The following is a 53,839-nucleotide window of genomic DNA, read 5'->3' as shown; positions in this document are numbered from 1 at the left end:
CAGCTGGGCGACGGGCGCACCACCGACAGCGCGGTCCCGGTCCGCGCCGGGCACAGCCGGCGGACCATCGGGATCGACGGCGGGGTCAACCACAGCGTCGCGCTGCGCTCCGACGGCACCGTGTGGACCTGGGGTCTGAACAGCGACGGCCAGCTCGGCGACGGCACCAACACCGAGAGCACCCGCCCCGTCCAGGTCTGCGCACCCGGCCGGACCGCCCCCTGCACCGCCTTCCTCACCGATGTCGTCGCGGTCGCCGCCGGCGCGTTCCACAACCTGGCGCTGCGCTCCGACGGCAGCGTCGTCGCCTGGGGCGACAACGAGTACGGCCAGCTCGGCGACGCCACGACCACCAGCCGCAACACGCCCGTCCAGGTGTGCGCGCGGTCCGCGACCGCGCCCTGCGCCGCCTTCCTCACCGGCGTCACCCGTCTCGACGCGGGCTCCTGGCACAGCCTGGCCGTGCACGCCGACGGGACGGTCAGCAGCTGGGGCCTGAACTCCTCCGGGCAGCTCGGCGACGGCAGCGACGCCTTCCAGAAGTCGGTTCCCGTCCAGGTCGCCCTCACCGGCCCGGCGGCCGGCAGCGTGGCCGGCGGCGGCAGCCACAGCCTCGCGCTGCTCACCGACGGAACGGTCCGCGGCTGGGGCCACAACTTCTTCGGCCAACTGGGCGACGGCACGGCGACCGGCACCAACACGCCCGTCCAGGTCTGCGCACCCGGCCAGACCGCCCCCTGCGCCGCCTTCCTCACCGGCGTGAACCAGATCTCCGCCGGCGGCGACCACAGCGTCGCGCTCCTGAACCTCCAGAACCAGCAGTCGGTCGTCGGCTGGGGCGACAACCGCGCCGGCCAGCTCGGCGACGGCACCTTCAACCACCAGCAGAACCCGATCCCGGTACGGGCCTGTGCCACCGGCCAGACCGCGCCCTGCGCCGCCTTCCTCACCGGCGTGAACGAGGTCGCCGCCGGCAGCGAGCACACCCTCGCCGTGGCATCGGACTTCACGGCCCTCGGCTGGGGCTCCAACGCCAACGGCCAGGTCGGCGACGGCACGACGACCGACCGGCACGTCCCGGTCCAGGTCTGCTCGGGCCGCCGGCCCGACCCCTGCACGGAGCCGCTGACCGACGTGATCACGGTCGCGGCGGGCATCGCGCACAGCCTGGCCACCCACCACTAGCACGCGACAGACGGAGACGGCCGGACACCACGAGGGCGGTGTCCGGCCGTCCGGCTGTCCGGGCGTTCCGCTGTACGGCTACGAGGCGGCCGGCCCGGAGCCCATCAGCGCCTGGATCGCGTCCACCGCGCTGCCGTCGTGGTCGCTGCCCGCCGTCCCGCCGCTGCCGGCCTGTACGTTCCCCGCCCGGTCGATCTCCACGATCGAGTCGGCCTGCCGGTTGTCGATCACGGTGACGAGGCTCTCGCCCGCGACGGACGGCCCGGCCCCGACGGCGAGCAGCACGGCCGCGAGCCCCAGCGCCCGCAGGGCCGCCGTCACACGCTCACCTGCTCCCGCTGCTCCTGCTGCTCCTGCTGCTCGTGACGCCGGGCGATGTTCCGCTCAAGCAGCCGGGTGGAGGCGGCGACGCCGATCCCGCTCGCCGGGTCGAAGGCGGGCAACCGCCCGTCCTGGGCCTTCAGTTCGGCCAGCGCCGAGTCCATCGCCGCATGCGCCGCGAACAGACACGGCGTGCTGTAGATGGCCACGTCCACGCCCAGCTCCGACAGCTCGCCGAGCGACAGACGCGGCGACTTGCCGCCCGCGATCTGGTTGAAGAGCAGCGGCTTGCCGTCCACGACCTCCCGGATGCGGCGGATCCACTCCACGCTCCGCACGCCGTCCACGAGCACCACGTCCGCGTCCGTCGCCGCCAGGCACTTCGCCCGCCGCAGGATGTCGTCCTCGTCCGTCGCGTCCGTCCGCGCCACGACCACCAGGTCCCGCCGCGTCTGCAGCACCATCTCCAGCTTGGCCAGGTACTCCTCCAGCGGCAGCACCTGCTTCCCGTCCGCGTGCCCGCACCGCCGCGGCCGCTTCTGGTCCTCCAGGATCACCCCGGAGGCCCCGATCCGCTCCAGACCCTCGACGACGTGACAGGCCACCTCCGGGTCCACGTAACCGTCGTCGATGTCCACGAGCAGGTGGTGCCGCGGGAACGCCCCGCGCAGCCGCTGCACGAAGGCCACCATGTCCGGCCAGGCGATGAACCCGATGTCCGGCAGCCCGTAGTACGAGGCGGCGAAGCCGAACCCGGACACGAACATCCCGTCGTAGTGCTCGGCGGCGACGGACGCCGAGTACATGTCGTACACGCCGATCAGTGGCGTGGTCCCGGGCGCGGCGATCTGCCGCCGCAGGTCGTTCCCGTAACTCGTTCCCATCACATGACTCCTCGTCGACACGCTGGCGCTTTGCCAAAACAAGATGTTTTCGGGAGACAAGCGGGAAAGTCCCGTGACGAGCGCTTTACTCACTCTCCAGGTGGACCGGATTCACCCCAGAAACGTCACCGCAGGGACGTCACCGCAGTCGTCACCGGAGGAACGTCTGCACGGTGGGCGCGAGCAGCGGCGAGAACATCAGGTCGTAGTGCGTCGCGCCCGGGATCACGCTCAGCCGGGACGCCGTACGGTCCTTGCCCTCCCAGCCCGGGTCCTTCCGCCCGCCGCCGAGGAGCCCGAAGAACTCCACCATGTGGGCCGGCCGGATGCCGTCCGCGTCCGCGAAGACGAGGAGTACGGGCACGGTGAGCGCGGCGAGCTCCTCGCTCCAGTCGTACGGCCGCTGGTTCAGCGCCGCCACCTTGCCGACGAGCACCGGCCAGTCCTCGACGCGGGGCGCGATCCGCGCGTACAGCTCGTACATCGGCGACTGCTTCAGGAACTCCGCCGCCGCCTCGCTCATCTGGTCCATCTGCGCCGTGACCTCGGGGAACCAGCCGTCGCGCCGTGCCGGAACCGAGATCAGGACCAGCCGCCGGACCAGTTCCTCGTACTGGATCGCGACCCGCGCGGCCGTCGCGGCGCCGAGGGAGTAGCCGAGCAGGTCGACCTGCTCCAGGCCGAGGTGCTTGACCAGCGCGGCGACGTCGTCCCCCATCGCCTCCGCCGTCATCTCCCGCTCGGCGGCGACCGGCGTCCGCCCGTGCCCCTGCAGATCGACGGTGATCACCCGCCGCCCCTCGCCCAGCCCGGCGGCGAGCAGCGGCTGGAACATCTCACCGGCACCGAAGCCGCCGTGGAGGAGGACGAGCGGCGGCTCGGAGCTCTCCGGCCCGTGCTCCTCGAAGTACAGGGACACTCCGTTGACGTCTGCGTACGGCATCTCTTACTTCCTCTCGGGTGGTGACGAGAGGTAGACGGCGGCGGACGCGAAAACTCATCGCTCAGGCGAGCTCGGTGGTGTCGAGTTCCAGCGCGAACGGCTCGGGCAGCCGGACAGAGGTCCCGAAGGGGTGGGGCCCGTCGACGCGCGTGTAGCCGAGCCGTCCAGGCTCCGCGTACAGCGTGACGCTCTTCTCCTGACGGTCGACGACGAGGTAGAGCGGGACCCGTACTCGGCGTACCGCTTCCGCTTGACGACGCGGTCGGTGTCGCGGTGGGACTCCGACGTGACCTCGACGACGAGGAGGGTGTCCTCGGGCAGCAGTGCGGTGGCGCCCTTCGCCTGCGTCCGGGCGTGCGCTCCCGGCAGATCGGCGCCCGGCACGGCTATGTCTCCTCCGGGACCCGTCGCGTCAGGACGGCGGCCTTGGCGGCCGCGGTCCCGGGATCGGCAGGGCCGTGGACCTCCTCGAACGCGGCGATCAACCCGTCCGGACCGGACCGCGAACCGGATCGATCCGAGCCCACCGTCGCCCAGACCGTCTTGCCGACCGACCGCGCCTTCACGCCCCAGGCCGTCGACAGCGCCGCGACGAGCGGCAGGCCGTAGCCGTGCTCGGCGAGGTAGGCGGGGTACGGGGCGGGCTCGGGTTCGCGTTCGGCGCGGGCGTCCGAGACCTCGATACGGAGGTGGTCGGCGGCCAGCGCCAGGCACAGCTCGAAGTCGCGGCCGGGCACGCGGCCGTGCGTGACGGCGTTGTTCGCGAGCTCGGCGACGACGAGTTCGGCGGCGTCGGTGTCCGTCAGGCCCCAGTCGCGCATCTGCTGGACAGCAAGGAGACGAGCGAGGCGGGCGCCACGGCGGGTAGCAGACAAGCGTTGCACGAACTCGCCGATTTGGGTGGTGGTTTCCGAAGGCATGATGCCGAGCCTGGAGCCTCGGCCGTACGCTGACCAGCGGCGACACCACGACGCTGAGTCACTGTACGACCACGCCAAAAGGGCGGTACGGATGTCGGGGAATCCTGAGGAGCGGCCGGAAGCGCCCTCCGAAGTCGACGGTACGGCGCACCTGTTCAGGGCGCTGGGAAAAATCATCAAGGTGCTGCGCACGAACGCGAAGATGAGCCAGGCGCAGCTGGCGGAAGCGACGCACTGTAGTGAGGACCTGGTCTCGTCCATGGAGCGCGGGGTGCGGACACCGCAGCCGGAGTTCCTGACGCGGGCGGATCCACTGCTGGGGGCGGACGGTGTACTGCTCGCGGCCGTCGACGACGTGCGGGAGGCCTTGGCGCGGGCGAGGGTGAGGCACCCGGACTGGTTCCAGGATTTCGCGGACGAGGAGAAGAAGGCGCTGGCGTTGCACTATTACGAGGTGCAGGCCGTACCGGGCTTGTTGCAGACGCAGGCGTACGCGCGTGCCGTCTACAGCCATCGCCGCCCCGTGTGGGACGAGGAGACGATCGAGAAGCGCGTGGCCAACCGCCTCGCGCGTCAGGCGATCCTCGACAAGTGGCCAGCCCCCACGATCAGCTTCGTCATGGAGGAGGCGATTCTGCAGCGTCCCACCGGGGGCATCGAAGTCCACCGCGAGCAGCTGCGGCGCCTTATCGAGGTCGGCAGCAGGCGCACCATTCACCTCCAGGTCATGCCGTTCGACCGAACGGAGCACCCCTCCCTCGACGGGTCCTTCACACTCCTCACCCCCAAGGGGCGGCGCGAGGTCGCGTACACCGAGATCTACGGGCATTCCCGCCTGATCACCGACCCGGAACTCGTACGCCAGTACGCCGAGCGCTATGGGATCATCCGGGCGCAGGCACTCACGCCCCGCGAGTCCCTCGAGTTGATCGAAAAGAAGCTGGGAGAGCTATGAGCACCACAGAACTGGCCTGGTTCAAGAGCAGCTACAGCAGCGGCGAGGGCGGCAACTGCATCGAAGTCGCCTACGACTGGCGCAAGTCCAGCTACAGCAGCGGCGAGGGCGGCGAGTGCGTCGAGGTCGCCCTCCACCCCACCACCATCCACGTCCGCGACTCCAAGAACCCCTCCGGGCCCCAGCTCGCCGTCACCCCCGCCGCCTGGGCCGCCTTCGTGGGCGTAGCCTCGGCCGCGTGACCAGCGAAAACAACAGCAACAACGACGACAACGGCAGGCACTTCGTCCTCTTCGACGTCGACGGCACCCTCATGGACGCCGTCGCCAACCAGCGCCGCGTCTGGCATTCCTGGGCCGCGCGCCACGGGCTCGACGGGGACGAGGTGTACGCCGTCGCGCTGCGGACGCGGCCGGTCGAGACGTTCGCGGCCGTCGCGCCGGGGCGCGACCCGGAGGAGTGCCTCGCGCTCCTCCACGCCCTTGAGGACGAGGACGTACGGACGGGCACGTACGCGGCCTTCGCCGGCGCCGCCGACCTCCTGAACGCGCTGCCCACTGGCCGTTGGGCGCTCGTCACGTCGAACTACGAGCACCGCGTGCGCGGGCGCTTCGAGCGGACCGGGCTGCCGATGCCGGAGGTCGTCGTGGACGCGGCCTCCGTCGACGAGGGCAAGCCGTCGCCGGTGCCGTACCTGCGGGCGGCGGAACTGCTCGGCGCGGACCCCGCCGACTGCCTGGTGATCGAGGACGCGCCGTCCGGGGTCGCGTCGGGACGGGCGGCCGGGATGACGGTCTGGACCGTCAACACCCCTGCCCCTGCGGAGGGTTCGCAGCGTCACTTCGGCACGCTGGCCGAGGCGGCCCGCGAGATCCTGGCCCGGGCCGGGGTCTCCTCCTAGTCGGCGGCGCTCTCCAGGACGTCGTCGATGAGGCCGTACTCCTTGGCCTCCTCCGGCGTCAGCCAGCGGTCGTCGGCGAAGTCGGCGACGATCTCGGCGACTGCTCGGTGGGTGTGGCGGGCGAGGAGTTCCGTGATGCGCTGCCGGGTGTGCCGCAGCTCGTCGATCGACGTGCCCTCGCCGTCGGCCGCCGCCGCGTCGGCGAAGGACGGCAGGTGCAGCATCAGGCGCGTGTTGGGCAGCGCGTGGCGGCGGCCCGGGGTGCCGGCGGTGACGAGGAACTGGGCCATGGAGGCGCAGTAGCCGAGGGCGATGGTGGTGACGTCGTTGCCGATGTGCTGCATGGCGTCGTAGATCGCCATGCCGGCGGGGACGGATCCGCCCGTCGAGTTGATGTAGACGGTGATGGGGCGGTCGTGGCTCTCGGCGGCCAGGAGGAACAGCTGGGCGGTGACACGGTCGGCGGTCTCGGCGGTGATCGGCTCGGCGATGTGGATGACGCGGTGCTGGAGGAGCCGGTCGAGGACGAGGCCGGGGTCGGGGTCGGGGGCCATGTGTTCCTCCCTGCGTGCCTGCGACGGGCTCGGCATGCGCTGCCGCCTGCCCCCCGCCGGACGGGACGGGCGGCGGCAGCGCGCGAACGGCTAGTTCTGGGCGTCGTGGGAGGGGTCGTAGCCGCTGTCGTACTGGCCGACCTTCTTGGCCGGGGGCGTGGCCGTGCTGGCGACCGACGTCACGACGCTCTTGACTCCGTCGTAAACGGCCTTGGCGGCTCTGTTCAGGAGGTTGCCGAGGCCGCTCATGACGATCTCCGGCGACTCCGCCTCCCACACGCCGAGCGGCTTCGTCGCGCCGCGCAGCGCGTCCGCGGCTCCGCCGGCCACCTTCTTGCCGCCGTCGACCAGGCCGGCCAATCCGTTCGGCGCCGCAGCGACGATGAGCCGCTCGACCTCGACGGCCTGCCCGCCGGGGTCGGGGTTGGTCGCCGCCCTCGTCAGCGCTTCCCTGACCTTGCTCTCCGAGCCTTCCCTGAGCGCTTTGACGAGTTCTTCCAGCTGCTCCAGCGCGCCTGTCGTGATCTCGGCCATGCTCTGCCCTTTCGTGGGACGGGTGGGGACATGCCGACAGGGCGTCGGGGCGTGGGTTCCCCGGGCTCCTCTCGGCATATGCATGCGTTCCACCGGGCGCACGGCGCGTCACCGGGTCGCACCCCGATGGACTAGAGGAGGCAGACCTCCGCCCTTCAACACGCCCCTCCACACCGCTTGTTAGCCATGTGGACAACAGGATATTGTCCATCCTGCTAATAGGAGAGAGCTGCGAGGGCACGACCCACCATGACTGCTGCTGAACGACGACGGCGCCGCACTCCGGAGCAGGCCCGCGCCGAGATCCTCGACGCCGCCACCGATCTCATCGCCCGGTACGGGCCCGACGGCGTCGGGCTGCGACGGGTCGCGGAGGCGGTCGGGGTGACGCACGGGCTGGTGACGCACTACTTCGGGACGTACCGCGCGCTGGTACGGGCCGTCCTGGAGCGGGAGAACGAGCGGAAGCGGGAGCTCGTACGGGAGCGGATGCGGGCCGACGGGGAGGTGCCGTACGCGAGCGGGATGACCGACGTGCTCTTCGAGATCCTCGGGGACGAGCGGTACGTCCGGCTGTGGGCGTGGTCCAACCTGCACGACTGGGACGTCGAGAAGGCCCCCGACTCCCCCACCAACCTGTCCCGGCTCGTCGACGCGATCGAGGACGGCATCCGTACCGTGCTCCCCGCGCCCGAGGGACCGGACCGGGCGCGGATCGAGATGGTCGTGCTGCTCGCCATGTCCGGTGCGTACGGGTACGCGATGGGCCGGCGCTACTGGCTCACCGACCTCGGTCACGACCCCGACGAGCCCGGGCGCGACGAGGCGTACCGCGCCGCCCTCTCCTCCGTACTCGCCGCCCATCTCGGAGGGTTGACGTAATGCCGGAGAAGCACCCCAGCCCCAGCCACAGCCAGATCCACGGCTACGGCCACGGCCACGACCTCGACCGCAACCACGACCTCCACATCCTCGCCTCGGACTCCGAGCGCCACGCCGCCGAGGAGCGACTGCGTTCCGCCGTCGAGAACGGGCGGCTGCCGTTCGACCAGTTCGACAGCCGGCTGGACGAGGTGCACGCGGCCCGCACCCGGGGCGATCTGGAGGCCGCCTGCCGGGGCCTGCCGGTGCCCGGCCCGCGGGACGCGCTCGTGGTGGACCGTCCGCCGACCTCGGGATCGTTCCTGGCGGGGATCTTCGGCGGCTTCGTGCGCAAGGGGCAGTGGGTCGTGCCGTCCCGGATGACCACCTGGTCGATGTGGGGCGGCGGTCAACTGGACCTGACCGAGGCGCGGTTCAGCAGCCAGGACACCGTCATCCGGGCTGTCGCGCTGTGGGGCGGCACCAAGATCTTGGTGCCGGAGGACATCGAGGTGGAGGTGAAGGGCTTCGGCCTCTTCGGCGCCTTCGACAAGCGCGCGGCCAAGCGGATCGGCAGGCCGGGCACCCCGCGCGTGACCGTCAAGGGCATCGCGCTCTTCGGCGCCGTGGTGACCCGGACCAAGCACCGCTGATGCACCACTGATCCGCCCCCGCTCGCTCATCGGCTCGGCGTCACTCGTCCGGGCCGCTCCAGTCGAACGGGTAGTGCTTGCTCGACCGCCCCGCGTGGTCCCACTGGAACCCGAACGCGTCCGCGCGGTCGGCCGTCGACCGGCCCCAGGTCGCGATCTGGCCGGGGCCGACCTCGGCGCCGGGGGGATTGTGGAGCTGGACGCGGGCGCCCTTCGGGGTGGTGGGGCCGGACAGGGCCTCGGCGCTCGCGCGCACCTTGCCGGGGATCTCGACGCTCCAGCTCGCGAGGTCGTCGGCAAGGGAGAACTCGATGGGCACGAAGTCCATGCCCCGCATCTCGGCACCGAGCATCTCCCCGAGCTGCGCGGGCCAGCCGCCCGCCTGTCCGCCGAAGATCGCACCGAGCGCGGCCCGCTGCGACTCGTCGGCGCGCTCGTCGAGGAAGACGGCGGCGAAGGGGTCGGTGTGCTCACCGGTCCAGATATTGCCGGTGAAGCTGCCGAGCAGGACCACGTTGAGGCCGTCGAGGCGGACGTCTCCGTAGTTGCCCTCGCGGATGTGCCAGGCCAGGATGCCGTCGCAGTCGCCGTACGTCGGGGGCTGGGCGAAGGCGCAGGGACAGGGGATGTTGCACTTGCAGGTGTCGAACCAGTCGCCGGCGAGGTGCCAGCGTGTGTCGGTTCGCGTACTCGCCGTGGTGTCCGTGGTGCCAGGGGCGTCGGTGGGGGTCATCCCGCTCGCCTCCCACCTTCCAGCATGACGCCGTCGACGGTCTGCAGCCCGTCGACAACGCACCTGCGGTGACAGCCGCGGCGACCAGCGGCGATCCGCGGCCACCAGCGGCGCTCCGCCGTGATCAGCGGCGCTCCGCCGTGATCAGAGACGACCCGCGGTGATCCGCGGTGATCAGCTCAGCCGGGCGTCCGCGTAGACAACCATCGCAGCGCGCTGATACTCGGCCAGGCCCTCGGCGATCTTGTCGAAGTTCCCGCGAAACCGCGGGTCCTCGACGTAGGTCGCGGCGAGGCCCCGGTACGCCTCGGCGTTCGGGGTCCAGAAGCGGCAGACGCCCCGGTAGTGGACGTCGACCTCGGCCTGGACCGCCGGGTCGTCGGCCGGCGTGCCGGCGGCCATGAACTCGGCGAAGCGGATCATCTGGGCGGTGACCTCGCGCTGCCACTGCTCGCCGGCCTCGGGGGTCAGCGCCTCGACGGCCTGCCGGGACTGCTCGTACGCCTGCGGATAGCGCTCGCGCGTCTCCGCCTCCAGTTCGGGGTCGGGCTGGAAGCCCTCGAAGAGGTTCTCGGGCCGGTTGATCTTCACGTCGGGCATGGGTGTGTCCTCGCTCTCGAGTGCGGCGATGGTGCGGGCGACCGTACGGGCCAGGGTGCCGAGCCGGTCCTGTTCCGTGAGCAGCCGGGCGTGGTGCTCGCGCAGGACGGCCACCCGGTCGGCCTGGCTGTCCAGGACGGCCTGGATCTCGCGCAGGCCCACGCCCAGCTCCCGCATCAGCAGGATCTGCTGGAGCCGGAGCAGCTGGGACTCCTCGTAGTAGCGGTGTCCGTTGCTCGCGGTCCACGCGGGCGGCAGCAGTCCGATCTCGTCGTAGTGCCGCAGGGTCCGGGAGGTCACCCCGGACATCCGGGCCACGTCCGCGATCGACCAGGCCGACGACGCCATGACGGTGTCCTTCCATCGCCGGGGCCGGTCCTTCCGGCCCCACACGAAGACCGTAGGAGTTGCCGCAGCGTCAACCGCAAGTCGGGTGATTCACCGCTTGGAGGGGACCCGTCGAAGGGCGGGGCGTTTTACTACACGCCTTGCTACTCTCGGCCTCATGGAGTCTCACCAGGAGTACGGCCCCGACGAGGGCCCGGCTCAGAAGGTCAGCGTTTCCATGCCCGCCGGGCGTATCGCGGCAGTGAAGGCGAGAGTCGGCGCGCGCGGGTTCTCGGCGTATGTGAGCGCGGCGGTGGAGCGGCAGATACAGCGCGATCTGCTGGAAGAGTCGCTCCGCGCGAAGGAGGCCGAGATCGGCCCGCCCGCGCAGGAGATCCAGGACTGGGCAGCGGCGATCTTCCACGAGGCGGAGGCCCGCTGGGCCACGGAGCAGGCCGCCGAGCGAGAGGCCGAGGAGGCGGAGAAGTGGCGCGAACGCGAAGCCAGCTAGCGCACGGCATCCTCGTCCTCGACTCCCAGGGGCTGAGCAAATACATCGAGAACGACCCCAAGGTGGTCGGACTCGTCCGGACCGCGCAGTCCAAGGACAGCCTCGTCGCGGTCAGCAACCTGACACTGCTCGAAGCCTGGAACCCCCGGGGGCGCATGGACCGCTTCCGCTGGGAGATCTCACGCCTCGAAGTCGTTCCCGTCACCGACGAGATCGCCTGGCGCGCCCTCGACCTCTTGCGCAACGCCAATCTGCACGGGCACAAATACGCGATCGACTCCGTCGTCGCCGCCACCGCCCTCGGCCACAGCGGCCCCCGGGTCGTCGTCACCTCCGACGTCGACGACATGATCAAGCTCTGCGGCGAGCGCGTCACGACCGTCGCGGTCTGAACACCGGGACCCGGAAGTCGCCTTCCTCCCTGAAGGTGACCTCCAGGTCCATGCCGATCCGCAGCTCCGCCTCCTCGCAGCCCACCACCTCCGTCATCATCCGCGGTCCCTCCGCGAGGTCGACGACCGCCGCCACGTACGGCACGCGCTCGCCGAACGGCGGGAGGTCGTTGCGGTGCACGACGGACCAGGTGTAGAGCACCGCTCGGCCGCTCGCCCGCCGCCACTCGACGTCCTCGCTCCAGCAGTGCGGGCAGAACTCGCGCGGGTAGTGGTGCGGGCGGTCGCAGGCCGTGCAGTGGCGCAGCAGGAGCCGGCCTTCGGCGGCGGCGTCCCAGTAGGGGCGGGTGAAGGCGTCGGCCTCCGGGAGGCTCGCGGGAGTGGCTGTCATCGGGTGGGTCCCCTCAGAAGAGTCCGATCGCGTGGTCCAGGGACCAGGTCTGCCAGGACACGGCGAAGAGGGCGACGAGGGAGATCAGCGCCATCATCGCGTTCTGCCCCTGCTCGGCCCAGTCGTGGATCATCAGGGTGAGGTAGAGCAGGTTGAGGAGCAGGCCGCCGACCAGGGCGACGGGGGTGAGGAGGCCGGCGACCAGGCCGAGGCCGAGGGCGAGTTCGGCGTAGACGACGACGTACGCCATGAGCTTGGGGCGCGGGGCGACGACGGTCTCGAAGCCGGTCTTCACCGCCGGCCACTTGTGCTTCGCGGCGACGTCCGCCGCCCAGGCTATGCCGGTGCCGCGCTCGAACCAGCCCTTCCGGTCCTTGTGGCGCCAGCTCTCCAGCCACCACAGGCCGAGGCCGATGCGGAGGACGGCGAGCCATTCGGCGCCGGTGAGCCAGATCGTCTGCATGGGTCCGCCCGCCCTTCGACACGGAATCCGACGACACGGAATCCGGGGGAATCTGACAGGTCGTCAGTTCAGCGGATGCGGCCGTCTCTCCGCAAGACCCCCGCCGGTTCTCTGCACCCGTGATCGATTCGCAACCGAACTCCCTCTTGACCGAGACCCACGACGTGTACGCGTCATTACGCTCAGCAGTCATGACCACCCCCCTGACCCACCCCGTCTACGTCATCGGCGGCGGCCCCGGCGGACTCGCCGTCGCGGCGGCGCTGCGCGAGCGCGGCGTACGGGCCGTCGTCCTGGAGAAGTCGGACGCGATCGGCAACTCCTGGCGCCACCACTACGACCGGCTGCGCCTGCACACCACCCGCCGCCTGTCCGCCCTCCCCGGCCTGCGGATCCCGCGCTCGTTCGGACGCTGGGTGGCCCGCGCGGACGTGGTGCGCTACCTGGAGAAGTACGCCGAGTTCCACGACCTGGAGATCGTGACCGGCGTCGAGGTCGACCGGGTCGAGCGGGAGGCCGACGGCTGGGTGCTGTACGGCACCGGGGGGCGGCGGCTCGTCGGCTCGGCCGTCGTCGTGGCCACCGGCTACAACCACACGCCCCGCCTCCCCGACTGGCCGGGCGCCGACGCGTACGCCGCCACCCACGGCCGCGAACTGCTGCACGCGAGCGCGTACCGCAACCCCGCCCCGTACGAGGGCCGTGACGTCCTCGTCGTCGGCGTCGGCAACACCGGGGCCGAGATCGCGGCCGACCTGGCGGAGGGCGGCGCCGGCCGGGTCCGGCTCGCGGTGCGCACCGCGCCGTACATCGTGCGCCGCTCCACCCTCGGCTGGCCCACGCAGCGCAGCGGCGTGCTGGTGCGGCGGCTGCCGGTGGGCCTGGTGGACCGGCTGACGGGCCTGGCCGGCCGCCTCATGACCGCCGACCTCTCCGCGTACGGGCTGCCCCGGCCCACCGGCGGCCTGTACGCGCGGGTCGGCGAGGGCGCGATCCCGGTGCAGGACGTGGGCCTGGTCGCCGCCGTCCGGGCCGGGAAGGTGGAGCCGGTGGCGGCCGTCGCCGGCTTCGAGGGCACCGAGGTCGTCCTCGCGGACGGCTCCCGCCTCGCCCCGGACGTCGTCATCGCCGCGACCGGCTACGAGCGCGGGCTCGAACCGCTGGTCGGGCACCTGGGCGTGCTCGACGAGCGGGGGCGGCCGGCGGTGCGCGGGGCGCGGTGCGCCCGGGAGACCCCGGGGCTCTACTTCACCGGGTTCACCAACCCGATCAGCGGGATGCTGCGGGAGATCGCGCTCGACACGGAGAAGATCGCGAAGCGGATAGCGAAGGAGAAGGCGAAAGGCCGTCGCCGCAAGTATTCCTGACTATCCGTCAGTTCTGTAATCTGACGATGAGTCAGAGAAGGGACGACGCGATGCTTGGATCGACCCACGGCACCTTCACCACCGACCTCCGCGCCCGCGTCGTCGCCTGCGGCGAGCAGCCCGCCGCCCGGGTGGCCGTGCACGGCGCCGTCGCCGCCGAGGGCGACACGGACGTCAGCGGGCGGCCGCTGCACGCGCCCGTGCCGGACCTGGACCGGTTCTTCCGGCCCGAGGTGGTCGCGGTCGTCGGGGCGTCCGACGCCGAAGGGCGGCCCAACACCGGGATCACCCGGCAGCTGATCGACTGGGCCGGGCGGGTCGGGGCGCGGGTGGTGCCGGTGCATCCGACGCGCAGGACGGTGTTCGGGATCGACTGCGTGGCCTCGGTGGACGACCTCGACGCGCTCGGGGTGTCCGTCGACCTCGCCGTCCTCCTGGTCGCCGATCCGCTGCCCGTCGTGGAGCGACTGGCGGCGGCCAAGGTCAGGTTCGCGGTCGCCTTCGCCTCCGGGTTCGCCGAGACCGGTGAAGCGGGCGCGGCGGCGCAGGAGCGGCTCGCGGCGGCCGTCGGCCGCTCCGGCCTTCGGCTGCTCGGGCCCAACACCAACCTCAACGCCTTCGAGCGCTTCCGCGAGGACCTGGACGGGCCGGCGATCGCGCTGATCACCCAGTCCGGGCACCAGGGCCGGCCCGTGTTCACGATGCAGGAGCTGGGCGTCCGGCTCTCGCACTGGGCTCCGACCGGCAACGAGGCCGACCTGGAGACCGCCGACTTCATCTCGTACTTCGCGCACCGGCCCGAGGTCGGGGCCATCGCCTGTTACGTGGAGGGGCTGAAGGACGGCCGGTCCTTCCTGCTCGCCGCCGACCAGGCCGCCCGCCGCCAGGTGCCGGTGGTCGCGGTCAAGGTCGGCCGGACGGAGGCCGGGGCGCGGATGGCCGCCTCGCACACCGGGAAGCTGACCGGCGCGGACCAGGTCGTGGACGCGGCGATGCGGCAGTTCGGGGTGATCCGGGTCGACGGGCTCGACCAGCTCCAGGACACGGCCGCGCTGCTCGCCCGGGCGCGCCGGCCGGTCGCGGACGGCGTCGTCGTCTACTCCATCTCCGGCGGTACGGGCGCCCACTTCTCCGACCTGGCCACGGCGGCGGGGCTCCGGCTGCCCACGCTCTCGCAGGCCAGGCAGGACGAGCTGCACCAGTGGATCCCCGACTACCTGAGCGTGGCCAACCCGGTCGACAACGGCGGGCACCCGGTCGGCGACTGGCGCGGCCGGAAGATCATCGACGCGATCCTCGCCGACCCGGAGGTCGGGGTGCTGATCTGCCCGATCACCGGGCCCTTCCCGCCGATGAGCGACAAGCTCGCGCAGGACCTGGTGGACGCGGCCGAGCAGACCGACAAGCTGGTGTGCGTGGTGTGGGGCTCGCCGGTGGGCACCGAGGACGCCTACCGGACGACGCTGCTCGGCTCCTCACGCGTCGCCACCTTCCGCACCTTCGGCAACTGCATCGGCGCGGTCAAGGCCTACCTCGACCACCACCGCTTCACCACCGGCTACCGCTCCCCCTTCGACGAGGCCCCGCGCACCCCGTCCCCCGCCCTCCGCAAGGCGCAGGCGCTGATGCGGCCCGGCCACCGGCTGAGCGAGCACGCGGCGAAGCAGCTGCTGCGGGCGTACGGGATCCGGGTGCCGCGCGAGCAGCTGGTGACCAGCGCGGCGGCGGCCGTGCGGGCGGCCGGTCTGGTGGGCTATCCGGTGGTGATGAAGGCGTCGGGCCCGCAGCTCGCGCACAAGACCGAGCTGGGCCTGGTGAAGGTGGGCCTGACATCGGCGAGCCAGATACGGGACGCCTACAAGGAGTTGACCGACATCGCCCGCTACGAGGGCATCGACCTGGACGGCGTCCTGGTGTGCCAGATGGTCGGGCGCGGCGTCGAGATGGTGGTCGGCGTCAGCCGGGACCAGCTCTTCGGACCGACGGTCACGGTGGGCCTGGGCGGGGTGCTGGTGGAGGTGCTGAACGACGCGGCCGTGCGCGTACCTCCGTTCGGGGAGCGGGAGGCCCGGGACATGCTCGGCGAGCTGCGCGGGCGGGCGCTGCTCGACGGGGTGCGGGGGGCGCCGGCGGCGGACCTGGACGCACTGGTGGAGGTGGTGCTGCGGGTGCAGCGCATGGCGCTCGAACTCGACGGCGAGCTTGAGGAGTTGGACATCAATCCGCTGATGGTGCTGCCGCGGGGGCAGGGGGCGGTGGCCCTGGACGCGCTCGTGGTCTGCCGATAGGAGTCTTGCTCGTGTCCGATGCCCGTGTGTCCGATGCCCGTGTGCCCGATGCCCGTGTGTCCGATGTCCTGCACGCCGTCGAGAACGGCGTCTCGTGGATCACCCTCAACCGGCCCGAGGCGATGAACGCGGTCACCTGGGAGCAGCGCGAGCGGATCGTCGCCCTGCTCGACGAGGCCTCCGCCGACCCGGCGGTCCGCGCGGTGGTGATCACCGCCACCGGGCGGGGCTTCTGCGCGGGCGCGGACCTGCGCGGCGGCTCGTCTTCCGACGGCAGCCCGGCACAGGGGGACGTGACGCGGATGATCCGACGCGGCGCGCAGCGTTTCATCGGCGCCGTACTGGACTGCGAGAAGCCGGTGATCGCGGCGGTGAACGGCACGGCCGCCGGCATCGGGGCGCATCTCGCCTTCGCGTGCGACCTGGTGCTGGCGGCGGACTCGGCGCGCTTCGTGGAGGTGTTCGTCCGGCGCGGGATCGTGCCGGACGGCGGCGGCGCGTATCTGCTGCCGCGGCTGATCGGCCCGCAGCGGGCGAAGGAGCTGATGTTCTTCGGCGACGCGGTGGCGGCGGCGGACGCGGCGGCGCTCGGCCTGGTCAACCGGGTCGTCCCGGCCGAGGAGCTGGCCAAGACCGCCCGCGAGTGGGCCGAACGTCTCGCCCAGGGCCCCACCCGCGCCCTCGCCCTCACCAAACAGCTCGTCAACGCCTCCCTGGACACCGACCGCGCCACCGCCTTCGCGGCGGAGGCGGCGGCGCAGGAGCTGTGCATGACGACGCGGGACGCCCGGGAGGGCGTGGCGGCCTTCGTGGAACGACGGACGCCGGCGTACGAGGGGCGGTAGCGGCGGTATGGGGGCGGGCGGGGGGTGCGGTCTAGGCGACGGCGCGGGGGGCGCGGTCTACGCCTGGCCGGCGCCGGGCGCGGCGGCCTGGCGGAAGGCGCTCGGGCCGCTGACGGCGGAGCAGCGGCGCCTGTTCGTCGACACGCTGCTCGCGTACGAGGCTGCGGTGACCGGCGAGGACGCCGACTGACGCCCGAGGCTTCCTATCTGACGAAGCGTCAGCTTCAATGGGTGGTGTGATGGGACACGCTGGGATGGCGGCCACCGCCGTCCGATACCTCAGATCGGCCGGGGCGCCCACGGCCGTGGAAGCCCTGCCGCGGCCCGCGTTGCGTGCCGTACGGGACGACGAGAGGGCGCCGGTGGACGCCGCCGAGTTCCGGCGGGTGCTCGGGCACTTCGCGAGCGGGGTCACGATCGTGACGGCGCTCGACGAGGACGGGCCGGCGGGCTTCGCCTGCCAGTCGTTCGCCTCGCTGTCGCTCGACCCGCCGCTGGTCGTCTTCATGGTCGCCCGTACGTCGACGACATGGCCCAGGATCGCCCGCGCGGGCCGCTTCTGCGTCAACATCCTCGGCGCGGGGCAGGGCGAGCTGTGCCGGGGCTTCGCGGTGAGCGGCGCGGACAAGTTCGCGGGCGTGGAGTGGATCCCGGCGCCGTCGACCGGCTCGCCACGGCTGCCGGCCGCGCCGGCCTGGGTGGACTGCACGATCTCGGCGGTGCACACGGGCGGCGACCACCTGATCGTGGTGGGACGGGTGGAGGCACTCGGCGCGGCCGACGAGGGCGGGGAGCCGCTGCTGTTCCACCGGGGGCGGTTCGGGCGCTTCAGCGCGTAGCGGCGCCGATGACGCCCAGGCCGCCGGCGGCGAGGACCGCGACCGTCCCCCAGACGAGGACCCTCACGAACCAGCCCCGCCGCGCGTACCGCGCCACGAAGGCCGCCACGCCCAGGCACGCCCACGCCACCAGCCACCAGCGCCACCCGACGAGCGGCAGGATCAGCACGCTCCCGACGCCTGTGAGCAACACCTGCCATGCGAACGGCGGGCCCCCGATCCGGCGCCCGGCGGCCTCGCCCAGCACGACGGACGGCGCCACCACCGCCGCCGACACCGTGGCCGCCGCCAGCAGCGCGAACGCGAGGAAGACCGGGAGGACCACCAGCGTCAGCGCGCTGACCGCCTCCTCCCCCGGCTCGGGCTCCCTGGTCTCACCGAACACCGCCCCGAGGACGAGCGCGAGCGCCGCCTCCAGGAACAGCACGAGCACCGAGACGCGGAGCATCCGCCAGAACGTCCGCCCTTCCGGCACCGCCCTCACTTCGCCAGCTCGTATCCGGCCCCGGTCCACAGGGCGAAGCCGGCGAGCGCGAACGCGGTGACCAGGGCGAGCGTCCCGTAGAGCGCCACCCAGCCGAACATCGCGCCGCCGCTGACGTACGGGCGGTCCGGCAGGATCAGTCGGCGGGCGACCAGGGCCGGGATCGTGAGGCCCACCGTGGTCGCGAGCCAGCACACCGGGCTCCACAGCGGCCCGGCCCCCAGCGCCACCGCCCCGCCGAGCACCGGCAGGGCGGTGACGGCGGCCGTCACCGCCGGCACCCAGTACCAGGCCTCGCGCCCCGCGAACCGGCGGCCGGCCCAGCGGGCGAGCGCGAGCAGCGGCGCCACGACGGCGACCGACAGCAGCGCCCCGACGGCGGTGCCGGCCACCGCGGAGACCGGCACGAGCAGCAGCAGGGCGAAGATCGTCCCCGGGGTCCAGGTCAGGCTCGGGAGCCACACCCACACCGCGAGCGCGCCGATCACCACCTCGACGCCGAGCACGGTCATCGACACGATGAGGATCGCGCCGAGCCGGTCCCCCACACCCAACCGCCGGTCTGAACGCATTCAAATCCCCTCCTGGCCCGCATCCTCCTCCATGCGCACCAGCCCCGTGCACCCGGGGTGCCCTACAGCGCGGGCACCGCCTGCCGCGCTCCCGGCCGCCGGATCACCAGCGCCATCAGCGCCGCCGCCGCGCACAGCGCGCCCGAGGCGTACCAGACGATGTCGTACGAGCCGAAGACGTCACGCGCGACACCGCCGGCGAAGGCGATGAAGGCCGCGCCGACCTGGTGCGAGGCGAGGACCCAGCCGAAGACGATCGCGGAGTCGTCGCCGTAGTGCTCGCGGCACAGCGCGATGGTGGGCGGCACGGTGGCGACCCAGTCGAGGCCGTAGAAGACGATGAAGAACAGCATCGGCGGGTGCACGGACGGCGCGAGGAGCATCGGCAGGAAGAGGAGCGAGATCCCGCGCAGCGCGTAGTAGACGGCGAGCAGCCGGCGCGGCGCGAAGCGGTCGGTGAACCAGCCGGAGGCGATCGTGCCGACGACGTCGAAGACGCCGATGACCGCGAGGAGTCCGGCCGCCGCCGTCACCGGCATGCCGTGGTCGTGCGCGGCGGGCACGAAGTGCGTCTTGACCAGGCCGTTCGTCGAGGCACCACAGATCGCGAAGGAGCCGGCGAGCAGCCAGAAGGGGCCGGTGCGGGCCGCCCGGAAGAGGACGGTGAGGGCGCGGCGGGCGGCGCCGGTGACGGGCGCGGGCTTCTCGACGTACGCACCGCCGTACGGGGCGAGCCGCACGTCCGCCGGGTGGTCGCGCAGCAGCAGCCAGACGAACGGGACGACGGCGGCCGCGGCGAGGGCGACGGTCACGGCGGCCGGACGCCAGCCGTGGTGCTCGACCAGCCAGGAGAGGAGGGGCAGGAAGACCAGCTGGCCGGAGGCGCCGGCCGCGGTCAGGATGCCGGTGACCAGGCCGCGCCGGGCGACGAACCACCGGTTCGTCACGGTCGCGGCGAACGCGAGCGCCATCGAGCCGCTGCCGAGGCCGACGAGCAGGCCCCAGTAGAGGACGAGCTGCCAGGCCGCCGTCATCCACACGGTGAGCAGTGAGCCGAGCGAGATCACGCTCAGCGCGACGGCGACGACCCGGCGGATGCCGAAGCGGTCCATGAGCGCGGCGGCGAACGGCGCCGTCAGGCCGTACAGCGCCAGGTTCACCGACACGGCGAGGCCGATCGTGCCGCGCGACCAGTGGAACTCGCCGTGCAGCGGCTCGATGAGCAGACCGGGCAGGGACGCGAAGGCGGCCGCGCCGATGATCGTGACGAAGGTGACGGCGGCGACGAACCAGGCGCGGTGGACGCGCGGGGTGCGGGGAGGGGCGGGGGTACGGGCGGGGGCGGAGGTCTCGGTTGTCTGGGTCACGTCATTCAGCATCGCGAGCCGCGCCCGCCCGGACCATTGGCCCGAATGCCAGCTTTCCAACGGATCGGGCCAGCGGCGGCGCCCTCCTACACCCGGGGCAGCGTCCTGATCGGGCGCACCACCAGCAGCGCCGTCACCACGAGCACCGCGACCCCCGCCCCCACCAGCAGCACCCGCTCCGTCCCGACCACCGCCGCCACCGGGCCCGACGCCGCCCGCCCGACGCCCATCATCAGCAGCGATCCGGCCACGTCGTACGCGTGCATCCGGTTCAGCGCCTCCTGCGGGACGTGCGTCTGCACCGACGTCGACCACATCACCAGCCAGAACGCGAAGGCCGCGCCCTCGACGAACCCGCCCGCGTACAGCACCGGCACGGGAGCGCCCGAACCGAGCAGCGCCAGGAACAGCGGCAGGCCGAGCAGCCCCACCGCGCCCGCCGCCAGCGGCCGGCGCGGGCGGAGCCGTACGGCGAGCAGGCCGCCGGCGGCACTGCCCGCGCCGATGACGGTCATGAGGACGCCGTAGGTCGCCGAGCCGTACGCGCCGGTGATCAGGGTCGCGGTCAGCGGGACCATCGGGCCCGCGACCGTCAGGCCGTACACCGTCCAGATCGCGATCACCCCCCACAGCCAGCTCCGCGACCTGAACTCCCGCCAGCCGAGCGCCATCTCCCGCAGCAGCGAGCCGCGCCGGGCGCCGTCGGACGGCGCCGGCGCGACCCGGAGGAGCGTGAAGCAGACCGCGCTGACCGCGAAGCAGACGGCGTTGACGGCGAAGGCCGCGCCCGCGCTCCAGAGCGCGACGAGCAGACCGGCGGCGGCCGGGCCCGCCATCGTCATCAGGGCCTCGACCACCCGGATGACGGCGTTGGCGCGCTGCACGTCGGGCGCGATGCGCGGGATCGTGGAGGCCACGCCCGGCTGGAAGAGCGCGGCGCCGACGCCGCTGAGCGCGGAGAGCGCGTAGACGGACCACAGCGGCGGGCTGCCGGTGGTGAAGGAGACGGCGAGGACGAGGGCGCCGGGCAGCCGCAGCAGATCGGCCAGGACCATCATCCGGCGGGCGGTGAACCGGTCGGCGAGCACGCCGCCGAAGAGGACGAAGAGGGCGAAGGCGCCGGTCCAGGCGCCGAGGGTGTAGCCGACGGAGGCGTCCGGGTAGCCGGCGCCGGTGAGCGCGGCGGCGAAGGCGACCGGGACCATGCCCTCGCCGAAGACGGCGACGGCGCGGGCGACGAAGAAGAGCCGGAAGTCGCGGTTCCAGAGGGCGAGCGGCTCGGCCGGCACGGGAATCCGCGCGGCGGCCTCAGACTTATAGGTGTTGTCCGTCACGAACAGACAGACGTACCAGCATGGTGGTCTGGACCACCACTGTTTTACGGAGGAGCAGCCGCCCGTGCGCCCACACCGCGTCGCCGTCCTCGCCCTGCCCGGCCTGCTCCCCTTCGAACTGGGCATCCCCCACCGCATATTCGGCCGTGCCAAGGACCCCGAGGGCCGCCCGCTGTACGAGATCGTCACCTGCGCCGTCGCGGCCGGCCCGGTCCAGACGGACGCCGACTTCGCCGTGCACGTCGAGCACGGCCCGGAGATCCTGGCCACCGCCGACACGGTCGTCGTGCCCGCCTCGTACGAGCTGGGCCCGGTGTACGAGGAGGGCCGGCTGACGCCCGAGCTGGCCGCCGCCCTCGCGCACGTCCGGCCCGGCACCCGCGTCGCCTCCATCTGCACCGGGGGGTACGTCCTGGCCGCCGCCGGCTGGCTCGACGGCCGCCCCGCCACCACCCACTGGGCGCACGCCGACCACTTCCAGAGCCTCTTCCCGGAGGTCAGGGTGGACGCGGAGGTGCTCTACGTGGACGACGGCGACGTCCTCACCTCCGCGGGCGTGGCCGCCGGCATCGACCTGTGCCTGCACATCGTGCGCCGCGACCACGGCACGGCCGTCGCCAACGCGGTGGCCCGGAGCACGGTCGTGCCCCCGCACCGGGACGGCGGCCAGGCCCAGTACATCGCCCGCCCGCTGCCCGAGGCCGGGGCCTCGACCACGACCGCGGCCCGCGCCTGGGCGCTCGCCCATCTGCACGAGCCGATCCAGTTGCGGGACCTGGCGGTACGGGAGTCGATGAGCGTCCGGACCTTCACGCGCCGCTTCCGCGACGAGGTCGGCATCAGCCCGGGCCAGTGGCTCACCCAGCAGCGCGTGGAGCGGGCCCGGCACCTGCTCGAATCCACCGACCTGCCCATCGACCAGATCGCCCACGACTCCGGCTTCGGCACCGCCCAGTCGCTGCGGGTACACCTCCAGGCCGCGATCGGGGTGACTCCGACCGCCTACCGGCGCACCTTCCGGGCCGCGCCGGAACGGCTCTAGGGCCTCTCCGGCCCTGATCCGACGGACAGCCCTGAGGCGCGGGACCTCTCTAGGCGATCGCCTCGCAGATGGTGACGGACCGCTCCTCCAGGAGCGGCACCACCTGGCCGAGGACCAGGGCCCGGAAGTGCTCGGACTCCCGGTGCGCGGTGAGCGCCGCGTCGTCGGCGTACTCCTCGAAGAGCAGGACCTCGGCCGGGTTCGCCATGGACCGCACGGGCCGGTAGTCCAGGCAGCCCGGCTCGGCCCGGCTGGCCTTCGCGATCTCGTGCAGGAGCTCCGCGACGCGCTCCTCCTCGCCGGGCTTCACGAGCCAGCGCGCCACCACGTACACCGCCATGGAAATTCCCCTTCGGAATTGTTCGAGATCCCCATCAGGAATCTAATAGCAGGTGTCTCCGGCCACTAACGGAATACACTCGGGGCTCTTTTCGACCAGCCCTCGGGCAGCGGCTCCCCCGTGACCAGCTCCATCGCCCTCGCCACCAGGGCCACCGCCGACGCCGGGTTCTGGCCGGTGACCAGGTTGCCGTCCACGACGACATGGCCGCGGAACGGCTCCCCCGCCTCGTACCGCGCCCCGCGCCGCTCCAGCTCCTCGTCCAGGAAGTACGGGACCACCGCGTCCAGGCCCACCGCGCGCTCCTCGGCCTGCGTGAACGCGGTGACCCGGCGGCCCGCGACGAACGGCTGCCCGTCCCGCGCCAGGACCGGGAGCAGGGCGCCCACGCCGTGACAGATGGCGGCGAGGACCCCGCCACGGGAGGTGAAATCGCCCAGGAAACGGGCGAGTCGAGGGTCCGCGGGCAGGTCCTCGACGGCCCCGTGGCCGCCGGCGACGAACACGACGCCGAAGTCGGCCGGATCGAGCAGGTCCGGCGTCACGGTCTCGGCGAGCCGCCTCCGTACGAGGGGGTCCTCCAGGAACATCCGCTGCGGCGGGTCGGAGCGGTCGACGCCGCCCATCGGCGGCGTGCCGGGCCGGGTGCTCACGAAGCCGTAGTCCCAGCCCGAGGAGACGAGCGCGAGCCAGGGATAGGCGGCCTCCGGCAGCCAGAAGCCGGCCGGACGGCCGCCGGGCAGGCGCTCGACGCTGGTGAGGACGATCAGTCCCCGGCCTCTCGCGGACATCCTCGTCCTCCCGACTCCGGAGTTCTCTCCGGGCGCCCGATTTCTTGACCATTGAACCACGCAGACGAATCCCGATCCCCATTCGTTCTTTTATGGGGGCGATGTGACGGGTTATTTGATGGGCGTTGAACGCACTCGTAGATTCGCCATGAGCAACCTCCCGCCTTTCCCTCCCCTTTGGAGAGCCATCATGGCCAAGAAGGTCCTCTTCGCCCTCACCAGTCACGACCGGCTCGGCGACACCGGCCGCACCACCGGCTTCTACGTCCCCGAGGTGGCGCACCCCGCCGAGGTGTTCCGCAAGGCGGGTTACGAGATCGCGTACGTCTCCGTGCGCGGCGGCTCGGCCCCGCAGGACGGCGTCAACCGGGACGACGCCGTCGTCGCCGCCTTCCTCGACGACCCGGCCGTCGGCGAGGCCCTGGCCGCCACGCCCACCCCGCAGGAGCTGAACGCCGAGGACTACGACGTCGTGTTCTACGCCGGCGGCCACGGCACCATGTGGGACTTCCCCGAGTCCGCCGAGCTCGCCGCGCTCGCCGCGGGTGTCTACGAGCGCGGCGGCGTCGTCGCGGCCGTCTGCCACGGCCCGGCCGGCCTGGTCAACCTGCAGCTGAGCGACGGCTCGTACCTCGTCGACGGCAAGCAGGTCTCGTCCTTCACCGACGAGGAGGAGGCCGCCGTCGGCCTCACCGACGTCGTGCCCTTCCTGCTCCAGAGCAAGCTGGAGGAGCGCGGCGCCAAGTTCACCAAGGCCCCGAACTTCACCGAGCACGCCGTCGCCGACGGCCGCCTCGTCACCGGCCAGAACCCGGCCTCCGCGGCCAAGGTCGCGCTGCTCGCGGTCGCCGCGCTGGCCGGCTGACACCGTACGGCGACCGCTCCGTCCGTCCCCCGTACGTAACGTGTGCGTACTTAACCGGCAGTTCGGCACGCGGGCGGGTGCCCGGCCCCGAGAATGAGGGTCCGGGCACCCGCCCGCACACGTACGTCACGGAGCAAATCGGGGGACTTGCTGTGTCCGTACAACTCAACTGGCTGCGCACCTTCGTGACCGTCTACCGGCTCGGCTCCTTCACCAAGGCCGCGCACCGCCTGGGCATCTCGCAGCCGGCGGTCACGCACCAGATCCGGCACCTGGAGAAGGAGATGGGCCGCCCGCTCTTCGAACGGCTGCCGCACGGCGCCCAGCCGACCGCGGCCGCCGACGGCCTGCTGCGCGAGGTACAGGGCCCGGTCGACGCCCTCGGGCAGGCCGTCGCCCGCTCGCTCGGCAAGGAGGTGGTGCACCGGCCGCTCTACGTGGGCGGGCCGGTCGAGCTCGTCACCACCCGGCTCATCCCGTCCGTCAGCGACCTCGTGGCGGAGGGCACGCAGTTCCGCTTCCGCTTCGGCCTCGCCGAGGACCTCCTCGCCGACCTCTCGGCCGGCGAACTCGACCTCGTCCTGTCGACCATCCGGCCGCGCTCCCGCGGCATCCGTGCCACGCCGCTGGTCGACGAGGAGTTCGTGCTGCTCGCCTCCGCCGAGCTCGCCGCCCGTCTGCCGCTCGACCGGCTCGCCGCCGAGGGCCCCGCGGTCCTCGCCGACGTCCCGCTCGTCAGCTACGCCGAGTCGCTGCCGATCATCCGGCGCTACTGGCGCACCGTCTTCGACACCGTGCCGGCCGTCACCCCGACGCTGGTGGTGCCCGACCTGCGCGGCGCGCTCGCCGCCGTACGGTCCTCGGCGGGCATCTCGGTGCTGCCGAGCTACCTGTGCGCGGAGGAGCTCGCGGCGGGCGAAGTGGTGCCGCTGCTGCAGCCGGAGGTGCCGCCGATCAACACGTTCTATCTGGCGGTGCGGCAGGACGAACTCCCGCATCCGCTTCTGACCCTGCTGCACGGACATCTGCTGATGAAGGGACAATTGTGGTCCTGAATTCCGGATTCCAGACGGGATCCGGCCGCAGCCCTTATACCCCACCCAAATATTCTTATTTGAATGGGCACCCCGCCACCTGATGTGATGTGCGCACACCGGCCCGAACGGCCGGAAATCGCACAACGGGGGAAAGAAAAATGTCGATCATCGAGGCTGCCCCGGTAGCCGTCGCGGTGGGGGCCGCGGCGGACTACCGGCCCATCGAGGTGAATCCGGGCCGCGCCGACATCGCGAAGCTGCACCGGCTGCTGAAGGACGGGGCGCGCGCGTTCAACGAGCAGTTCGACGAGGACGCCCATCTGAACGACGTCATCCCCAAGCCGTGGGGATACGAGTACCGCGCCTTCGTCGACGACTTCTTCGACCTGTGGTCGCTGCACATCGAGCCCGGCGCGTCCACGTCCGTCCACGTCCACCCGCGCAAGCTCACCTACCTGCTCTGCCTGGGCGGCGAGGGTGTGACCACCGGGCTCGGCCGGCCCGACGTCCCGGTCCGCGAGGGCACGATCCTGCGCATCGGGGCCGGCGCCTTCCACGGCACGCGCTCCACCGGGGACGTACCGCTCGAACTCATCGAGGTGGAGCTGCCACGCAACAAGTTCGACCTGATCCGGCTGCGCGACGACTACGACCGGGCGGGCACGGCGTACGAGACGGCGGCCGTGGAGGAGCCGCGGCACCCGATGCGCAGGGTGCCGTCGTACCCGAACACGCGGATGCGGGCGCAGACGCCCGACGGCCGGTTCCGGTTCGCGCTGCGGACGGGGATGGACCTGTTCTACCGGCCCAGCAGCGAGGACATCTTCGCCATTCCGCTGCACATCTCCGGAGTGATCGAGCGGGACGTGGAAATCCTGACCGGACATCCGGAGGACGACCGGCGGCCGCAGACCGACCAGCAGTACCTCTGCATCAGCCGCAACCACTGAATGACCGGCAGGCAAGAGAAACACGCTCAAGAAAACAGAGAACAACAGGGGGAAAAGAAATGCCCAGCGCCGTCATCATCACCGGCCCTGGATTCCAGGACCACGACGTCGTCTTCACCTACTACCGGCTCCTGGAGGAGGGCTGGCACGTCGAGGTCGCGACCAGGAACGGCGACGCCGTGACCGGCAAGTACGGCATCCCGCTGCCGATGGACAAGATCGCCCGGCCGCTCGTCTCCTTCGAGGAGCTCGACGTCGACCAGTTCGACGCGGTCATCCTCACCGGCGGCCACGAGGCCCCGGACCGGGTCCGCCAGGACCGGAACGTGCTCGACTTCGTCGCCGGCATGGACAAGGCCGGCAAGGTCGTCGCCGGCCTGTGCCACGGCCCGTGGATCATGGTCTCGGCCGGTGTCCTCAAGGGCCGCAAGGCGTGTGCGTACATCGGTCTGCGCGACGACGTGATCAACGCGGGGGCGGACGTGGTCGACAGCGACGTGATCGTCGACGGCCACATCATCACCTGCTCGTACTACGGGTACATGGGCGCGTTCATGCGGGCGGTGTTCGAGACCGCCGAGAAGCTCGCGGGCGAGAAGCAGGCCGCCTGACATGGATCGCGATCCCGTGATCCTCGCGCTCGACTTCGACGGGGTCGTCTGCGACGCCCTGGAGGAGTGCGCGCTCGTCACCTGGCTGGGCATCCACCCGTACGACGCCGCGATGCCCGGCCCGGCCCAACTGAAGGCGGTCCCGGCCGACTTCACGGACCGCTTCCGCTCCGTGCGCAACTACTCCCGGCTGCTCGACCACTTCGTCGTCGCGCACCTGCCCGAGTCCGCCGGACTCACCTCGCAGGCCGGCTTCGACCGGCTCTTCGAGTCCCTGGACCCGGGCTACGTACGGGAGTTCACCGCTGCGGCCACCGCCGTACGCGACCGGCTGCGCACCGCCGAGCCCGACTTCTGGCTCGACCTGCACACGCTCTATCCCGGCGTCGACGCCCTCCTGCGCCGCTTCGCCGGCTCGGTCGTCGTCGTCACCGCCAAGGACGCCGACTCCGTCCGGGCCATCCTGGCCCGGCACGGGCTCGGCGACACCGTCGCCGAGATCTTCGGCGAGACGGGCGCCAAGGCGGAGGCCGTCCAGGACGTGTGCGCCCGCTGGGGAGTCCCGGTGGAACGGGTGACGTTCATCGACGACAACCTCACCAACGCGCTGCGCGTCGGCGCCACCGGCGCACGCTCCCGCTGGGCCCAGTGGGGCTACCAGATCCCGGAACACCGGGCCGAGGCCGCGCGCCTCGGGGTGGTCCCGCTCGGCCTGGACGAGATCGGGGCGCTGGTCCCGGCCGCGTGACCGGCCTGACCCACCGGGCGGCCCGGGGTACCGACAGGTGCCCCGGGCCGCCGCACTCCTCACTGGAGCCACCGTGACCCTCACCCATGCGCCCGAGACCGCCGCCCGTCCGGACTTCGGCGGTCAGCTCGCGCTGCTCACCGCGATGGCCGTCGCGATCCCCGCCCAGCTCTACCTCGCCATCCCGCTCGCGGGCCCGGTCGGCGCGCGCTTCGGCGTCGACGCCGGGTCCGCCGCCTGGACCGGCGGCGCGTTCTCGCTCGCGTACGCCGTCGGCTTCCTCTTCTTCGGGCCGCTGTCCGACCGGTACGGGCGCCGCGCGGTCCTCGTCGCGGGCGCGCTCGCGCTCGCCGCCGTGTCGGCGCTCGTCCCGCTGGCGGGCTCCTTCGCCTGGTTCCTCGCTCTGCGCGCCCTCCAGGGCCTCGCCGCGGCCTCGTTCGCGCCGGTCGCGCTCGCGTACGTGACGGAACACGCGCCCGCGGCCCGCCGGCCGCTGGTGCTGTCGGTCCTCACGACGGGCCTGCTCGGCGCGGGCCTGGCCGGTCAGGCGTTCGGGCAGGTGGTGGCGGGCGCCTGGCGGTGGGCGTTCTGGCCGGCGGCGCTGCTCTATCTGGCCGCCGCCCTGCTCTTCCACCGCCTGCTCACCCCGACGCCGTCCGGTGGCTCCGCCCCCGGCCCCGGCACGGTCCTGCGCGCACTGGGACGGCTGCTGCGCACGCCCGCCGTGCTCGCCGTCTTCTGCTCGGCCCTGCCGGTCTTCGGCAGTTTCGTCGCCCTGTACGCGGTCCTCGGCCGCCTCCTCGGCGAGGAGTACGGCTATTCCGGCACCGACCTGCTCGGCGTGCAGGCCCTCGGGGCGCTCGGCCTGGTCGCCGGGCCGCTCGTCAGCCGGTACGCGGGCGGGCGCGGCCCGCGCTTCCTCGCGGTCAGCGGCTTCCTGACGGCCCTCGCCGGGCTGCTCCTCGCCCAGGTCACGGCGACGCCCGCCGTGCCGATCGCCGCGAGCGTGCTCTTCGTCGCCGGGATCAGCCTGGTCGTGCCGGGCCTGGTGGGACTGCTCGGCCTGCTGGCGCCGCAGGCCCGGGGCGCCGCGGTCTCGTTCAACACCGCGGTCCTGTTCCTGGGCGCCTCGCTGGGCCAGACGCTGGCTGCGGCCACCTCGTACCACCGCATGGGGCTGCTGCTCGCGGGGGCGCTGCTGCTCGCGGCGGGCGCGGTGGCGGCGACGGCGCGCCTGGCAGACCGAAACCACGAGAAGAATCGAGCATCACGATGAACGTCCTGTTCGTCCTCACCGGCCACGCGGACCTCGGCGGCCGTCCCACCGGCTTCCACCTCGGCGAGACCGTCGAGCCCTGGCGCGTCCTGCGCGCCGCCGGCCACACGGTCGACTTCGTCTCCGTCGACGGCGGGCAGCCGCCCATGATCGGGCACGACCGGCACGACCCCCACCAGACCGCCTTCCTCGCCGACCCCGAGGGCGGCGAGCTGATCGCGCACAGCCGGCGGCCCGAGGACGTCGACCCGGGGGCCTACGACGGCGTGTACTTCGTCGGCGGGCACGGGGCCATGTGGGACTTCCACGGGCATCCGGCGCTGCACGCGATCGTCCGGAGCGTGTACGGGCGCGGCGGCGTCGTCGCCGCGTTGTGCCACGGCCCGGCGGCGCTCGTCGGCGTGCGGCTCGATGACGACCGGCTGCTGCTCGACGGGCGGGCGGTGACCTCCTTCTCGCACGCGGACGAGACGAGCCGCGGCCTCGACACCGTCGTCCCGTTCTCGCTCCAGCACGCCCTGGAGAAGGACGGCGCGCACTACTCGTGCGCGCCCGACCGGCACGCGCACGTCGTCGTGGACGGACGGCTCGTCACCGGTCAGAATCCGCAGTCCGCGGCCGGCCTCGCCCGGAAGATGGCCGAACTGCTGGCTCAGTGACACCCGTCCCGTCCGGCGGCCTGATGCGGCGCTCGCCCCACACGCCGATCGCCGTCAGCGTCAGCGTCAGGCCGACCCCGCACAGGATCGCCGTCGACGGCGCGACCGTCTTCAGCAGCGCGCCGGCGAGCGTGCCGCTGGTGGCGTAGCCGGCGCCGACCGCCGCGTACATCACGGAGTAGCCGGCGGCGAGCGCCCCCGGCGGCAGGATCTGACGCAGGGCGAGGTTGCGGGTGAGGCTGGCGGGGGCCTGGAGGAGGCCGGCGACGACGAGGGCGAGGGCGATGCCGGCGGCCCCGGGCAGTACGGCGGCCAGGGCGACGCCCGCCGACACGGCGACGATGAGCACGGCGGACTGCACCGGCAGCCGGCCCGGCCAGGAGCCGCGCAGCCCGTAGACGAACGCGCCGACGGCCGAGCCGATGGAGAACCCGGCGAGCAGCGGGCCCGCCCAACCGATCGGGATCGCCCGCTGTTCGAGCAGGGCGGGCAGGATCAGCTCGGCGAGCGCGAGCAGGGTGAGGCCGGCGGCGCCGGTGACGTACACGGGCCAGGCCCGGGCCAGGACCCGGCCCATGGACCCGCCGCGCTCCTTCCCCTCGGCCTGCCAGCCGCGCGGCAGCAGCCACTGCCCGGCCACGGCGAGCGCCATCAGCACGCCCTGCAGCAGCAGCGGCGCGGCGGGGTCGACGCCCAGGGCCAGGCCGGCCGTCAGGGCCGGGGCCGCGGCCCAGATGCCGAAGGTCAGCACCGATTCCATGCTCATCGCCTGGGTGACGGCCCGCTCCGGGACCAGGCTGGTGAGCAGCGCGCGCTGGCCGCCGGGGACGGCGGCCGGGCCCGCGCCGGCGAGGAAGGCGAGTGCCCCCAGGAGGACCGGGTGGCCCGCTCCTCCGACGGCCCCGAGCCCCAGGAACCCGGCCGCGCCGACCGCGAGCCCGGCGGCCAGCTGCGGCCGGGCCCGCTCGGCGTTCAGCCGCATGCCGAGCACGGGCGAGGCGAGGATCTCCCCGATCACGAACACAGCGGCGAGCACCGCGCCCAGGCTGTAGCCGCCGGGCTGCTCGCGCACCAGGAAGACGACCGCGAGCGGTGCCATGGCGACCGGTATCCGGGCGGCGACGGTGACGGCGCACCAGGCGAGGACGGGTCGGGTGGCCAGCTCGCGGTAGGACATGCTCAGGACCGTAACGAGTGCTCGGTCCTGCCGCACTTGTTTAGAAGGTGAGCACGCCGCGCGCCACCTTGCCCTGCTCCGCGTCCTCCACCGCCCGCGCGAACTCCTCGACCGGGTACGTGGTGGTGACGAGTTCGTCGAGGAGCAGCCGGCCCGTCCGGTACAGCTCCGCGTACAGCGCGATGTCCTTCTGCGGCCGCGAGGAGCCGTAGCGGCAGCCCAGGACCGACTTGTCGAGGAACATCGCGGCGGGCGGGAAGCTCGCCTCGGCGGTCGGGGCGGTCATGCCGAGGAGGATCGCCTGGCCGTGGCGGTCGAGGAGGTCGATGGCGGTGCGGACGAGGCCCGTGTGGCCGACGCACTCGAAGACGTGGTCGGCGCCGGTGGGCAGGATCTCCCGCACGGAGTCGGTCGAGGTGAGGAAGTGGGTGGCGCCGAAGCGGAGGGCGGTGGCCTCCTTCGCCGGGTTGGTGTCGACGGCGACGATCGTCGTCGCGCCGGCGATGCGGGCGCCCTGGAGGACGTTGAGGCCGATGCCGCCGGTGCCGATGACGACGACGGTCTCGCCGTGGGCGACCTTCGCCCGGTTGAGGACGGCGCCGACGCCCGTGAGGACGCCGCAGCCCATGAGCGCGGCGGAGGTGAGCGGGATGTCCGCGGGGATCCGCACCGCCTGCACGGCCTTGACGACGGTCCGCTCGGCGAAGGAGGAGTTGGAGGCGAACTGGAAGAGCGGGGTGCCCGCGCGGGTGAACGGCCGGCCGGGCCTGCCGATCGCCGTGCGGCACATGGTGGGCCGGCCGCGGTCGCAGTCGGCACAGGCGCCGCAGTTGGCGAGGGTGGACAGGGCGACGTGATCGCCTGGCGCGACATGGGTGACGCCGGGGCCGACGGCCTCGACGACGCCGGCGCCCTCGTGGCCGAGGACGACGGGCGCCGGGAACGGGATCGTCCCGTCCACGACGGACAGGTCGCTGTGGCAGAGCCCGGCGGCCCGGATGCCGACGAGCACCTCGCCGGGGCCGGGATCGCGGACCTCCAGGTCGTCGACGACCCGGACCTCCTTGCCGTCGAAGACGACGCCTCTCACCGGCCGCTCTCCTTCCGGGTGTTGGGGCGGTCACCGGCCGCCGCCGCCCGCGCCATCTCCTCCAGTTGCCGGAGCAGCGGCATCGGGTCGATGCCGACCGTCCCGGGCAGGAAGTCCGCGATCCGCTCCGGCGTCCACGCGCCGCCCTCCGCGTATCCGGCGCGCAGCTCGCGCGGCTGGGCCCAGACGGCGATCTTGGGGCCGGCGATCGTGTAGACCTGGCCGGTGATCCCCTCCGCCCTGGCCCGGTCGGAGAGCAGGTAGACGACGAGCGCGGCAACGTCCTCCGGCTCGCCGATCTCCTTCAGCGTCATCGGCACGTTGGCCGACATGCGGGTACGGGCGACCGGCGCGACCGCGTTCGCGGTGACCCCGTACTTGTGGAGCCCGAGCGCCGCGCTCCGGACGAGCGAGATGATGCCGCCCTTGGCGGCGGAGTAGTTGGCCTGTGCGACGGAGCCCTGGTGGTTGCCGCTGGTGAAGCCGATGAGCGTGCCGGAGCCCTGCCGGCGCATGACGGCGGACGCGGCGCGGAAGACGGTGAAGGTGCCCTTGAGGTGGGTGGCGACGACGGGGTCCCACTCCTCCTCGGACATGTTGAAGAGCATCCGCTCGCGCAGGATGCCGGCCACGCACACGACGCCGTCGATCCGCCCGTACTCGGCGAGCGCCACGTCGACGATCCGCTGTCCGCCCGCCATCGTCGAGATGTCGTCGGCGACGGCGACCGCCGCGCCGCCCGCCGCCTCGATCTCCTTGACCACGGACTCGGCGATCTCGCTGGTGGGCTCACCGCCTTCGATGGACACCCCGTAGTCGTTGACGACGACCTTCGCGCCCTCCGCCGCGCAGGCGAGGGCGACGGCGCGGCCGATGCCCCGCCCTGCGCCCGTGACCGCGACGACCTTTCCTGCCAAGAAGTTCCCCACGACCGGCCCCTTCCCGGGTTTCTGACGGTCCGTTAGATTCCTTCGTCGGCAGGATTCTACGGCCCGTCAGATACCGGAAAACAAGACCCCGGAGGCGCCCGATGCCCCTTCCACCCGAATTCCACGAGATCGCCAAACGCGTCAACAACTGGGGGCGTTGGGGCCGGGACGACGAGATCGGCACGCTGAACCTGATCACCGACGAGGTGGTACGGGAGGCCGCCGCCACCGTCCGCACCGGGCAGCGGATCCCGCTCGCCGTCGACCTCAAGCAGGACGGCGTGCAGACCGGCATGATCCCCGGCCGGGTCAACCCGCTGCACACGATGGTGCAGATCAACCAGGAGCTGTTCGGCCCCGGCACGGTCGCCACCAGCGACGACGCCGTGACCCTCGGTCTCCAGGCGGGCACCCACTGGGACGCGCTCACCCATGTCTCGCACTCGGGCCGGATCTACAACGGACGCCCGGCCGGCACGGTCACCGCGCACGGCCGCTCCGAGTTCAGCGGCATCCACACCGCACGCCACGTCGTCAGCCGGGGCGTCCTGCTCGACGTGGCGGCGGCCAAGGGCGTGGACCGACTGCCCGGCGACCACGCCGTGACCCCCGAAGACCTGGACGAGGCCGCCGAGTTCGGCGCGGTCACCGTCCGGTCCGGCGACATCGTGCTCGTACGGACCGGGCAGCTGCAGGTGTACCTGGCCGGCGACAAGCACGGCTACGCGTTCCCGTCACCCGGCCTGTCCGTCCGCACGCCCGAGTGGTTCCACGCCCGGGACGTGGCCGCGGTCGCCAACGACACGCTCACCTTCGAGATCTTCCCGCCGGAGATCGAGGACCTGTGGCTGCCCGTGCACGCCCTCGACCTCGTCGAGATGGGGATGCTCCAGGGGCAGAACTGGAATCTGGAGGCGCTGTCCACAGCCTGTGCACAGACGCGGCGGTACGCCTTCCTGCTCTCGGCCATGCCCGAGCCCTTCGTGGGCGGCACGGGCACACCGGTGGCACCGGTGGCGATCCTGTAGACCGTCACAAGAGAGGAACCGCGGGTGGCGGCGGCACTCGCGCGCGCCCCGAGCACGGCGCGTCGCAGCCGCCACCCGTCACGACCCGCGCTCGTCGAGGGGCCGCGCCCCTCGACTCCCCTCGCAGAACGAATCGCTCACCCAAGAGTGATCAATTCGCCACGAACCGTCAACACCACGCCCGGGTGGGTGACACCGCGACGGATTCCGGCGCCCCCGGCGACCCGGCCGGAGCCCGGTCCACCTCGCACCAGATGCTCTTGCCCGCCCCTTCGCGCTGCCAGCCCCAGCGGTCCGCGAGACCGTCCACGAGCTCCAGGCCGCGCCCGTTGGTGTCCTCGCCGGCCGCGTGCCGGGGCCGCGGCGGCCGGTCGCTGCGGTCGGCGACCTCGACCCGCACGCCGCCCCCGCCGAACAGCATCCGCAGCACGGCCGGACAGCCCGTGTGCACCACCGCGTTGGTCACGAGCTCGGAGATGAGCAGCACCAGCGTCTCCGCGAGCGGCTCGTCATCGCCTATCCCCGAACCGGCCAGCCGCGAACGCGCCCAACGCCGGGCGCGGCCCACCTCTGCCGGGTCCGGCCCGACCTCCAACTGAACCTGAAGCACCTGCACCGTTCACACCATCCGAACCGGCGTCCTCGACGACCTAACGGAACGTGATTCCCTTGTGAGACAGCATGGTTGACGTACAGTCACCGCAACAAGCGCTTCGGGCATATTCCAGCGCGAAGGAGTACGCATGGTCCATACTGTGCGACGCACGTTGCGGGGAGTCGAACAGAGGCGCGCAAAACGGCGCCAGGGGGCGCGAACGGCGGGCATTCCGGGCCCCGGAGCCGCCGTAGGGGCGGCACCGGCGCGATCCGGGCCCACAAGCACTCGCATCCAACGGAGCGTACCGGAGGCCGGGGTCGACTCCGGCCCGTGACGACCCCGCCGAAGGACACAACCCGATATCGACGCTGCGTGATCCTCCGGCGCGACCGCGTTACGGTGCCGGCTCCAGGGCCGCCGCCACCCGCTCCTCCGCCACCGCCCCGCCGAGCCCGCGCCCGGCCCGCACCCAGGCCCGTTTCAGGTGCAGATGAACATCGGCCTCCCAGGTGAAGCCCATGCCGCCGTGCACCTGGAGGCAGTCCCGGGCGCAGCCGGCCGCCGCCTCGTCGGCGAGCAGCCGGGCGCCCGCGATCTCCACCGGGTCCGCGGTGACGGCGGCGGCGTAGACGGCGGCGCGGGCTACTTCCGTTCGTACGAGCATCTGCGCGCACAACTGCTTGACGGCCTGGAAAGCGCCGATCGGCTGCCCGAACTGCTCGCGCACGCGTGCGTAGGCGACCGCGAGCTCGGTGGTGCGGGCGGCGCTGCCGAGCTGCTCGGCGGCGGTGAGGAGGGAAGCCGTGTCCGCCTCGGCGGGTGCGGGTCCGCCGGGCAGCCGGTGCGGCGGCGTCAGCGGGGAGGCCGTGTCCGCCCCGGCCGGCGCGGGCCCGCCGGGCAGCCGGTGCAGGGGCGTCAGCGGGTCGACGGACCGCATCGGTACGGCTCCGGTCGCGTCGCCCAGGACCGCGTCCGCCGTGTCCAGCCACTCCACGAGCTCGCCGTCGGCCCGCGCCACCACCGCCTCGCCCTCGGCCGCGCCCGGCACCCGCCCCGCCGCCAGGTGCGTGGCCACGAGCGGGCCCGGCAGCAGCGCCCGGCCCGCCTCCTCGAAGACGAGGACCGCCTCGGGCAGCCCGAGCCCGACCCCGTCGGCCGCCTCCGGGAGCCGCAGCGCGAAGAACCCGGCCGCGCCGAGCTCCCGCCACAGCGCCCGGTCGAGCACCCCGCCGGCGTCCACGGCCGCCCGGAGGGCCTCCCGCCCGAAGCGGGCGGCGAGCAGCTCCCGCACCCCGCGCTTCAGCGCCTGCTGGTCCTCGGTGAGTCGGAAGTCCATGCGTCGGTTCACCGGCCCTTCGGCAGGCCGAGGATGCGCTCGGCGACGATGTTCTGCTGGATCTGCGAGGTGCCCGCGGCGATCGTGTACGAGAGCGAGGACAGCCGGTCGAGGTTCCAGTCGCGCGCCAGGTCGAGCGCGTCGGGCCCGAGGACGGCGGCGGCCGTGTCGTACAGCTCCTGGCGGGCGTGCGAGTAGCGCAGTTTGAAGACGGAGCCGCCGGCACCGGGAACGCCGCCGGTGGCCTGCGCCTCGCTGACGTTCCACTGGGTGAGCCGCCACAGCGCCTGGAACTCGGCGCCGAGCCGCCCGAGCCGGCGGCGCAGGACGGGATCGTCCCAGCGGCCGTTCTTGCGTGCCGTGCGGGCGAGTTCGCCGAGGACCCGGCGGCAGGCGACGACCTCGCCGACGAAGGCGGTGCCGCGCTCGAAGGAGAGGGTGACCATGGTGACCCGCCAGCCGTCGTTCTCCGCGCCGACGCGGTGCGAGACCGGCACCCGCACCTCGTCGAGGAACATCTCGGCGAACTCCGCCGACCCCGCGAGCGTGCGCAGCGGCCGGACCGTGATGCCGGGGCTGTCCATCGGCATGGCGAGCCAGCTGATCCCGCGGTGCTTGGGGGCCTCGGGGTCGGTGCGGACGAGGAGTTCGCACCAGTCGGCCACCTCGGCGTGCGAGGTCCAGATCTTCTGGCCGGTGACGACGTAGTGCTCGCCGTCCCGGACGGCCTTCGTCCGGAGCGACGCCAGGTCGGACCCGGCGTCGGGCTCGCTGAAGCCCTGGCACCACACCTCGTCGCCACGCAGGACCGGCTCCAGCCAGCGGGCCCGCTGCTCCGCGGTGCCCTCGGCGGCGATGGTGGGTCCGGCGTGGAGCAGTCCGACGAAGTTGGCGCCGACGTACGGGGCCCCGGCGCGTTCGGTCTCCTCCAGGAAGATCAGCCGCTGCGTCGGCGAGGCGTCCCAGTGCACGTGCCCGTACCCCGCGTCGTAGAGCCGCCGCTGCCAGCCGCAGTCGTACGCGCGCCGGGCCGGCCAGTCGAGCGGGTCGGGCTTCGGCGGCAGCGCGGGGAGGGTCCGCGCGAGCCAGTCCCGCAGCCCGGCCCGGAACTCCTCCTCTTCCTCCGTGTACGCGAGCTCCATCAGCGCCGGTCCCGGTCGAGATCGAGGCCGAGCATGCGGATGGCGTTGCCGCGCATCAGCTTGTAGACGGTCTCGTCGTCGAGGCCCTTCACATGGTCGAGCGCGACCTCCTTGGTGTGCGGGAAGGTCGAGTCGACGTGCGGGTAGTCGGTCTCGAAGGTGGCGTTGTCGCGCCCGACGACGTCCAGCGAGGCGATGCCGTGCTTGTCGCGGAAGAAGCAGCAGAAGATCTGCCGGTAGTAGTACGTGGACGGCGGCTCCGGGACGAGATCGCGCACGCCGCCCCAGGCGCGGTGCTCCTCCCAGACGTCGTCGGCGCGTTCGAGGGCGTACGGGATCCAGCCCATCTGGCCCTCGCTGTAGGCGAGCTTCAGCCGCGGGAACCTCACCAGGACCCCGGAGAAGAGGAAGTCCATCATCGACGCCATCGCGTTGTTGAAGCTGAGCGAGGCCTGGACGGCGGGCGGCGCGTCGGGCGAGGCGGCCGGCATCTGCGAGGACGAGCCGATGTGCATGTTGACGACGGTCCCGGTCTCCTGGCAGACGGCGAAGAACGGGTCCCAGTAGCCGGAGTGGATCGAAGGGAGCCCGAGGTGCGTCGGGATCTCGGAGAACGTGACCGCCCGGACCCCGCGGGCCGCGTTGCGCCGGATCTCGGCCACGGCCAGGTCGATGTCCCACAGCGGGATGATGCACAGCGGGACGAGCCGGCCGCCGCTGTCGCCGCACCACTCCTCGACCATCCAGTCGTTGTAGGCGCGCACGCAGGCGAGCGCGACCTCCTTGTCCTTGGCCTCGGCGAAGGTCTGCCCGCAGAAGCGGGGGAAGGTCGGGAAGCAGAGCGACGCCTCGACGTGGTTGAGGTCCATGTCCCTCAGCCGCGCGACCGGGTCCCAGCAGCCGCGGCGCATCTCCTCGCGGGTGATGCCCTCCAGGGTCATGTCGTCCCGGTCGAAGCCGACGGCGGCGATGTTCCGCTTGTACGGGAACTTCAGGTCCTCGTAGATCCACCAGTCGGTCGGCGGCCCGTCGGGATCCATCGTGATCTGGTACTTGCCGCCGACGTACGCGAGCTCGCCGATCCCGGCGGTGAGGGGCTGCGGGCCGCGGTCGCGGTAGCGGGCCGGGAGCCAGGTGGCGAAGAGGTGGGCGGGCTCGATCACGTGGTCGTCGACGCTGATGATGCGGGGCAGTTCCGTCATGGACTCAACTCCCGGTGTCGGGGCCTCTCTGTTTCTGATGACCCGTCAGATACGAAGCGCCTTCAGGCTAGCCCCGCGCATCTGGACCGACAAGGACCGCCCCTCTACGCTCTCCGCACGATCTGACGATCCGTCAGTCGAAAGGAGCAGGGCATGCCCGAGTCCGAGATACCGACCGCGGCCGAGACCGCACACACCCTGGGCGCGTCCCGCACGCTCTGGGAGCTCGTCGAGCGCCGCGCCGCCCTCACGCCCGGCCGGCCCGTGCTCCTCCAGGGCGACCGGACCCTCACCTTCGGCGAGCTGCGCGACCGGGCCGAGCGGGTGGCCGCCGGACTGTACGGAATGGGCGTGCGGCCCGGGACCGTCGTCGCGTGGCAGCTGCCGACCCGGATCGAGACCGCGGTGCTCTCCTTCGCGCTCGCCCGCCTCGGCGCCGTGCAGACACCGGTCATCCCCTTCTACCGGGACAAGGAGGTCGGCTTCGCGCTGCGCGAGTCCGGCGCCGAGTTCTTCGCCGTGCCCGGCGTCTGGCGCGGTTTCGACCACACCGCGATGGCCCGGCGGCTCGGCGCGCGCGGGATCTTCGAGGCGTACGAACCGGATTCGATGCCCGACGGCGACCCGGCCGTGCTCCCGCCCCCGCCCGCCTCCGGCACCGACGTCCGCTGGATCTACTGGACCTCGGGGACGACCTCGGACCCCAAGGGCGTGCTGCACACCGACCGTTCACTGCTGGCGGGCGGCTCCTGCCTCGCCCACGCGCTGCACCTCCACCCCGACGACGTCGGCTCGATGGCCTTCCCGTACGCGCACATCGCCGGGCCCGACTACACGGTCATGCTGCTGCTCTACGGCTTCCCCGCGGTCATGTTCGAGCAGTTCGCGCTGCCCGGGGCGCTCGACGAGTACCGCAAGCACGGCGTCACCGTGGCCGGCGGGTCCACCGCCTTCTACGCGATGTTCCTGGCCGAGCAGCGCAAGCGGCCGGACGAGCCGGTCATCCCCACCCTCCGCCTCCTCGCGGGCGGCGGAGCGCCCAAGCCGCCGGAGATCTACCACGCGGTCGTCCGCGAGCTGGGCTGCCAGCTCACCCATGGCTACGGCATGACCGAGGTCCCGATGATCACCATGGGCGACCCGGGCGACACCGCCGAGAACCTGGCCACGACCGAGGGCCGCCCGCCCGCCGGCATGGAGATACGGATCACGGCGGACGGAGAGGTACGGCTACGCGGCGAGGCGGTCTGCCGCGGCTACCTCGACCCGGCGCAGACCGCGGCCGCCTTCGACGAGGACGGCTTCCTCATCACCGGGGACGTCGGGCACCTGACGCCCAGCGGCCACCTGGTCCTCACCGGGCGGATCAAGGACATCATCATCCGCAAGGGGGAGAACATCTCCGCCAAGGAGATCGAGGACCTGCTGCACGAGCACCCGGGCGTCGGCGACGCCGCCGTCATCGGCCTGCCCGACCCCGAACGCGGCGAGCGCGTCTGCGCGGTGGTCGAACAGCCCCCGGGCGCCGAGCCGCTGACCCTGGCCGAGGTCACGGCCTTCCTGCGGAAGGCGGGCCTGTCGGTCTTCAAGCTCCCGGAACAGCTGGAGGTGGTGGACGCGCTGCCGCGCAACGAGACGCTGCGGAAGGTGCTCAAGTACAAGCTGCGCGAGCGGTACGGGGAGGAGGCGCGGTCCTAGTGCTCGTCAGGCGGACAGCGGTTCGGCCGCGTCGTCGAGGGCGGCCGGCACGTCGGCGTACACCTCGAAGAGGCGGCGCACGCCGAGTGCGGCGAGGACGCGGTTCACGTGCGCGCCGTCCTCGGCGCCGCGGGCGGGCAGGATCAGCCGGAGGCGGCCGCCGCAGGAGCGCATCAGGCGGCGGGCGGCGACCAGGACGCCGACGCCGCTGGAGTCGCAGAAGCGGACGGTGGAGAGGTCGAGCACCACGTCGTGGCGGCCGACGGCGACGACGGCGTGGAGGCGTCTGCGGATCAGCGGGGAGGTCACGAGATCCAGCTCCCCGCTGATGCGCAGCACGGTCCATGGGTCCTGCTCGTCCTCGTCGACCTGGATCGTCACGAGCGGCGCCTTTCGAAGCAAGGGGCAAGGGCACAGAAGAGGGAACAAACCGGAGGCTGGCATTCCCGTCCCCTCCCGCTGCCCGCTCGCGCCGCAGCCAAACCCCCGGCTCCAGGGTTGTCGCTTTCCTTACCATCCCGCGGCGCGTCAAGAGCGCACTTGTGGCAAACAGAGGCGTGCCGGGGGTCGGGCACATTACTTTGGGGAAGGAACTCGGGTCGGGCAAGGGCTGTCGGGAGGGCCTCGGATGGCGGCGAAGGACACACCACCGCGCTGGGACCGCAGGATGCAGCAGCGGCTCGCGCGCGGTGAGGCGGCCGCGCTCGGCGAGCTCTACGACAAGTTCGCGTCGCTCGTGCACAGCCTCGCCCACCGGGTGCTCGACGACGACGACGCGGCCGACCAGGTCACCCGCGAGGTCTTCGGCTACATCTGGGAGAACCCCGACGCGTACGACCCCAAGCAGGGCAACATGCGTGCCTGGGTCGCCCGGCTCACCCAGCGGCAGGCCGTGCACCGGCTGCGGCAGGCGGAGGCGCTCGCCTTCGCGGAGCGCGGCGAGGGCTCGGCGGAGGAGCTGGAGCAGAAGGTGCGCCGGGCCTCGGTCGCGGCCCGCGCCGACTACATCGTGACGTCCATGCCGACGCCGCTGCGGCAGGCCCTGGAGCTGGCGTACTTCCAGCGCCGGGACTACCGGCAGACGGCCGCGGACCTCGGGGTGACCGAGGACGAGGCGCGGCGCCGGCTGCGGCTCGGGCTCCAGCTGCTCTCGACGGCCAACACCCGGCCGCTCGAAGGCTCGTCGCCGCCCGGCCACGGCGGCTACGGACGGGCGCTGTGAGCGCGGCGAACGACGATCCCGAGGAGGTCGCGCGCGCTCCCTGGATACCGGGCCCGCGCCCGGCGGCGGACGACCACGCGGACCTGTCGGCGCCCTTGGCCCCGTTCACCGGCGATGCCGCCGCCGAGCCCGAGCCGGTGGGCCCCGAGCCGGTCAGTGCCAAGGCCGCCGAGGCGGAGCCCGTACCGGAACTCTCGCACCGCGTGCTCAAGTCCCTGCTCGGGGCCTGGGCGCTGTCGGCCTGCTCGGCCGCCGAGACCCGGGCCGTCGAGGAGCACCTCACCGAGTGCGCTCCGTGCGCGGAGGAGGCGCTGCGGCTGCGCGACGCCGTCGGACTCCTGCACGCCGAGCGCGATCTGGACCTGGACCCGCTGCTGCGCTCCCGCGTCCTGGAGAACTGTCTCGGCCGCCGCCCGGCCCGGATCCCGGTGCCGGCGTGGGCGACCCCGTACGACGCGGAGACCGCCCGGCTCGACGCGCTGCTCCGCGACATCGGCGAGGCGGAGTGGCACGCGCCGGTGCGGCTCAAGTGGTTCGAGGGCGAGCGGCGGGTGAACCGGAAGACGACCGTGGCCGGGGTCATCGGCCATCTCCTCGCCGTGGACGGCCTGGTGGCGGCGTCGCTCGGGCTCGACGATCCGCTGGGCAAGGGCGTCGGCGAGCTGTCGCCGGCCGAGCGGACCCAGGCGTACTGGAACGCCTCGGTCCGGCCGCCGACCCGTACGATCCGCGAACCGTGGCGGGAGCAGGGCCACACCCTGATCCGCACGGTGTCGTTCGCCGGCCGTGGCGTCGCCGACCTGACCGTGACCTACGGGGACTTCGCGATGCCGATGCGGGACGCGCTCCTGGAGCGGGCCTTCGAGTGCTGAGTGCACGCCGGGGACATCGCGGAGGCTGTGGACTATCCGTACGAGCCGCCCAGCGGCGCGCATCTGCACGGCATGATCGACCTCGCGGCCCGTCAGCTCCCGGCCGCGCTCGCCGGGCGCCGTCGCGCGGGTCTGGCCGCCCCGCCCCGTGAACTCGTCACGGCCGGCTCGCCGGGCCGCTCCCTCCACCTGGAGATCGAGGGCGCGGGCGGCGGCCACTGGTTCATCGCTCTGGACTCCCCCGCCGCCCTCGGCTCCCGCGACCACGCGGTGGCCCAGGTCGCCATGGACGGCGTCGAGTTCTGTCAGCTCGTCGCGGGTCACATCCCGCCGGAGGACGCGGCCGCGGGCCAGGACGGCGACCGCGAGGCGATCAGGGACGTGCTGTTCGCGGCGGCGTCGCTGAGCCGGATGTAGCGGGCGGGGGCTTCTCCGTCCCCCGCCCCGGCGCTACGCGAAGACGACCGTGCGCCGCCCGTTCAGCAGAATGCGGCGCTCCGCGTGCCACTTCACCGCCCGCGCCAGCGCCTGGCACTCCACGTCCCGCCCGATCGCGACCAGCTGGTCCGGCGTGACCTCGTGGCCCACCCGCTCGACCTCCTGCTCGATGATCGGGCCCTCGTCGAGGTCGGCCGTCACGTAGTGGGCGGTGGCGCCGATGAGCTTCACGCCGCGGGCGTGGGCCTGGTGGTAGGGCTTGGCGCCCTTGAAGCTCGGCAGGAAGGAGTGGTGGATGTTGATGATCCGGCCGGAGAGCTGCTTGCAGAGGTCGTCGGAGAGGACCTGCATGTAGCGGGCGAGGACGACCAGCTCGACGCGCTCCTCGCGGACCAGCTCCAGGAGCTCCGCCTCGGCCTCCGCCTTGGTGTCCTTGGTGACCGGGATGTGCCGGAACGGGATCCCGTACGAGCCCACCAGCTCGGCGAAGTCGGTGTGGTTGGACACCACCGCGACGATGTCGACCGGCAGCGCGCCGATCCGCGAGCGGAACAGCAGGTCGTTCAGGCAGTGGCCGAACTTCGACACCATCAGCACGACGCGCATCCGCTCGTCGGCCCGGTTGATCTGCCAGTCCATCGAGAAGGAGTCGCCGACCGCGGCGAAGCTCGCGCGCAGCTTCTCCACCGTGACCGGGGCCTCGGCCGAGAAGTGGACCCGCATGAAGAAGAGACCGGTGTCGCGGTCTCCGAACTGCTGGCTGTCCTCGATGTTGCAACCCGTGATGAAGAGGTAGCTCGACACGGCGTGCACGATGCCCTGCTTGTCGGGGCTCGAGAGGGTGAGGACGTACTGGTCGGTCATCTGCCTAGCCTGCCACAGCGAGCGCCGGCGAATGCCGCCCCGTCCGTCAGGCGGAACGCGTCATGATCCGCAGCACCTCGAGCGAGCGCGGCGGCGCGTCCGGGTCGTCCCCGTCGGCCGTCGCCATGCGTATGTGCGCCTCGCGCGCGGCCCGCACCGCCTCCGGCCAGCCGTGGTGCTCCAGATACGCGGAGACCGGCGCGTCCGCGCCGACCTGGTGCATGATCCGCAGCACGCGCAGGACGGCGACGTCGACGAGCGCGGCCTCGCCGGAGTCGCGGAAGATCGTCCCCACGTACTTCTCGGCGGACCAGTTGTCCAGCCAGGTGTCCTCCACCAGCCGGTACACGGCGTCGGTGATGTCCCCGTACCCCTCCTGGCCGGCCAGCCAGGCGGTCTCGTGGAACCCCGGGTCCGAAAGCATGTGCAGCGCCGAGCGCACGTTCGCGCGCCAGCGCCACCACGGCATGTCGTTCAGCGGCATGCCGCCCATGGTGGAGGAGCGACGGCCGCGACGGGAAGAGTTCACTGAAGGGGACGTGGAGCTGGACACCGTTCGATCGTACGTTCCCCCTCTGACAGCGCGGTTCCCGGCCTCGGCCGACCCCCGCAATTCACCTTGACGTCACCCAGCGTTGGATCAGCCTCACCACCGCGTTACCCATGAGGCGGAATTGTGCATGCCCATGACCGGTAGGCGACTCACTTCTCTCCTCGCGTACGTCACGACAGCGGCGGCCGCAGCGTCGCTGCTCACCGGCTGCGGCGTACTCCCTGGGGCCACGGGGGGCTCCAGGGAGCCCGTCACCGTCATGACCTGGGCTCCTGACCAGACCCGCGCCACCAACATGCCCGGCATGCCCGCCATGGCCAAGGCCTATGCCCGCTGGGTCAACGCCAACGGCGGCATCAACGGCCACGAGCTCCGCGTGCTCACCTGCAACGAAGAGAACACCGCCGCCGGCGCCGCCGCGTGCGCCCGCCGGGCCGTCCGCGAGGGCGCGGTCGCCGTCGTCGGCTCGTACAGCCAGAACGGCAACGCCTTCATGGCCCCGCTGGAGGCCGCCGACATCCCGTACATCGGCGGCTACGGCATCTCCGAGGACGAGTTCACCAGCCCGCTCTCCTACCCCGTCAACGGCGGTGTGGCCTCCCTCATCGCCGGCCACGGCATGCAGCTCGCCGCGAGCTGCCGCAAGGTCTCCCTGGTCCGCCCCGACACCATCGCCGGCGACCGGCTGCCCGACCTGCTCAACTCCGGGCTCCGCAAGGCCGACCACCGCAGCGCCGTCGACATCCCGGCCGTCGAGGACGCCGGCGAGTACACCCAGCAGGCCACCCGCGCCCGGGCCCGGGCGGGCGGCGACGAGGGCTGCGTCACCGCCGTGCTCGGCGAGCGCACCCAGACCTTCTTCGACTCCTTCCGGCGCCTGCCGAAGCAGAGCGGCAGCGGATCCGTCCGGATCTCCTCCGTCCTCGGCAGCGTCGACCAGCCGCTCATCGACCGCACCGGCGGCCCGCACAGCCCCTTCGAGGGCGCCTACGTCACCGGCTGGTACCCGCAGGCCGACGACAAGGCGTGGGACCCGATGCGCAAGGTGATCAAGGAGCACGCCTTCGCCGACAACCGCGTCGACCCGACCGACACGGGCGTGCAGACCACCTGGATCGCCTACACGGTCCTCAAGCAGCTCATCGAGTCGCTCGACAGCGACAGGATCACCGGGCTCCAGCTCTCGCACGCGCTCGACGCGGGCGCGAAGATCGACACCGGCGGTCTGACGCCCCCGCTCCGCTGGCGGTACGACGACCTGCTCGGCGCCCCCGGTTTCCCCCGCATCGTCAACCACGACGTGACCTTCCAGGTCGTACGGGACGGGCGCCTGGTGGCGGAGAAGCCCGGCTTCGTCGACGTCGGCGAGACGGTCCTGGCCGCTCCTTGACGGCCAGGCCGCCCGCCCCGTCAGAGCTGGGTGTAGTTGCGCTTCGTCAGTCCGTACTTCTCGGCGGTCGGGTTCCACAGCCCGGCCGCCGTCTTCTTCGCGGCCGTCGCCTCCAGGCTCTTGCTGTCGCCCGCGTTCGTCTCGCCGGTGTGCCGGGCGTGGCCGCCCTTGCAGGCCTTCTTGTTGCCGTTCGCCTGGTCCGCCCAGGCCGCGTAGTGGGCGTCGGCGGCGGCCGACGCCTCCCACGCCTTGACGAGGGCGGCGGACAGCGCCGTGCTGTTCGGCAGCTTGTCCACGGAGAGCGACTGGAGCCGGGTGACGAGCTCGCGGCGCTGCTGGGCCGCGCCGCGCAGGTCGGTGGCGGCCTGGTCGAGGTCCTCGCACTGCCGGATGTTCCCGACCGAGCGGATCACCGTGTCGCGGCTGTTGTTGCTGTCCGCGAGCAGCTTGTCCAGGGCCTCCGCCTGGGCCTTCACCGGGTCGGCGGCCTGCTCGCTCGGCGCGCCCGCGGAGCCGGAGGGCGCGGCCGAGCTCGCGGCCACGTTCTGCCCGCCGCCGGCCGTGTCCTTCTTGTCGTCGTCCCCGCCGCTGAGCAGCGCGCCCGCGGCGAGTCCGATCACGGCGCAGCCCGCGACGACACCCGCGATCAGCGCGAGGGGCGACCTGCGGCGCGGCGGCTCGGGCTCGTCGTCGTAGTACGCGTCCTCGTAGCCGTACTGCTGCTGCGGGGGCGGCGGCTGCGGCGGCTGGAACTGCTGGGTCGCCTGGGGCGGCGCCTGCGGATAGCCGTAACCGGGCTGCGGGGCCGGGGGCTGCGGGGTCTCGCTCCGGAACAGGTTGTCGAAGTCGGCGAGCGGCGGCCGCTCCTGCGGCACCTGGGGCGGCACCGGCGCCTGGGGCGGCACGGGAGCCATGTACTGGGTCGCCTGGGCGTCGGGCCCGGCGGCGACCGGCGGGATGTACTGCGTGGCCTGGGAGTCCGCGACCGGCGCGATGAACTGCGTGGCCTGGGAGTCCGGGCCGGGATAGCCGTACCCCGGCTGCGGCTGCGACTGCGGCTGCTGCGGGGCGGCCTGCGGATAGCCGTAGCCGGGCTGCGGCTGCGACTGCGGCTGCTGCGGGGCGGCCTGCGGATAGCCGTAGCCGGGCTGCGGCGGCGCGGCCGGCGGCTGCGCCGGGATCGGCGGCAGGTACTGCGTCGCCTGGGCGTCCGAGGAGCCACCAGGGGTCACCTCAGGGGGGAGGGGCTGAGCGGCCGGATACTGCTGCTCCGGCCCCTGTCCGCTGTGCGTCACCGGGACTCCTGTGTACTGGACTGCTGGGCGTTCTTGCTCTGGCTACGGAATCGTCGGCTCACGCTACCGGGTGCCCCCGGGCCGCCGCACACACGTCCGACCCGGTGTGACGCAGGTGTGACGTACGGGTGTGACCCATGTCGTACGCCCTGTCGTCCGCGTGTGACCTACGCCGCGTGCAGGTCGAGCCGCGCCCCGAACTCCCGCACCACCGCCTCCCTCGCGAACGGCTCCAGGCGGTCCTTCAGATCGCCCAGGTACTCCGCGCCGCGCGAGGACCGCAGCGTGCCCAGCATCTCCAGGGCGCGGGTGCCGGTCCGGCAGGCCTCCTCGACCTCGCGCTGCTGGACCTGCGCCGAGGCGAGCAGCGCCAGGCCGATCGCCCGCCGCCGGACCCGCGACTCGGGGTGGCCGGCCAGGGACCGCTCGGCCGCCCGGGCCGCCTCCCGGCCCTGGCCCAGGTCGCGGTGGCAGTGCGCCAGCTCGTCCGCGAGGTACGCCTCGTCGAAGTGGGCGATCCAGGACGGGTCGTCGCCGGCGTCCGGGTCGGCCCGCCGCAGGGCCTCCTCGGCCCGGCCCGCGACCAGCTCGCAGGCGCGGGCGTCGCCGAGCAGCGCGTGCCCGCGGGCCTCGGCGGCGAGGAACATCGCCTCCGCGCGCGGCGGCACCTGCCCGCGCGCGCCCTCCTGCGCGGCCCGCGCGAGCTGCGCGATCTCCCGCGGGTTGCCGAGCTGGGCCGCGAGGTGGCTCATCGACGCGGCCAGCACGTAACCGCCGTAGGCCCGGTCGCCGCCGGCCTGCGCGAGCCGCAGCGCCTGGATGTAGTAGCGCTGGGCGAGTCCCGGCTGGCCGGTGTCGACCGCCATGTAGCCGGCGAGTTCGGTGAGCCGGGAGACGGCGGCGAACAGCTCGCGGCCGACGGCCTCCCGGTAGGAGCCGGAGAGCATGCCCGACACCACGCTGTTGAGGTAGTGGACGACCACCGGGCGCACGTGCCCGCTGCCGAACTTGCGGTCCAGGTCGACCAGGGCGGCCGTCATCGCCCGTACCGCCGCCACGTCCGACGCCCCGACCCGGGCCCCGGCGTGCCGGGCGACCTGCGGGTCGGCGCCGGTGATCAGCCAGTCGCGGCTGGGCTCGACGAGCGCGGAGGCGGCGACCGTCGAGGCGGACAGGAAGTCCCGTCTGCCGACGTCGCTGCGCCACAGCTCGCAGACCTGCTCGATGGCCCCGAGCACGGTCGGCGCGAACTGGAGGCCGACGCCGGAGGCGAGGTTGCGGCCGTTGGCCATGCCGACCTCGTCGATGGTGACCGTGCGGCCGAGCTTGCGGCCGAGGGCCTCGGCGATGATGCCCGGCGCCCGGCCGCGCGGCTGCTGCCCGCGCAGCCAGCGCGCCACCGACGTCTTGTCGTAGCGCAGGTCGAGGCCGCGCTCCGCGCCGACCATGTTGACCCTGCGGGCGAGGCCGGCGTTGGAGCACCCGGCTTCCTGGATGAGCGCCTGCAGCCGTTCGTTGGGCTGGCGGGCGACGAGTGGCCTGGCTGCCATGATTGCTACCCCCTGAGGCCGCGCATGAGCGTGATCGAAGCGATCCACGTGATCGACTGGCTGATCACTGCCCGGCCGATATCCGGTCAATGCAGATGTGAACACGCGAAACCGGACACGTCGGTCGCCCTGCCCCACCCGCCCACGCGCGGTACGGCGGTACGTCACCGACGCCCCCCGTCCCATCCGTACCCCCCGCCCGCTCGACCTGCCCCCGCGCGCCCCCGTCCGTGCACCCGTGCGCCCCGTATGCAGGATCGATGCGCCACCCGGCCGGGGCGCCGCGCCCGTAACCCCAGGTGACGGCGGGAGTTGAGCTCGTCGTGGAAGAGACCATCGGAGTCACGGAAGCCGCACAGATCCCCAAGCAGCGGGGCGAGCTGCTGCTGGACAGCGCGGTGCGGTACGCGGAAGAGCGGCACTGGGACGTGTTCCCCGGGACCTGGCTGGAGCCGGTCGAGGGCGGCGAGCGCTGCTCCTGCGGCGCGGACGCGTGTCCGGCGCCCGGCGCGCACCCGGCCAGGCCGGACTGGTCGACCCAGGCGACGGGCAGCGCCGTCGGGGCCCGCCGGATGTGGTCGAAGCAGCCGAAGGCGTCGATCCTGCTGCCGACCGGGCGTACCTTCGACGCGATCGAGGTGTCGGACTCGGCCGGCTTCCTCGCGCTGGCCCGGATGGAGCGGATGGAGCTGACGCTCGGCCCGGTGACCTGCACGCCGGACCGCCGGATGTTCTTCTTCGTGCTGCCCGGCGCCGCGGCCAAGGTGCCGGACCTGGTGCGCAAGCTGGGCTGGGTGCCGTCCGCGATCGACCTCGTCACGCGCGGCGAGGGGCACTTCGTGGCGGCGCCGCCGACCCGGGTCGGCGGGTACGGGGCGGTGCAGTGGGCCCGTAAGCCCACGGCGGCGAACCGCTGGCTGCCGGACGCGGAGGAGCTGATCAGCGCGCTGGCGTACGCATGCGGGCGGGAGGCGGCGGACGCCAGGTCCCGGCGGCAATGACGGGCCCGTCCTCGCTGCCGGGTCCTGGCAATGTGGCCGAAAGGCGTTCAGCCGTATGGTGGTCCCCGAATACACGGGGACAACCGAAGGGTTGACGCAAGATGGTGCCTGACCAGGCATTCGACGGGGCGTACGAAGCGGCGGGCGCCGCACCGGGATCCGGTGCGGCGCCCGCCGTTCATGTCGAGGGGCTGTGGAAGCGCTTCGGCCAGCAGATCGCGGTGAACGGGATCGATCTCGTGCTTCCCGCGGGCAAGTTCATCGGCCTTGTCGGGCCCAACGGCGCCGGCAAGACCACCACCCTCTCCATGATCACCGGCCTGCTGCGGCCCGACGCCGGGCGCATCCGGATCGGCGGCCACGACGTGTGGGCCGATCCCGAGTCCGTCGCCCAGGTCAAGGCGCGGATCGGCATCCTGCCGGAGGGGCTGCGGCTCTTCGAGCGCCTCTCGGGCCGTGAACTCCTCGCCTACAGCGGCCGGCTGCGCGGTCTGCCGGGCGCCGAGGTCGACAAGCGCGCCACGCAGCTGCTCGACGTGCTCGACCTCGCGGGCTCGCAGCACAAGCTGGTCGTCGACTACTCGACCGGCATGCGGAAGAAGATCGGCCTGGCGGCGGCCCTGCTGCACAACCCGGAAGTCCTCTTCCTGGACGAGCCGTTCGAGGGCGTCGACCCGGTCTCCGCGCAGACCATCCGCGGCGTCCTGGAGCGCTACACCTCCTCCGGCGCCACCGTCGTCTTCTCCAGCCACGTCATGGAGCTGGTGGAGTCGCTGTGCGACTGGGTCGCCGTGATGGCCGCCGGGCAGATCCGCGCGCAGGGCCCGCTGGCGCAGGTACGGGGCACGGCGCCGTCGCTGCAGGCCGCGTTCCTGGAGCTGGTCGGCGCGAACGGGCGGGACGCCGGGCAGTCGCTCGACTGGCTGGGCGGTTCGGCCCGATGACCACCGCTCCCGCCGCGGCCCCTTCGCTGACCTCGGTCTTCGTACGGCTCAAGCTGTCGCTCCTGAAGAACGGCCTGCGGCAGTCGGGCGGGCGGACCGCCGCCTATGTCTCGTCGATCGTCTTCGCCGCGCTCCTCGCCGCCGGCATGACGCTCGCCTTCCTCGCGCTGCGCGGGCACGCGGCCGCGACCACGGTCTCGGTGCTGATCACGGGCGTGCTCGCGCTGTCCTGGACGGTCATGCCGCTGTTCCTGCCGAGCGGCGACGAGACCCTCGACCCGTCGCGTCTCGTGATGCTGCCGCTGCGGCCGCGGCCGCTGGTCCGGGCGCTGCTCGTGGCCTCGCTCGTCGGCATCGGCCCGGGCCTCACCGTGGTCCTGGCGGTCGGCGCGGCCCTGGCGGTCGCGCACGGCGCCGCGGGCACGGTCGTCGCCGTGCTCGCCGTACCGCTGGCTGTCGTCGGCTGCGTGGCGCTCTCGCGTGCGGTGGCCGCCGCGAACGTACGGCTCCTGACCTCGCGCAAGGGCCGTGACCTGGCCGTCCTGTCCGGCCTTGTGATCGCGGTCGGCATGCAGCTGGTCAACTTCGGCGCGCAGCGGCTCAGCCGGGCCGGCGGGCTCTCGGCGCTCGAACCGGTCGCCCAGGTCGTGGGCTGGCTGCCGCCGGCATCCGCGGTCTCCGCGATCGGCGCGGCGGGCGAGGGCGACTACGCGATCGCCGCCGCGAAGCTGCTGCTCGCCGCGGCCGGCGTGGCCGGCCTGCTGGTGTGGTGGCAGCGCAGCCTGGTCAAGCTGATGACGGCGCCGGACGGCTCGACGATCGGCGCGTCGGACGGCGCGGGCGCCAAGGACAAGTCGGCGTCGTCGGGCCGGCTCGGCCGGCTGCTTCCGGGCGGACGCACGGGCACGGTGATGGAGCGCGGGCTGCGCTACATCTGGCGCGACCCGAAGACGAAGGCCGGCTGGGTGACCTCGCTCGCCATCGGCGCGATCGTCCCGCTGTTCAACGCCCTGCAGGGCACCGGCTCGCTCTACTTCGCGTGCTTCGCCTCGGGCATGCTGGGTCTGCAGATGTTCAACCAGTTCGGCCAGGACACGTCCGCCTTCTGGATGGTGGCGCAGACCATCTCGACGCCGGCCGACGCCTACGCCGAACTGCGCGCGCGGGCCCTGACGATGCTGTCCATCACCGTGCCGTTCACCGTCCTCGTGATGACGGCGACGGCCGGCGTCATCGGCGCGTGGGGCGGCTTCCCGCAGGCCCTCGGCCTGGCGCTCGCGGTGCTCGGCGCGATGGTCGGCATCGGCGCGGTGACCTCGGCCTGGTTCCCGTACTCGATCCCGCAGGGCAGCGCGTACAAGAACGTGGCGCCGGGCCAGGCCGGTCTGTCGCTGATCTCCGTCTTCGGCGGCGTGTTCTCCGCCGCGGTGCTCTGCGCCCCGGTGATCGTCACGCTCGTCGTCCTGCACCTCACGGACACCGAGTCGGCCCTCTGGCTGCTGCTGCCGGGCGGCGCCGGCTACGGCGCGCTGCTCGTCTGGGGCGGTCTGAAGCTGGCGGCGCCGCGGGTGTCGAAGCGGCTGCCGGAGATCCTGGCGGCGGTGAGCAAGGGCTAGTCGCAGGCCGGGCGTCGCGAGCCCGGCATGATCGGCGAGACACCCCCTAAGGGGCGTGCTCGACGCCAAGGAGGCGGAGGACCGACGTGCGGAGCGCGGCCTCCGCCTCCGTGCGTGTCATGCGTCCGGCGGCGGTCTCGTCGCCGGACGCGTGACCGAGCGCGACCACGGCGGCGACCAGCCAGCGGGCTTCGAGCCCGGCCTTGAACTCGCCCGCCGCGAGCCCGCGTTCGAAGAGCCGGGTGAGCCGGTCCGCGACAGGCGCGTGGAGCGCCTCGTCGCCCTGGCTCCCGGCGCCGGGAGCGGCGCGGAAGAGGAACGAGTTGGCCTGATACGCCTTCCGGGCCGCGGTCAGGAAGCGCAGCAGCGCGTCGGTGGCGGAGCCCTCGTCCAGGTTCGCGGCGTCCATGGCGGCGACGGCGTCCTCGGTGAGCCGCTCGATGGCGGCGGCGAGGAGCTCGTCGCGGGACGAGAAGTGCGCGTAGACGGTCTGCCGGGTCACCCCGGCCGTCCTGGCGACGGCCTCCATGCCGGCGTCCGGGCGCTCGCGGAGGAGGTGGATCGCGGCGTCGAGGATGGCCGCCCGGCTGCGCTCGGCGTCGGCGCGGCGCCGGCGGGGCCTGGGTCGGTCTCCGGAGACGGTCATCTCTTACAGCCTTGTCTATTTTAAGCGCAGCCAATACCTTTACAGAGCTGTAAGAGATCGTATCGTCTCCAGGGGGAAGAGCAATGAGTCGTCGCGCCCGGACCGTCCGCGGGATCCACGGGATCACGCTGCTCGCGAGCGGCCTGCTCGCCGGCGCCTTCGGCTACGGCGCCGCCAACCTCGTACCCACGTTCAACGCCGTGCCGCAGGACATGCGGTTCTCGTTCCACGCCGAGCTGATGAAGATCAACGGCATCACCGTGCAGGGCGCGATGATCGTCACCACCCTCGGCTCGCTCACCCTCGCCGTCCTCACCCGCGGCCGCGCCCGCGTCGCCGCCGCCGCGGCGAGCGCGCTCGCCTTCACCTCGTTCCTGATCACCCGCTTCGGGAACGTGCCGATCAACGCCCACATCAAGCGGTGGGCGGTCAGCGGGCCCGACCCCGACACCCCGGAACTCCTGCGCCGCTGGGAGCTCTTCAACGACGCGCGGACCGCCGTCGGCATCGCCGCCTTCGGCGTCCTCATCATGATCGCCCTGCGCACCCGGACCTACGGTCTTCCGGACGATCAAGCTCGTCCATGACTGGTCCAAGGTCGAACATTTTCCCCGTCATCGCAGGTCAGCGGGCTGTCCAGAATTGAACAGCCTGGCACGCGAGGGCAGTTCGAGGGCCGAACGACCAGTCGGGCGGCGGGTCGTACGGGGGTACGGCCGGAAACCGGCGGACGGATGTGCGATCACGCTGCGCGTCGGCGAGACTCCGGTGCGCAGCCGGATCGGCTCGCATCCCCGGTAGCTCTCACAGCTCCGGCCACCCCCGTGTCTTCGGACCCACGCGAAAGGGACACCCCCGTGCGCTCCTTCCGTACGCTCGGCGCCACCGCACTCGCCACCGCGAGTGGTCTCGCCCTGATCGGCACCGCCATCGCCGGCACCGGCACCGCCGAGGCCGCCCCCGCCTCGACCCCGGGCCTCTACGCGCCGACGGCGCTCGTCCTCACGCTCGGCAGGGGCGAGCGCCCCGCCACCGCCACGGTGGTCCGCGCCGTCACCCTGAGCTGTTCGCCGTCCGCGTCCGGCACCCACCCGGCGCCCGTCGAGGCGTGTCGCGAACTCACCGAGGTCGACGGGAACTTCGCCCGCCTGGCCCGCCTGACCCGCGTGACCGCGCCGGAGCGGCACGTCCCCTGCACCCGCGAGTGGGACCCGGTCACGGTGACGGGCGTCGGCGTGTGGGAGGGCCGGCAGGTGCGCTGGTCGGCCCGGTACGGCAACGCCTGCGAGCTGCGGGCGGCGACGGGCGAGGGCACGGTCTTCGCGTTCTGAGACCCGCTCCGGCCTTCGTCGCCGGACGCCGTCACCGCGCCCCCGGTCCGAACCGAGGCCTGTACGCCGACGGACCGCTGCCCGTCTCGCGACGCCTCGGCGCGCGCAGACGGGCAGCGGTGCCGAGCCCGCAAGGTGTCCGCCGTATCGGCCGTATCGGCCCCTTCCAGACCGGCGACCCCCGTGAGCCGCTCCGTCCGGCGCCGCGACCCTCAGGTGCGAACCCACCGGGACGTGGGGGGGGGGGGGGGCCCCCCCCCCCCCCCCCCCCCGGCGGCCCCCCGCCCCGCCCCCCCCCCCCCGGGGAGGTTGTTGGGGTCGTGTTGTTTGGGGGGCCCCCCCCCCCGGCGCACACAGGCGCCCCCCACCAGCGG

59 protein-coding genes and 2 pseudogenes (1 of these 61 cut by a window edge) are annotated in these 53,839 nt (G+C 72.7%); 31 read left to right on the top strand and 30 right to left on the bottom strand.

Annotated elements, in window-relative coordinates:
- Nucleotides 1-1,185 carry the 3' portion of an RCC1-like domain-containing protein gene (locus tag ACIRSU_RS22845; protein ID WP_403795120.1) on the top strand. The gene continues 267 nt to the left of window position 1, outside the view, so only the last 1,185 of its 1,452 coding nucleotides appear in the window; its start codon lies off the left edge, out of view; it ends in the stop codon at nt 1,183-1,185.
- A 78-nt stretch (nt 1,186-1,263) separates the two neighbouring features.
- On the opposite strand, the gene ACIRSU_RS22840 is transcribed toward ACIRSU_RS22845, so the two are convergent.
- The 5 genes and pseudogenes from ACIRSU_RS22840 to ACIRSU_RS22820 all read right to left on the bottom strand — a co-directional run bounded on the left by ACIRSU_RS22840 (nt 1,264) and on the right by ACIRSU_RS22820 (nt 4,253).
- Nucleotides 1,264-1,506, bottom strand: a complete 243-nt coding sequence (locus ACIRSU_RS22840) for a hypothetical protein (protein WP_403795118.1) — start codon at nt 1,504-1,506, stop codon at nt 1,264-1,266.
- Entirely contained in the window at nt 1,503-2,390 is an 888-nt protein-coding gene (locus ACIRSU_RS22835) for an oxaloacetate decarboxylase (RefSeq protein WP_403795115.1), read from the bottom strand. The genes ACIRSU_RS22840 and ACIRSU_RS22835 overlap by 4 nt, the downstream gene beginning before the upstream one ends.
- 151 nt (nt 2,391-2,541) lie before the next feature.
- Entirely contained in the window at nt 2,542-3,333 is a 792-nt protein-coding gene (locus ACIRSU_RS22830; protein WP_403795112.1) for an alpha/beta fold hydrolase, read from the bottom strand.
- 61 nt (nt 3,334-3,394) lie between these two features.
- Nucleotides 3,395-3,675, bottom strand: a pseudogene (locus ACIRSU_RS22825) (Uma2 family endonuclease); the annotation flags it as partial.
- A 44-nt stretch (nt 3,676-3,719) separates the two neighbouring features.
- Nucleotides 3,720-4,253 carry an ATP-binding protein gene (locus ACIRSU_RS22820; RefSeq protein WP_403795109.1) on the bottom strand — a complete coding sequence of 178 codons (534 nt, stop codon included), beginning with the start codon at nt 4,251-4,253 and terminating at the stop codon, nt 3,720-3,722.
- A 91-nt stretch (nt 4,254-4,344) separates the two neighbouring features.
- Here ACIRSU_RS22820 and ACIRSU_RS22815 point away from each other — a divergent pair, with 91 nt between their 5' ends.
- From ACIRSU_RS22815 to ACIRSU_RS22805, 3 genes are read left to right on the top strand one after another with little or no spacing between them, the layout of a single operon-like run.
- On the top strand, nt 4,345-5,208 hold the full coding sequence (locus ACIRSU_RS22815; protein WP_403795107.1) for a Scr1 family TA system antitoxin-like transcriptional regulator: 864 nt from the start codon (nt 4,345-4,347) through the stop codon (nt 5,206-5,208).
- Complete coding sequence (locus ACIRSU_RS22810; RefSeq protein ID WP_403795104.1) at nt 5,205-5,450, top strand: DUF397 domain-containing protein; 246 nt, start codon at nt 5,205-5,207, stop codon at nt 5,448-5,450. The genes ACIRSU_RS22815 and ACIRSU_RS22810 overlap by 4 nt, the downstream gene beginning before the upstream one ends.
- Nucleotides 5,447-6,109 (top strand): HAD-IA family hydrolase, encoded by a 663-nt coding sequence (locus ACIRSU_RS22805; RefSeq protein ID WP_403795101.1) that lies wholly within the window; start codon nt 5,447-5,449, stop codon nt 6,107-6,109. Before ACIRSU_RS22810 ends, ACIRSU_RS22805 begins: the two co-directional genes overlap by 4 nt.
- Here the strand turns inward: ACIRSU_RS22805 and ACIRSU_RS22800 are convergent.
- Both ACIRSU_RS22800 and ACIRSU_RS22795 read right to left on the bottom strand, forming a co-directional pair.
- Nucleotides 6,106-6,663: a ClpP family protease gene (locus ACIRSU_RS22800; RefSeq protein ID WP_403795098.1), complete on the bottom strand. Its 558-nt coding sequence runs from the start codon at nt 6,661-6,663 to the stop codon at nt 6,106-6,108. The two genes, ACIRSU_RS22805 and ACIRSU_RS22800, sit on opposite strands and share 4 nt — an antisense overlap.
- A gap of 90 nt (nt 6,664-6,753) precedes the next feature.
- Nucleotides 6,754-7,197 (bottom strand): hypothetical protein, encoded by a 444-nt coding sequence (locus tag ACIRSU_RS22795; RefSeq protein ID WP_403795096.1) that lies wholly within the window; start codon nt 7,195-7,197, stop codon nt 6,754-6,756.
- A 249-nt stretch (nt 7,198-7,446) separates the two neighbouring features.
- On the opposite strand from ACIRSU_RS22795, the gene ACIRSU_RS22790 reads away from it, so the two are divergent.
- Together ACIRSU_RS22790 and ACIRSU_RS22785 are read left to right on the top strand one after the other, a co-directional pair.
- Nucleotides 7,447-8,079 (top strand): TetR/AcrR family transcriptional regulator, encoded by a 633-nt coding sequence (locus tag ACIRSU_RS22790; protein WP_403795094.1) that lies wholly within the window; start codon nt 7,447-7,449, stop codon nt 8,077-8,079.
- Nucleotides 8,079-8,711: a DUF1707 domain-containing protein gene (locus tag ACIRSU_RS22785; protein ID WP_403795091.1), complete on the top strand. Its 633-nt coding sequence runs from the start codon at nt 8,079-8,081 to the stop codon at nt 8,709-8,711. Before ACIRSU_RS22790 ends, ACIRSU_RS22785 begins: the two co-directional genes overlap by 1 nt.
- A gap of 40 nt (nt 8,712-8,751) precedes the next feature.
- Here ACIRSU_RS22785 and ACIRSU_RS22780 read toward each other — a convergent pair whose 3' ends face one another.
- Nucleotides 8,752-9,444 carry a DUF1326 domain-containing protein gene (locus ACIRSU_RS22780; protein ID WP_403795089.1) on the bottom strand — a complete coding sequence of 231 codons (693 nt, stop codon included), beginning with the start codon at nt 9,442-9,444 and terminating at the stop codon, nt 8,752-8,754.
- Between the two features lie 174 nt (nt 9,445-9,618).
- Entirely contained in the window at nt 9,619-10,392 is a 774-nt protein-coding gene (locus ACIRSU_RS22775; RefSeq protein ID WP_403795086.1) for a MerR family transcriptional regulator, read from the bottom strand.
- A 157-nt stretch (nt 10,393-10,549) separates the two neighbouring features.
- On the opposite strand from ACIRSU_RS22775, the gene ACIRSU_RS22770 reads away from it, so the two are divergent.
- The gene (locus ACIRSU_RS22770; protein ID WP_403795083.1) at nt 10,550-10,882 is read left to right on the top strand and encodes a hypothetical protein; all 333 of its coding nucleotides are present in this window, start codon (nt 10,550-10,552) and stop codon (nt 10,880-10,882) included.
- Nucleotides 10,858-11,274: a PIN domain-containing protein gene (locus ACIRSU_RS22765; protein WP_403795080.1), complete on the top strand. Its 417-nt coding sequence runs from the start codon at nt 10,858-10,860 to the stop codon at nt 11,272-11,274. The genes ACIRSU_RS22770 and ACIRSU_RS22765 overlap by 25 nt, the downstream gene beginning before the upstream one ends.
- On the opposite strand, the gene ACIRSU_RS22760 is transcribed toward ACIRSU_RS22765, so the two are convergent.
- Complete coding sequence (locus ACIRSU_RS22760; protein WP_403795077.1) at nt 11,255-11,665, bottom strand: Zn-ribbon domain-containing OB-fold protein; 411 nt, start codon at nt 11,663-11,665, stop codon at nt 11,255-11,257. The two genes, ACIRSU_RS22765 and ACIRSU_RS22760, sit on opposite strands and share 20 nt — an antisense overlap.
- A 13-nt stretch (nt 11,666-11,678) precedes the next feature.
- Complete coding sequence (locus tag ACIRSU_RS22755) at nt 11,679-12,128, bottom strand: DoxX family protein (RefSeq protein WP_403795074.1); 450 nt, start codon at nt 12,126-12,128, stop codon at nt 11,679-11,681.
- 191 nt (nt 12,129-12,319) lie between these two features.
- On the opposite strand from ACIRSU_RS22755, the gene ACIRSU_RS22750 reads away from it, so the two are divergent.
- The 5 genes from ACIRSU_RS22750 (at nt 12,320) to ACIRSU_RS22730 (ending at nt 17,467) form a co-directional block, all read left to right on the top strand.
- Nucleotides 12,320-13,495 (top strand): flavin-containing monooxygenase, encoded by a 1,176-nt coding sequence (locus tag ACIRSU_RS22750; RefSeq protein WP_403795072.1) that lies wholly within the window; start codon nt 12,320-12,322, stop codon nt 13,493-13,495.
- A 50-nt stretch (nt 13,496-13,545) separates the two neighbouring features.
- Nucleotides 13,546-15,783, top strand: a complete 2,238-nt coding sequence (locus ACIRSU_RS22745) for an acetate--CoA ligase family protein (RefSeq protein WP_403796415.1) — start codon at nt 13,546-13,548, stop codon at nt 15,781-15,783.
- A gap of 122 nt (nt 15,784-15,905) precedes the next feature.
- Entirely contained in the window at nt 15,906-16,628 is a 723-nt protein-coding gene (locus ACIRSU_RS22740) for an enoyl-CoA hydratase/isomerase family protein (protein WP_403796413.1), read from the top strand.
- Between the two features lie 7 nt (nt 16,629-16,635).
- A complete protein-coding gene (locus ACIRSU_RS22735) occupies nt 16,636-16,818 on the top strand; it encodes a hypothetical protein (protein ID WP_403795070.1) in 183 nt (60 codons plus the stop codon).
- A gap of 64 nt (nt 16,819-16,882) precedes the next feature.
- Nucleotides 16,883-17,467, top strand: coding sequence for a flavin reductase family protein (locus tag ACIRSU_RS22730; protein ID WP_403796410.1), 585 nt, complete (start codon nt 16,883-16,885; stop codon nt 17,465-17,467).
- Here the strand turns inward: ACIRSU_RS22730 and ACIRSU_RS22725 are convergent.
- The 4 genes from ACIRSU_RS22725 to ACIRSU_RS22710 all read right to left on the bottom strand — a co-directional run bounded on the left by ACIRSU_RS22725 (nt 17,457) and on the right by ACIRSU_RS22710 (nt 21,224).
- Nucleotides 17,457-17,915 (bottom strand): hypothetical protein, encoded by a 459-nt coding sequence (locus tag ACIRSU_RS22725; RefSeq protein ID WP_403795068.1) that lies wholly within the window; start codon nt 17,913-17,915, stop codon nt 17,457-17,459. The genes ACIRSU_RS22730 and ACIRSU_RS22725 overlap by 11 nt on opposite strands.
- A 32-nt stretch (nt 17,916-17,947) precedes the next feature.
- Complete coding sequence (locus ACIRSU_RS22720; RefSeq protein ID WP_403795066.1) at nt 17,948-18,523, bottom strand: hypothetical protein; 576 nt, start codon at nt 18,521-18,523, stop codon at nt 17,948-17,950.
- A 62-nt stretch (nt 18,524-18,585) separates the two neighbouring features.
- Nucleotides 18,586-19,902 carry an MFS transporter gene (locus ACIRSU_RS22715; protein ID WP_403795064.1) on the bottom strand — a complete coding sequence of 439 codons (1,317 nt, stop codon included), beginning with the start codon at nt 19,900-19,902 and terminating at the stop codon, nt 18,586-18,588.
- 74 nt (nt 19,903-19,976) lie between these two features.
- The gene (locus tag ACIRSU_RS22710) at nt 19,977-21,224 is read right to left on the bottom strand and encodes an MFS transporter (protein WP_403795062.1); all 1,248 of its coding nucleotides are present in this window, start codon (nt 21,222-21,224) and stop codon (nt 19,977-19,979) included.
- Nucleotides 21,225-21,288: 64 nt separating this feature from the next.
- On the opposite strand from ACIRSU_RS22710, the gene ACIRSU_RS22705 reads away from it, so the two are divergent.
- Complete coding sequence (locus ACIRSU_RS22705; protein WP_403795060.1) at nt 21,289-22,266, top strand: GlxA family transcriptional regulator; 978 nt, start codon at nt 21,289-21,291, stop codon at nt 22,264-22,266.
- A gap of 49 nt (nt 22,267-22,315) precedes the next feature.
- On the opposite strand, the gene ACIRSU_RS22700 is transcribed toward ACIRSU_RS22705, so the two are convergent.
- A complete protein-coding gene (locus ACIRSU_RS22700; protein ID WP_403795057.1) occupies nt 22,316-22,606 on the bottom strand; it encodes a putative quinol monooxygenase in 291 nt (96 codons plus the stop codon).
- A 65-nt stretch (nt 22,607-22,671) separates the two neighbouring features.
- Entirely contained in the window at nt 22,672-23,397 is a 726-nt protein-coding gene (locus ACIRSU_RS22695; protein ID WP_403795055.1) for a type 1 glutamine amidotransferase domain-containing protein, read from the bottom strand.
- Between the two features lie 190 nt (nt 23,398-23,587).
- Here ACIRSU_RS22695 and ACIRSU_RS22690 point away from each other — a divergent pair, with 190 nt between their 5' ends.
- The 7 genes from ACIRSU_RS22690 to ACIRSU_RS22660 all read left to right on the top strand — a co-directional run bounded on the left by ACIRSU_RS22690 (nt 23,588) and on the right by ACIRSU_RS22660 (nt 29,543).
- Nucleotides 23,588-24,262, top strand: coding sequence for a type 1 glutamine amidotransferase domain-containing protein (locus ACIRSU_RS22690; RefSeq protein WP_403795052.1), 675 nt, complete (start codon nt 23,588-23,590; stop codon nt 24,260-24,262).
- A gap of 152 nt (nt 24,263-24,414) precedes the next feature.
- Nucleotides 24,415-25,317: a LysR family transcriptional regulator gene (locus ACIRSU_RS22685; protein ID WP_403795049.1), complete on the top strand. Its 903-nt coding sequence runs from the start codon at nt 24,415-24,417 to the stop codon at nt 25,315-25,317.
- Nucleotides 25,318-25,457: 140 nt separating this feature from the next.
- On the top strand, nt 25,458-26,249 hold the full coding sequence (locus tag ACIRSU_RS22680; protein WP_403795047.1) for a cupin domain-containing protein: 792 nt from the start codon (nt 25,458-25,460) through the stop codon (nt 26,247-26,249).
- 59 nt (nt 26,250-26,308) lie between these two features.
- Nucleotides 26,309-26,860 (top strand): DJ-1/PfpI family protein, encoded by a 552-nt coding sequence (locus ACIRSU_RS22675; protein WP_403795043.1) that lies wholly within the window; start codon nt 26,309-26,311, stop codon nt 26,858-26,860.
- A 1-nt stretch (nt 26,861) separates the two neighbouring features.
- Nucleotides 26,862-27,608, top strand: a complete 747-nt coding sequence (locus ACIRSU_RS22670; RefSeq protein ID WP_403795041.1) for an HAD family hydrolase — start codon at nt 26,862-26,864, stop codon at nt 27,606-27,608.
- Nucleotides 27,609-27,681: 73 nt separating this feature from the next.
- Nucleotides 27,682-28,884, top strand: coding sequence for an MFS transporter (locus ACIRSU_RS22665; RefSeq protein ID WP_403795039.1), 1,203 nt, complete (start codon nt 27,682-27,684; stop codon nt 28,882-28,884).
- A complete protein-coding gene (locus tag ACIRSU_RS22660) occupies nt 28,881-29,543 on the top strand; it encodes a type 1 glutamine amidotransferase domain-containing protein (RefSeq protein ID WP_403795036.1) in 663 nt (220 codons plus the stop codon). The genes ACIRSU_RS22665 and ACIRSU_RS22660 overlap by 4 nt, the downstream gene beginning before the upstream one ends.
- On the opposite strand, the gene ACIRSU_RS22655 is transcribed toward ACIRSU_RS22660, so the two are convergent.
- The 3 genes from ACIRSU_RS22655 to ACIRSU_RS22645 are packed head-to-tail and all read right to left on the bottom strand — an operon-like array spanning nt 29,476 to nt 32,739.
- The gene (locus ACIRSU_RS22655) at nt 29,476-30,720 is read right to left on the bottom strand and encodes an MFS transporter (protein WP_403795033.1); all 1,245 of its coding nucleotides are present in this window, start codon (nt 30,718-30,720) and stop codon (nt 29,476-29,478) included. The genes ACIRSU_RS22660 and ACIRSU_RS22655 overlap by 68 nt on opposite strands.
- A 40-nt stretch (nt 30,721-30,760) precedes the next feature.
- On the bottom strand, nt 30,761-31,810 hold the full coding sequence (locus ACIRSU_RS22650) for a Zn-dependent alcohol dehydrogenase (protein ID WP_403795030.1): 1,050 nt from the start codon (nt 31,808-31,810) through the stop codon (nt 30,761-30,763).
- Nucleotides 31,807-32,739 (bottom strand): SDR family oxidoreductase, encoded by a 933-nt coding sequence (locus tag ACIRSU_RS22645; protein ID WP_403795029.1) that lies wholly within the window; start codon nt 32,737-32,739, stop codon nt 31,807-31,809. The genes ACIRSU_RS22650 and ACIRSU_RS22645 overlap by 4 nt, the downstream gene beginning before the upstream one ends.
- Nucleotides 32,740-32,840: 101 nt before the next feature.
- On the opposite strand from ACIRSU_RS22645, the gene ACIRSU_RS22640 reads away from it, so the two are divergent.
- Nucleotides 32,841-33,767, top strand: coding sequence for a cyclase family protein (locus ACIRSU_RS22640; protein ID WP_403795026.1), 927 nt, complete (start codon nt 32,841-32,843; stop codon nt 33,765-33,767).
- Nucleotides 33,768-33,936: 169 nt separating this feature from the next.
- Here ACIRSU_RS22640 and ACIRSU_RS22635 read toward each other — a convergent pair whose 3' ends face one another.
- The 4 genes from ACIRSU_RS22635 to ACIRSU_RS22620 form a co-directional block, all read right to left on the bottom strand.
- Entirely contained in the window at nt 33,937-34,383 is a 447-nt protein-coding gene (locus ACIRSU_RS22635) for an ATP-binding protein (protein ID WP_403795025.1), read from the bottom strand.
- Between the two features lie 376 nt (nt 34,384-34,759).
- Nucleotides 34,760-35,701: an acyl-CoA dehydrogenase family protein gene (locus ACIRSU_RS22630; protein ID WP_403795022.1), complete on the bottom strand. Its 942-nt coding sequence runs from the start codon at nt 35,699-35,701 to the stop codon at nt 34,760-34,762.
- 8 nt (nt 35,702-35,709) lie between these two features.
- Nucleotides 35,710-36,843, bottom strand: a complete 1,134-nt coding sequence (locus tag ACIRSU_RS22625) for an acyl-CoA dehydrogenase family protein (RefSeq protein ID WP_403795019.1) — start codon at nt 36,841-36,843, stop codon at nt 35,710-35,712.
- Complete coding sequence (locus ACIRSU_RS22620; RefSeq protein WP_403795017.1) at nt 36,843-38,045, bottom strand: amidohydrolase family protein; 1,203 nt, start codon at nt 38,043-38,045, stop codon at nt 36,843-36,845. Before ACIRSU_RS22620 ends, ACIRSU_RS22625 begins: the two co-directional genes overlap by 1 nt.
- A 153-nt stretch (nt 38,046-38,198) precedes the next feature.
- On the opposite strand from ACIRSU_RS22620, the gene ACIRSU_RS22615 reads away from it, so the two are divergent.
- Nucleotides 38,199-39,743 (top strand): class I adenylate-forming enzyme family protein, encoded by a 1,545-nt coding sequence (locus ACIRSU_RS22615; RefSeq protein ID WP_403795014.1) that lies wholly within the window; start codon nt 38,199-38,201, stop codon nt 39,741-39,743.
- Nucleotides 39,744-39,749: 6 nt separating this feature from the next.
- On the opposite strand, the gene ACIRSU_RS22610 is transcribed toward ACIRSU_RS22615, so the two are convergent.
- Nucleotides 39,750-40,124, bottom strand: coding sequence for an STAS domain-containing protein (locus ACIRSU_RS22610; protein WP_403795011.1), 375 nt, complete (start codon nt 40,122-40,124; stop codon nt 39,750-39,752).
- Between the two features lie 247 nt (nt 40,125-40,371).
- Between ACIRSU_RS22610 and ACIRSU_RS22605 the strand changes: the two genes are divergently transcribed.
- Both ACIRSU_RS22605 and ACIRSU_RS22600 read left to right on the top strand, forming a co-directional pair.
- Entirely contained in the window at nt 40,372-40,965 is a 594-nt protein-coding gene (locus ACIRSU_RS22605; RefSeq protein WP_403795009.1) for a sigma-70 family RNA polymerase sigma factor, read from the top strand.
- Nucleotides 40,962-42,254, top strand: a pseudogene (locus ACIRSU_RS22600) (zf-HC2 domain-containing protein). The gene ACIRSU_RS22605 and the pseudogene ACIRSU_RS22600 overlap by 4 nt, the downstream one beginning before the upstream one ends.
- 33 nt (nt 42,255-42,287) lie before the next feature.
- Here the strand turns inward: ACIRSU_RS22600 and purU are convergent.
- Together purU and ACIRSU_RS22590 are read right to left on the bottom strand one after the other, a co-directional pair.
- Nucleotides 42,288-43,139 (bottom strand): formyltetrahydrofolate deformylase, encoded by an 852-nt coding sequence (purU, locus tag ACIRSU_RS22595; RefSeq protein WP_403795006.1) that lies wholly within the window; start codon nt 43,137-43,139, stop codon nt 42,288-42,290.
- Nucleotides 43,140-43,185: 46 nt separating this feature from the next.
- On the bottom strand, nt 43,186-43,632 hold the full coding sequence (locus ACIRSU_RS22590) for a hypothetical protein (RefSeq protein WP_403796407.1): 447 nt from the start codon (nt 43,630-43,632) through the stop codon (nt 43,186-43,188).
- A 193-nt stretch (nt 43,633-43,825) separates the two neighbouring features.
- Between ACIRSU_RS22590 and ACIRSU_RS22585 the strand changes: the two genes are divergently transcribed.
- Entirely contained in the window at nt 43,826-45,082 is a 1,257-nt protein-coding gene (locus ACIRSU_RS22585; protein ID WP_403795003.1) for an ABC transporter substrate-binding protein, read from the top strand.
- A gap of 20 nt (nt 45,083-45,102) precedes the next feature.
- Here the strand turns inward: ACIRSU_RS22585 and ACIRSU_RS22580 are convergent, their stop codons facing one another.
- A complete protein-coding gene (locus ACIRSU_RS22580; protein WP_403795000.1) occupies nt 45,103-46,377 on the bottom strand; it encodes a hypothetical protein in 1,275 nt (424 codons plus the stop codon).
- Between the two features lie 167 nt (nt 46,378-46,544).
- The gene (locus ACIRSU_RS22575; protein WP_403794998.1) at nt 46,545-47,927 is read right to left on the bottom strand and encodes a transcriptional regulator; all 1,383 of its coding nucleotides are present in this window, start codon (nt 47,925-47,927) and stop codon (nt 46,545-46,547) included.
- Between the two features lie 323 nt (nt 47,928-48,250).
- Between ACIRSU_RS22575 and ACIRSU_RS22570 the strand changes: the two genes are divergently transcribed.
- The 3 genes from ACIRSU_RS22570 to ACIRSU_RS22560 all read left to right on the top strand — a co-directional run bounded on the left by ACIRSU_RS22570 (nt 48,251) and on the right by ACIRSU_RS22560 (nt 51,488).
- On the top strand, nt 48,251-48,928 hold the full coding sequence (locus ACIRSU_RS22570; RefSeq protein WP_403794995.1) for a bifunctional DNA primase/polymerase: 678 nt from the start codon (nt 48,251-48,253) through the stop codon (nt 48,926-48,928).
- Between the two features lie 104 nt (nt 48,929-49,032).
- Nucleotides 49,033-49,872 (top strand): ABC transporter ATP-binding protein, encoded by an 840-nt coding sequence (locus tag ACIRSU_RS22565; RefSeq protein ID WP_403796406.1) that lies wholly within the window; start codon nt 49,033-49,035, stop codon nt 49,870-49,872.
- Nucleotides 49,869-51,488, top strand: coding sequence for a transporter (locus tag ACIRSU_RS22560; protein ID WP_403794992.1), 1,620 nt, complete (start codon nt 49,869-49,871; stop codon nt 51,486-51,488). Before ACIRSU_RS22565 ends, ACIRSU_RS22560 begins: the two co-directional genes overlap by 4 nt.
- A gap of 46 nt (nt 51,489-51,534) precedes the next feature.
- On the opposite strand, the gene ACIRSU_RS22555 is transcribed toward ACIRSU_RS22560, so the two are convergent.
- The gene (locus ACIRSU_RS22555) at nt 51,535-52,134 is read right to left on the bottom strand and encodes a TetR/AcrR family transcriptional regulator (RefSeq protein ID WP_403794990.1); all 600 of its coding nucleotides are present in this window, start codon (nt 52,132-52,134) and stop codon (nt 51,535-51,537) included.
- An 83-nt stretch (nt 52,135-52,217) separates the two neighbouring features.
- Here ACIRSU_RS22555 and ACIRSU_RS22550 point away from each other — a divergent pair, with 83 nt between their 5' ends.
- On the top strand, nt 52,218-52,721 hold the full coding sequence (locus ACIRSU_RS22550; protein WP_403794987.1) for an anthrone oxygenase family protein: 504 nt from the start codon (nt 52,218-52,220) through the stop codon (nt 52,719-52,721).
- A 270-nt stretch (nt 52,722-52,991) separates the two neighbouring features.
- The gene (locus ACIRSU_RS22545; protein ID WP_403794984.1) at nt 52,992-53,465 is read left to right on the top strand and encodes an SSI family serine proteinase inhibitor; all 474 of its coding nucleotides are present in this window, start codon (nt 52,992-52,994) and stop codon (nt 53,463-53,465) included.
- Nucleotides 53,466-53,839 lie beyond the last annotated feature (374 nt).

Origin of the sequence: Streptomyces sp. NPDC101160, assembly GCF_044768205.1 — a bacterium.
Taxonomy (GTDB): Bacteria; Actinomycetota; Actinomycetes; order Streptomycetales; family Streptomycetaceae; genus Streptomyces.
This window is presented reverse-complemented; position numbering and strand designations above follow the sequence as displayed.

Bases quoted from the DNA above. Each gene is read 5' to 3' on its own strand.
- ACIRSU_RS22730 (WP_403796410.1), top strand. From the start codon at position 16,883: ATGGCGGCCACCGCCGTCCGATACCTCAGATCGGCCGGGGCGCCCACG.
- ACIRSU_RS22785 (WP_403795091.1), top strand. From the start codon at position 8,079: ATGCCGGAGAAGCACCCCAGCCCCAGCCACAGCCAGATCCACGGCTAC.
- ACIRSU_RS22585 (WP_403795003.1), top strand. From the start codon at position 43,826: ATGACCGGTAGGCGACTCACTTCTCTCCTCGCGTACGTCACGACAGCG.
- ACIRSU_RS22550 (WP_403794987.1), top strand. From the start codon at position 52,218: ATGAGTCGTCGCGCCCGGACCGTCCGCGGGATCCACGGGATCACGCTG.
- ACIRSU_RS22835 (WP_403795115.1), bottom strand. From the start codon at position 2,390: ATGGGAACGAGTTACGGGAACGACCTGCGGCGGCAGATCGCCGCGCCC.
- ACIRSU_RS22780 (WP_403795089.1), bottom strand. From the start codon at position 9,444: ATGACCCCCACCGACGCCCCTGGCACCACGGACACCACGGCGAGTACG.
- ACIRSU_RS22770 (WP_403795083.1), top strand. From the start codon at position 10,550: ATGGAGTCTCACCAGGAGTACGGCCCCGACGAGGGCCCGGCTCAGAAG.
- ACIRSU_RS22690 (WP_403795052.1), top strand. From the start codon at position 23,588: ATGGCCAAGAAGGTCCTCTTCGCCCTCACCAGTCACGACCGGCTCGGC.
- ACIRSU_RS22605 (WP_403795009.1), top strand. From the start codon at position 40,372: ATGGCGGCGAAGGACACACCACCGCGCTGGGACCGCAGGATGCAGCAG.
- ACIRSU_RS22820 (WP_403795109.1), bottom strand. From the start codon at position 4,253: ATGCCTTCGGAAACCACCACCCAAATCGGCGAGTTCGTGCAACGCTTG.
- ACIRSU_RS22795 (WP_403795096.1), bottom strand. From the start codon at position 7,197: ATGGCCGAGATCACGACAGGCGCGCTGGAGCAGCTGGAAGAACTCGTC.
- ACIRSU_RS22560 (WP_403794992.1), top strand. From the start codon at position 49,869: ATGACCACCGCTCCCGCCGCGGCCCCTTCGCTGACCTCGGTCTTCGTA.
- purU (WP_403795006.1), bottom strand. From the start codon at position 43,139: ATGACCGACCAGTACGTCCTCACCCTCTCGAGCCCCGACAAGCAGGGC.
- ACIRSU_RS22815 (WP_403795107.1), top strand. From the start codon at position 4,345: ATGTCGGGGAATCCTGAGGAGCGGCCGGAAGCGCCCTCCGAAGTCGAC.
- ACIRSU_RS22630 (WP_403795022.1), bottom strand. From the start codon at position 35,701: ATGGACTTCCGACTCACCGAGGACCAGCAGGCGCTGAAGCGCGGGGTG.
- ACIRSU_RS22740 (WP_403796413.1), top strand. From the start codon at position 15,906: ATGAACGCGGTCACCTGGGAGCAGCGCGAGCGGATCGTCGCCCTGCTC.
- ACIRSU_RS22575 (WP_403794998.1), bottom strand. From the start codon at position 47,927: ATGGCAGCCAGGCCACTCGTCGCCCGCCAGCCCAACGAACGGCTGCAG.
- ACIRSU_RS22810 (WP_403795104.1), top strand. From the start codon at position 5,205: ATGAGCACCACAGAACTGGCCTGGTTCAAGAGCAGCTACAGCAGCGGC.
- ACIRSU_RS22750 (WP_403795072.1), top strand. From the start codon at position 12,320: ATGACCACCCCCCTGACCCACCCCGTCTACGTCATCGGCGGCGGCCCC.
- ACIRSU_RS22695 (WP_403795055.1), bottom strand. From the start codon at position 23,397: ATGTCCGCGAGAGGCCGGGGACTGATCGTCCTCACCAGCGTCGAGCGC.
- ACIRSU_RS22655 (WP_403795033.1), bottom strand. From the start codon at position 30,720: ATGTCCTACCGCGAGCTGGCCACCCGACCCGTCCTCGCCTGGTGCGCC.
- ACIRSU_RS22660 (WP_403795036.1), top strand. From the start codon at position 28,881: ATGAACGTCCTGTTCGTCCTCACCGGCCACGCGGACCTCGGCGGCCGT.
- ACIRSU_RS22555 (WP_403794990.1), bottom strand. From the start codon at position 52,134: ATGACCGTCTCCGGAGACCGACCCAGGCCCCGCCGGCGCCGCGCCGAC.
- ACIRSU_RS22675 (WP_403795043.1), top strand. From the start codon at position 26,309: ATGCCCAGCGCCGTCATCATCACCGGCCCTGGATTCCAGGACCACGAC.
- ACIRSU_RS22670 (WP_403795041.1), top strand. From the start codon at position 26,862: ATGGATCGCGATCCCGTGATCCTCGCGCTCGACTTCGACGGGGTCGTC.
- ACIRSU_RS22620 (WP_403795017.1), bottom strand. From the start codon at position 38,045: ATGACGGAACTGCCCCGCATCATCAGCGTCGACGACCACGTGATCGAG.
- ACIRSU_RS22680 (WP_403795047.1), top strand. From the start codon at position 25,458: ATGTCGATCATCGAGGCTGCCCCGGTAGCCGTCGCGGTGGGGGCCGCG.
- ACIRSU_RS22700 (WP_403795057.1), bottom strand. From the start codon at position 22,606: ATGGCGGTGTACGTGGTGGCGCGCTGGCTCGTGAAGCCCGGCGAGGAG.
- ACIRSU_RS22800 (WP_403795098.1), bottom strand. From the start codon at position 6,663: ATGGCCCCCGACCCCGACCCCGGCCTCGTCCTCGACCGGCTCCTCCAG.
- ACIRSU_RS22590 (WP_403796407.1), bottom strand. From the start codon at position 43,632: ATGGGCGGCATGCCGCTGAACGACATGCCGTGGTGGCGCTGGCGCGCG.
- ACIRSU_RS22735 (WP_403795070.1), top strand. From the start codon at position 16,636: ATGGGGGCGGGCGGGGGGTGCGGTCTAGGCGACGGCGCGGGGGGCGCG.
- ACIRSU_RS22745 (WP_403796415.1), top strand. From the start codon at position 13,546: ATGCTTGGATCGACCCACGGCACCTTCACCACCGACCTCCGCGCCCGC.
- ACIRSU_RS22725 (WP_403795068.1), bottom strand. From the start codon at position 17,915: ATGCTCCGCGTCTCGGTGCTCGTGCTGTTCCTGGAGGCGGCGCTCGCG.
- ACIRSU_RS22615 (WP_403795014.1), top strand. From the start codon at position 38,199: ATGCCCGAGTCCGAGATACCGACCGCGGCCGAGACCGCACACACCCTG.
- ACIRSU_RS22625 (WP_403795019.1), bottom strand. From the start codon at position 36,843: ATGGAGCTCGCGTACACGGAGGAAGAGGAGGAGTTCCGGGCCGGGCTG.
- ACIRSU_RS22830 (WP_403795112.1), bottom strand. From the start codon at position 3,333: ATGCCGTACGCAGACGTCAACGGAGTGTCCCTGTACTTCGAGGAGCAC.
- ACIRSU_RS22790 (WP_403795094.1), top strand. From the start codon at position 7,447: ATGACTGCTGCTGAACGACGACGGCGCCGCACTCCGGAGCAGGCCCGC.
- ACIRSU_RS22640 (WP_403795026.1), top strand. From the start codon at position 32,841: ATGCCCCTTCCACCCGAATTCCACGAGATCGCCAAACGCGTCAACAAC.
- ACIRSU_RS22775 (WP_403795086.1), bottom strand. From the start codon at position 10,392: ATGGCGTCGTCGGCCTGGTCGATCGCGGACGTGGCCCGGATGTCCGGG.
- ACIRSU_RS22720 (WP_403795066.1), bottom strand. From the start codon at position 18,523: ATGCGTTCAGACCGGCGGTTGGGTGTGGGGGACCGGCTCGGCGCGATC.
- ACIRSU_RS22755 (WP_403795074.1), bottom strand. From the start codon at position 12,128: ATGCAGACGATCTGGCTCACCGGCGCCGAATGGCTCGCCGTCCTCCGC.
- ACIRSU_RS22715 (WP_403795064.1), bottom strand. From the start codon at position 19,902: ATGCTGAATGACGTGACCCAGACAACCGAGACCTCCGCCCCCGCCCGT.
- ACIRSU_RS22760 (WP_403795077.1), bottom strand. From the start codon at position 11,665: ATGACAGCCACTCCCGCGAGCCTCCCGGAGGCCGACGCCTTCACCCGC.